General features: G+C 63.3%; 48 protein-coding genes and 1 pseudogene (1 of these 49 cut by a window edge). 23 read left to right on the forward strand and 26 right to left on the reverse strand.

Annotated features, from left to right (window positions below):
• Positions 1-3,021 (forward strand): coiled-coil domain-containing protein (locus AC0L2R_RS09135; protein ID WP_473508532.1); only part of this gene is annotated, 3,021 nt, incomplete at its 5' end.
• A 153-nt stretch (positions 3,022-3,174) separates the two neighbouring features.
• Here the strand turns inward: AC0L2R_RS09135 and AC0L2R_RS09140 are convergent.
• The 4 genes from AC0L2R_RS09140 to AC0L2R_RS09155 all read right to left on the reverse strand — a co-directional run bounded on the left by AC0L2R_RS09140 (position 3,175) and on the right by AC0L2R_RS09155 (position 7,300).
• Complete coding sequence (locus AC0L2R_RS09140; protein WP_473508632.1) at positions 3,175-3,789, reverse strand: ABC-type transport auxiliary lipoprotein family protein; 615 nt, start codon at positions 3,787-3,789, stop codon at positions 3,175-3,177.
• 115 nt (positions 3,790-3,904) lie between these two features.
• Positions 3,905-5,278: an MlaD family protein gene (locus AC0L2R_RS09145; RefSeq protein ID WP_128169027.1), complete on the reverse strand. Its 1,374-nt coding sequence runs from the start codon at positions 5,276-5,278 to the stop codon at positions 3,905-3,907.
• 14 nt (positions 5,279-5,292) lie between these two features.
• The gene (locus AC0L2R_RS09150) at positions 5,293-6,111 is read right to left on the reverse strand and encodes an ABC transporter ATP-binding protein (RefSeq protein WP_473490266.1); all 819 of its coding nucleotides are present in this window, start codon (positions 6,109-6,111) and stop codon (positions 5,293-5,295) included.
• A gap of 1 nt (position 6,112) precedes the next feature.
• On the reverse strand, positions 6,113-7,300 hold the full coding sequence (locus tag AC0L2R_RS09155; RefSeq protein WP_027155114.1) for an ABC transporter permease: 1,188 nt from the start codon (positions 7,298-7,300) through the stop codon (positions 6,113-6,115).
• A 100-nt stretch (positions 7,301-7,400) separates the two neighbouring features.
• Here AC0L2R_RS09155 and dgcA point away from each other — a divergent pair, with 100 nt between their 5' ends.
• Positions 7,401-8,384, forward strand: coding sequence for an N-acetyl-D-Glu racemase DgcA (gene dgcA, locus AC0L2R_RS09160; RefSeq protein ID WP_473508533.1), 984 nt, complete (start codon positions 7,401-7,403; stop codon positions 8,382-8,384).
• On the opposite strand, the gene AC0L2R_RS09165 is transcribed toward dgcA, so the two are convergent.
• Positions 8,355-9,572: an MFS transporter gene (locus AC0L2R_RS09165; protein ID WP_473508534.1), complete on the reverse strand. Its 1,218-nt coding sequence runs from the start codon at positions 9,570-9,572 to the stop codon at positions 8,355-8,357. The two genes, dgcA and AC0L2R_RS09165, sit on opposite strands and share 30 nt — an antisense overlap.
• 251 nt (positions 9,573-9,823) lie before the next feature.
• Complete coding sequence (locus AC0L2R_RS09170; RefSeq protein ID WP_473508535.1) at positions 9,824-10,654, reverse strand: UDP-2,3-diacylglucosamine diphosphatase; 831 nt, start codon at positions 10,652-10,654, stop codon at positions 9,824-9,826.
• Positions 10,655-10,773: 119 nt separating this feature from the next.
• On the opposite strand from AC0L2R_RS09170, the gene AC0L2R_RS09175 reads away from it, so the two are divergent.
• Entirely contained in the window at positions 10,774-11,553 is a 780-nt protein-coding gene (locus AC0L2R_RS09175) for an SDR family oxidoreductase (protein WP_473508536.1), read from the forward strand.
• Positions 11,554-11,683: 130 nt separating this feature from the next.
• Here AC0L2R_RS09175 and AC0L2R_RS09180 read toward each other — a convergent pair whose 3' ends face one another.
• Complete coding sequence (locus AC0L2R_RS09180) at positions 11,684-12,319, reverse strand: TetR/AcrR family transcriptional regulator (protein ID WP_473508537.1); 636 nt, start codon at positions 12,317-12,319, stop codon at positions 11,684-11,686.
• Positions 12,320-12,390: 71 nt separating this feature from the next.
• Here AC0L2R_RS09180 and AC0L2R_RS09185 point away from each other — a divergent pair, with 71 nt between their 5' ends.
• Complete coding sequence (locus tag AC0L2R_RS09185; protein WP_128169020.1) at positions 12,391-12,801, forward strand: DUF1761 domain-containing protein; 411 nt, start codon at positions 12,391-12,393, stop codon at positions 12,799-12,801.
• Positions 12,802-13,155: 354 nt separating this feature from the next.
• On the opposite strand, the gene AC0L2R_RS09190 is transcribed toward AC0L2R_RS09185, so the two are convergent.
• Positions 13,156-14,124, reverse strand: coding sequence for an MBL fold metallo-hydrolase (locus AC0L2R_RS09190; protein ID WP_473508538.1), 969 nt, complete (start codon positions 14,122-14,124; stop codon positions 13,156-13,158).
• A 139-nt stretch (positions 14,125-14,263) separates the two neighbouring features.
• On the opposite strand from AC0L2R_RS09190, the gene AC0L2R_RS09195 reads away from it, so the two are divergent.
• Complete coding sequence (locus AC0L2R_RS09195; protein ID WP_473508539.1) at positions 14,264-15,211, forward strand: LysR family transcriptional regulator; 948 nt, start codon at positions 14,264-14,266, stop codon at positions 15,209-15,211.
• Positions 15,212-15,404: 193 nt separating this feature from the next.
• Here the strand turns inward: AC0L2R_RS09195 and AC0L2R_RS09200 are convergent, their stop codons facing one another.
• Positions 15,405-16,478 (reverse strand): alpha/beta fold hydrolase, encoded by a 1,074-nt coding sequence (locus AC0L2R_RS09200; RefSeq protein WP_473508540.1) that lies wholly within the window; start codon positions 16,476-16,478, stop codon positions 15,405-15,407.
• Positions 16,479-16,574: 96 nt separating this feature from the next.
• Between AC0L2R_RS09200 and AC0L2R_RS09205 the strand changes: the two genes are divergently transcribed.
• The 6 genes from AC0L2R_RS09205 (at position 16,575) to AC0L2R_RS09230 (ending at position 22,591) form a co-directional block, all read left to right on the forward strand.
• Positions 16,575-17,459, forward strand: a complete 885-nt coding sequence (locus AC0L2R_RS09205) for a LysR substrate-binding domain-containing protein (protein WP_473508541.1) — start codon at positions 16,575-16,577, stop codon at positions 17,457-17,459.
• 128 nt (positions 17,460-17,587) lie between these two features.
• Positions 17,588-17,785, forward strand: coding sequence for a hypothetical protein (locus AC0L2R_RS09210; protein ID WP_473508635.1), 198 nt, complete (start codon positions 17,588-17,590; stop codon positions 17,783-17,785).
• A gap of 70 nt (positions 17,786-17,855) precedes the next feature.
• Complete coding sequence (locus tag AC0L2R_RS09215; protein WP_268929459.1) at positions 17,856-18,074, forward strand: AbrB/MazE/SpoVT family DNA-binding domain-containing protein; 219 nt, start codon at positions 17,856-17,858, stop codon at positions 18,072-18,074.
• Positions 18,074-18,448, forward strand: coding sequence for a PIN domain-containing protein (locus tag AC0L2R_RS09220; RefSeq protein ID WP_473508542.1), 375 nt, complete (start codon positions 18,074-18,076; stop codon positions 18,446-18,448). Before AC0L2R_RS09215 ends, AC0L2R_RS09220 begins: the two co-directional genes overlap by 1 nt.
• Before the next feature lie 372 nt (positions 18,449-18,820).
• Positions 18,821-21,145 (forward strand): NADP-dependent malic enzyme, encoded by a 2,325-nt coding sequence (locus tag AC0L2R_RS09225; protein ID WP_027155125.1) that lies wholly within the window; start codon positions 18,821-18,823, stop codon positions 21,143-21,145.
• Positions 21,146-21,454: 309 nt separating this feature from the next.
• The gene (locus AC0L2R_RS09230; RefSeq protein ID WP_473508543.1) at positions 21,455-22,591 is read left to right on the forward strand and encodes a DUF2865 domain-containing protein; all 1,137 of its coding nucleotides are present in this window, start codon (positions 21,455-21,457) and stop codon (positions 22,589-22,591) included.
• On the opposite strand, the gene gltX is transcribed toward AC0L2R_RS09230, so the two are convergent.
• The 4 genes from gltX to AC0L2R_RS09250 form a co-directional block, all read right to left on the reverse strand.
• Positions 22,509-23,882, reverse strand: a complete 1,374-nt coding sequence (gene gltX, locus AC0L2R_RS09235; protein ID WP_287319591.1) for a glutamate--tRNA ligase — start codon at positions 23,880-23,882, stop codon at positions 22,509-22,511. The two genes, AC0L2R_RS09230 and gltX, sit on opposite strands and share 83 nt — an antisense overlap.
• Positions 23,883-24,079: 197 nt before the next feature.
• Positions 24,080-25,885, reverse strand: coding sequence for an ABC transporter ATP-binding protein (locus AC0L2R_RS09240; RefSeq protein WP_236392356.1), 1,806 nt, complete (start codon positions 25,883-25,885; stop codon positions 24,080-24,082).
• A 416-nt stretch (positions 25,886-26,301) separates the two neighbouring features.
• Positions 26,302-28,047, reverse strand: a complete 1,746-nt coding sequence (locus AC0L2R_RS09245; RefSeq protein WP_473508544.1) for an NAD+ synthase — start codon at positions 28,045-28,047, stop codon at positions 26,302-26,304.
• A gap of 146 nt (positions 28,048-28,193) precedes the next feature.
• Positions 28,194-28,907 carry a DNA-3-methyladenine glycosylase I gene (locus AC0L2R_RS09250; protein ID WP_473508545.1) on the reverse strand — a complete coding sequence of 238 codons (714 nt, stop codon included), beginning with the start codon at positions 28,905-28,907 and terminating at the stop codon, positions 28,194-28,196.
• Between the two features lie 89 nt (positions 28,908-28,996).
• Here AC0L2R_RS09250 and AC0L2R_RS09255 point away from each other — a divergent pair, with 89 nt between their 5' ends.
• Together AC0L2R_RS09255 and AC0L2R_RS09260 are read left to right on the forward strand one after the other, a co-directional pair.
• Positions 28,997-29,560: a DUF1003 domain-containing protein gene (locus AC0L2R_RS09255; protein ID WP_091593994.1), complete on the forward strand. Its 564-nt coding sequence runs from the start codon at positions 28,997-28,999 to the stop codon at positions 29,558-29,560.
• A complete protein-coding gene (locus AC0L2R_RS09260; RefSeq protein WP_473508546.1) occupies positions 29,557-30,144 on the forward strand; it encodes a DedA family protein in 588 nt (195 codons plus the stop codon). Before AC0L2R_RS09255 ends, AC0L2R_RS09260 begins: the two co-directional genes overlap by 4 nt.
• Positions 30,145-30,147: 3 nt before the next feature.
• Here AC0L2R_RS09260 and AC0L2R_RS09265 read toward each other — a convergent pair whose 3' ends face one another.
• From AC0L2R_RS09265 to AC0L2R_RS09275, 3 genes are all read right to left on the reverse strand, one after another.
• On the reverse strand, positions 30,148-30,729 hold the full coding sequence (locus tag AC0L2R_RS09265; protein WP_473508547.1) for a hemerythrin domain-containing protein: 582 nt from the start codon (positions 30,727-30,729) through the stop codon (positions 30,148-30,150).
• A gap of 98 nt (positions 30,730-30,827) precedes the next feature.
• A complete protein-coding gene (locus AC0L2R_RS09270) occupies positions 30,828-31,187 on the reverse strand; it encodes a diacylglycerol kinase (RefSeq protein ID WP_091593617.1) in 360 nt (119 codons plus the stop codon).
• Between the two features lie 94 nt (positions 31,188-31,281).
• Positions 31,282-31,701, reverse strand: a complete 420-nt coding sequence (locus AC0L2R_RS09275; RefSeq protein WP_473508548.1) for a GFA family protein — start codon at positions 31,699-31,701, stop codon at positions 31,282-31,284.
• A gap of 235 nt (positions 31,702-31,936) precedes the next feature.
• Here AC0L2R_RS09275 and AC0L2R_RS09280 point away from each other — a divergent pair, with 235 nt between their 5' ends.
• Both AC0L2R_RS09280 and AC0L2R_RS09285 read left to right on the forward strand, forming a co-directional pair.
• Positions 31,937-32,311, forward strand: a complete 375-nt coding sequence (locus AC0L2R_RS09280) for an MbcA/ParS/Xre antitoxin family protein (protein WP_091593990.1) — start codon at positions 31,937-31,939, stop codon at positions 32,309-32,311.
• Entirely contained in the window at positions 32,271-33,059 is a 789-nt protein-coding gene (locus AC0L2R_RS09285) for an RES family NAD+ phosphorylase (protein ID WP_473508549.1), read from the forward strand. The genes AC0L2R_RS09280 and AC0L2R_RS09285 overlap by 41 nt, the downstream gene beginning before the upstream one ends.
• An 11-nt stretch (positions 33,060-33,070) precedes the next feature.
• Here AC0L2R_RS09285 and AC0L2R_RS09290 read toward each other — a convergent pair.
• From AC0L2R_RS09290 to AC0L2R_RS09305, 4 genes and pseudogenes are all read right to left on the reverse strand, one after another.
• Positions 33,071-33,241 (reverse strand): annotated as a pseudogene (locus AC0L2R_RS09290) (dihydrofolate reductase family protein); the annotation flags it as partial.
• 29 nt (positions 33,242-33,270) lie between these two features.
• Complete coding sequence (locus AC0L2R_RS09295) at positions 33,271-34,644, reverse strand: class II 3-deoxy-7-phosphoheptulonate synthase (protein WP_091593609.1); 1,374 nt, start codon at positions 34,642-34,644, stop codon at positions 33,271-33,273.
• A 307-nt stretch (positions 34,645-34,951) separates the two neighbouring features.
• Positions 34,952-38,449, reverse strand: a complete 3,498-nt coding sequence (gene mfd, locus AC0L2R_RS09300; protein WP_473508550.1) for a transcription-repair coupling factor — start codon at positions 38,447-38,449, stop codon at positions 34,952-34,954.
• A gap of 13 nt (positions 38,450-38,462) precedes the next feature.
• The gene (locus tag AC0L2R_RS09305; RefSeq protein ID WP_128169001.1) at positions 38,463-38,750 is read right to left on the reverse strand and encodes an FAD assembly factor SdhE; all 288 of its coding nucleotides are present in this window, start codon (positions 38,748-38,750) and stop codon (positions 38,463-38,465) included.
• A gap of 295 nt (positions 38,751-39,045) precedes the next feature.
• Here AC0L2R_RS09305 and recG point away from each other — a divergent pair, with 295 nt between their 5' ends.
• Positions 39,046-41,157: an ATP-dependent DNA helicase RecG gene (gene recG, locus AC0L2R_RS09310; RefSeq protein WP_473508551.1), complete on the forward strand. Its 2,112-nt coding sequence runs from the start codon at positions 39,046-39,048 to the stop codon at positions 41,155-41,157.
• On the opposite strand, the gene AC0L2R_RS09315 is transcribed toward recG, so the two are convergent.
• From AC0L2R_RS09315 to AC0L2R_RS09335, 5 genes are all read right to left on the reverse strand, one after another.
• Entirely contained in the window at positions 41,109-41,867 is a 759-nt protein-coding gene (locus AC0L2R_RS09315) for a DUF502 domain-containing protein (RefSeq protein WP_473508552.1), read from the reverse strand. The genes recG and AC0L2R_RS09315 overlap by 49 nt on opposite strands.
• Positions 41,868-41,947: 80 nt before the next feature.
• Positions 41,948-42,247, reverse strand: coding sequence for a HigA family addiction module antitoxin (locus AC0L2R_RS09320; protein WP_473508553.1), 300 nt, complete (start codon positions 42,245-42,247; stop codon positions 41,948-41,950).
• Positions 42,248-42,399: 152 nt separating this feature from the next.
• Complete coding sequence (gene glmS / locus AC0L2R_RS09325; protein ID WP_473508554.1) at positions 42,400-44,223, reverse strand: glutamine--fructose-6-phosphate transaminase (isomerizing); 1,824 nt, start codon at positions 44,221-44,223, stop codon at positions 42,400-42,402.
• Positions 44,224-44,382: 159 nt separating this feature from the next.
• Positions 44,383-45,744 (reverse strand): bifunctional UDP-N-acetylglucosamine diphosphorylase/glucosamine-1-phosphate N-acetyltransferase GlmU, encoded by a 1,362-nt coding sequence (gene glmU / locus AC0L2R_RS09330; protein ID WP_473508555.1) that lies wholly within the window; start codon positions 45,742-45,744, stop codon positions 44,383-44,385.
• Positions 45,745-46,093: 349 nt separating this feature from the next.
• Complete coding sequence (locus AC0L2R_RS09335; RefSeq protein WP_473508556.1) at positions 46,094-46,840, reverse strand: cytochrome c biogenesis CcdA family protein; 747 nt, start codon at positions 46,838-46,840, stop codon at positions 46,094-46,096.
• 407 nt (positions 46,841-47,247) lie between these two features.
• Between AC0L2R_RS09335 and topA the strand changes: the two genes are divergently transcribed.
• The 7 genes from topA to rpmG all read left to right on the forward strand — a co-directional run bounded on the left by topA (position 47,248) and on the right by rpmG (position 55,617).
• A complete protein-coding gene (gene topA, locus AC0L2R_RS09340; protein ID WP_473508557.1) occupies positions 47,248-49,872 on the forward strand; it encodes a type I DNA topoisomerase in 2,625 nt (874 codons plus the stop codon).
• Positions 49,873-49,878: 6 nt separating this feature from the next.
• Positions 49,879-52,185, forward strand: coding sequence for a ribonuclease R (gene rnr / locus AC0L2R_RS09345; RefSeq protein ID WP_473508558.1), 2,307 nt, complete (start codon positions 49,879-49,881; stop codon positions 52,183-52,185).
• On the forward strand, positions 52,185-52,637 hold the full coding sequence (locus AC0L2R_RS09350; protein WP_473508559.1) for a DUF983 domain-containing protein: 453 nt from the start codon (positions 52,185-52,187) through the stop codon (positions 52,635-52,637). Before rnr ends, AC0L2R_RS09350 begins: the two co-directional genes overlap by 1 nt.
• Positions 52,638-52,710: 73 nt before the next feature.
• On the forward strand, positions 52,711-53,445 hold the full coding sequence (locus tag AC0L2R_RS09355; RefSeq protein ID WP_473508560.1) for an NUDIX hydrolase: 735 nt from the start codon (positions 52,711-52,713) through the stop codon (positions 53,443-53,445).
• A 21-nt stretch (positions 53,446-53,466) separates the two neighbouring features.
• Positions 53,467-54,642, forward strand: coding sequence for an MFS transporter (locus tag AC0L2R_RS09360; protein WP_023801086.1), 1,176 nt, complete (start codon positions 53,467-53,469; stop codon positions 54,640-54,642).
• A 104-nt stretch (positions 54,643-54,746) separates the two neighbouring features.
• Entirely contained in the window at positions 54,747-55,202 is a 456-nt protein-coding gene (locus AC0L2R_RS09365) for a YqfO family protein (RefSeq protein WP_473508561.1), read from the forward strand.
• Between the two features lie 247 nt (positions 55,203-55,449).
• Positions 55,450-55,617, forward strand: coding sequence for a 50S ribosomal protein L33 (gene rpmG / locus AC0L2R_RS09370; RefSeq protein WP_006201775.1), 168 nt, complete (start codon positions 55,450-55,452; stop codon positions 55,615-55,617).
• A gap of 387 nt (positions 55,618-56,004) precedes the next feature.
• Here the strand turns inward: rpmG and AC0L2R_RS09375 are convergent, their stop codons facing one another.
• Positions 56,005-57,345: the 3' portion of a PleD family two-component system response regulator gene (locus tag AC0L2R_RS09375; RefSeq protein WP_473508562.1), read on the reverse strand. 33 nt of this gene lie beyond the right edge of the window; the window shows 1,341 of its 1,374 coding nt (coding positions 34-1,374); its start codon lies off the right edge, out of view — the gene reads right to left on this strand; it ends in the stop codon at positions 56,005-56,007.

The raw sequence follows: 57,345 nt of genomic DNA on the forward strand, positions 1-57,345 counted from the left end.
AGACGTGCGCTGGAAGCAGACCTGCAGAAAATTGCAGCGAGCCGCAGCGACATAGACGACATCATCGCCGGGCACGTCGGCAAGCTGACCGAAGGCCGCGACGCGCTGACCCGTGCGCTGGAGGACGACCTCTCCAAGCTCGCCGACACGCGCAAGGAAGTCGACCGTTCCCTGTCCGGCCATATCGACCAGATCGCCGCCAGGAGCACCGACATCTCGGACGCCATTGCCGCCGACGTCGAAAAGATCGAGCAGGCGTTCAGCCGCCAGACCGGCATCATCGAGGAGCGTGCCGGGACCATGGAGCGCGCGCTGTCGACCGGCGTCGACAACGTCCGCAACGTGCTCGAAAAGAGCGCCGTCTTCGTTGCCGGAGCGCTGCGCGAAAAGGTCATGGAAGTCACCAGCGCACTGCATGAGCAGGCAGGCGCGGCTTTCAGTGACGCCGATCGCAAGATCGCCGAACGGGCGGAGCAGACCTCTGCTGCCCTGCTCGCCAGGGCGGAGGATATCGCACGCACCTTCGAGGAAGCGGATCGCCGCCTCGCCGCACGTGCCGAAGACACGTCGAGCGCGCTCGTTGCCCGGGCGGAGGGTGCATCGAGCGCAATCATGGCCCGCGTAGACGACACCTCGAACTCGTTGCTGGCGCGCGCCCAGGAGACGGCCGACCAGCTGGCTGCCCGTGCCAGCGAGATCGCCGGTACATTCGATGCGGCGGACCAGAAGCTGGTTGCCCGCGCGGTCGAAACGGCGCAGTCGCTGGCGGAACGCGCCGGCGACATCCTGCGCAATTTCGAAGGCGCCGACGAACGGCTCAGCGTGCGCATCGGCGAATCGGCCGAAGCGCTCGCAGCGCGCGCATCGGACCTCGGCCGCATTTTCGATGCCGCCGACCAGCAGCTGATCTCGCGCATCGCCGAAGGTTCGGAAGCGCTGTCGGCCCGCGCGTCCGAGATCGGCCGCATCTTCGATGAGGCGGATCACCGCCTGGTGTCGCGTATCGCCGACAGCACGTCGACGATCGGAGAACATGCCGACAACATCGTCGGGGCCTTCGCCAGCACCGAGCAGCGGGTTGCCGAACGTGCAAAGCAGACCGGGCAGGACCTGGCCGTCCACGCCCGTGAGATCGAGCAGGCGCTCGCCGGCGCCGACGAGCGCCTGGCCTCCAGCGCGGCGGCCGCGGCGGCTCGCGTCGAGGAACAGGTTGCCGGCGTCGAAAACCGTCTGGTCAACACCACCGAAACGATAGGCCAGAAGCTCAACGAGCAGGTTTCGACCGCCGAGGCGCAGCTCATTTCGCGCGCCAACTCGATCGCCGAAACCTTCACTGCGGTCGGCCAGCATATCGGCCAGAGCACCAACGACGCCGCCAAGACCATCGGCACCAACACCCGCGAACTCAACACCATGCTTGCGGCACGTTCGGCCGAGATCTCGAAAATCCTCGATGAAACGGCTCGGCCCCTGGTCGAGCGCTTCGCCCACGGCGGCTCGGAACTGCAAAAGAGCATGGAAGAGGTGACCGAACGCGCCACCGAGAAGCTGCGCAGCGAGAACGCCGCCTTGGTCGACGCGCTCGCCAGCCGCACGGCCGAAACATTGTCGGCCGTCGAAGGGGCGCGCTCGACGCTCGCCGACAGCGTCGCCGACCTCATCGGCCGCATGAGCACCTCGAGCGCACAGCTCGGCCAGCTGATCGAACAGGCGGCGGCCAATCTCGGCCAGGTCGACGAACGCCTGACCGGCAGCACGCAAAGCTTTGCGGCGACAACGGAAAAAGCCGCGCAGACTTTCGCCAGCTCGGCGCGTCTGGTCGATTCGAATACGACACGGCTTACCGAGCTGTCGTCCTCGACCTTGCGCGAGGTTGCCTCGATCGCCACCAAGTTCGACGAGCACAGCCGATTGCTGTCGAGTGCTTCGGACCTGTTGAGCTCGGCCCAGAGCAACCTCGAACACACGCTGGAAAGGCAGTCGTCGCTGGAGGACCTCGCCGTCGGCTTGGTCAAGAAGTCGGAGGACCTCGAAAAAGTCATGCGCTCGTTCGAGGATCTGGTCGGCCAGACGTTGCAGAACGCCGAAGGCAAGACGCTGGAGTCGGCGGACAAGATCCGTACCTCCATTGCCGACGTCGTCGATTCGGCAACCAAGCGCTTTGCCGACGCGACCGAGGAGATGCGACGCACCGCCAGCTCGATCAAGAGCGAGCTCGACCTTACCCGCGCCGAGCTCAAGAAGGGTGTCATCGAGATGCCGGAAGAGGCAAAGGAATCGACCACGGCCATCCGCCGTGCCGTTTCCGAGCAGATCAACGCCCTGAAGGAACTCTCTGATATCGTTGCGAAATCTGGCCGCAGCACCGACTCCTCGGAGCCGCGCAACCTGCGCCCGGCCCAACAGGCGCCTGCCCCGCGCGCGACTGAGCCGCTGCGCCGGCCTCCGGCCCCGGAACCCCTTGCCCCGCAGGCGCCGTCGGGTGACACCGCACTGCGCGGCGACCTGGAACGCCCGCCGGAGACGGCGCCGCGCCAGCGCGACCCTAATGGCCGCGCGCCGCAGGGCGGCTGGGTGCGCGATCTCTTGACCGGGGCATCGCGCGAAGAGGCCGCCAAGCCAGCAGCACCTTCGGAAGCGCCACGCTCGGCAGCCCCTGCCCAGCGCTCGCCGCTTCATGTCGTGGAGTCGCTCAACTCGCTTTCCGTCGACATCGCCCGCGCCATCGATCACGACGCCTCGATCGAACTGTGGAACCGCTACCGGAGCGGCGAGCGTGACGTGTTCACCCGACGTCTCTACACGCTGAAGGGACAGCAGACGTTCGACGAGATCCGCCGCAAATATCAGATGGAGGCGGAATTCCGCGCCGCCGTCGACCGTTACTGCGACGACTTCGAAAAGCTGCTCAAGGACGTCTCGCGCAACGACCGCGACAACATGATGGCGCAGACCTACCTGACGTCGGACACCGGCAAGGTCTATACGATGCTAGCCCACGCCAGTGGCCGCCTGCATTGATCAGACGATGGGCGAGCGGAAAAAGGCGGGAAATTCCCGCCTTTTAGAGCAATCGCTTCGGGTTTGAATTTCACTTTGAATTTCACACCGTTACCGGCGTTGGCGCTGCCCCTCGGGCGGCGCCGGCTGCGACAATTGAGTGCCCGGCTGAGGTCAGATCACCGCATCGGTCCAGCGGACGATGTCCTTGGCGGCATCGCCGAACGCCCTGTCGAGCGCGTCGACATAGGCCTGGTTGCCGCTGCCCGAGACGGGCGCGGTCGCGTTGAAGCTCTTGGAGGCACGCACCTCGCCATTGCGGTCGTTCAATATCCGCACGAACAGCTCGACCTCGGCATGTTGGCCGCCGTCGACGCGGACTTCGAAGGAACGAACCTCGACGATCACCTGATAGTCGATCGCCAGGCCCTCGCCCGGCTTTCCGACGCCGGCGAAACTGCCCGAGCGCTGGAATGTCTCGGCCAACCGCGCCTGCACGATCAGCGGCAGCCGGTCGGCCCATTGCGCTCCCTTGAGGTACTGGATCGAGCGCACCGATGGCTTGATGACGATGTTCTGGCTGTCCAGCGCCTTGAGCGCGGAAGGCTGGGCGATGAGGATCTGTTGGCGGCCGCGGCCGCGCGCATCGAGCGACGGCGCCGACAGTTCGAATGTGTCCAGGGGCGTCGGCCCGCCGCCCGGCAAAAACGCGCAGCCGGCCAGCGAAAGCGCAAGCAATGCCACACCCGCAGTGGGCCCGCCCGCTTTGACCTCGCCCAATCTAAGCACGCCCAATTTAAGCACGACCGACTTCACACGCGATCCCCGTTGTCCCCGAATCGAATGAGCAAATCGCACCCGCAGCGTACTTGCCTGCCGTTCTTGGGGCCGGCGAAAGCCGAAGTCAACGCCGAACCCTGCCATCGAATTGCCGAACCTCGCCTTCGCCGCCTGACAGGATTCGCTGCGGATTGCGGCTGAGATCCGTCACCGCCTCTTCGATGCGGTTGATCGAACGACGGCTGTCCTGGACCAGCGCTTCGACGTCCTGCAGGCCCTGGCCGGAGAATCGCGCCAGATTGTCGGTGATGGTGCCGAGGCGGGCGTTCAGCGTGTCGGCGACCTGCTTGAACGATTTCAGGGTATTCCTGGCATCGGCTATCATGCCGTCGGCCTGGCCTGAGCCGAGCAATGTATCGACCTTGACGAGGATGCCGTCGACACGCACCGAAGCGTCGTTGAGGCGCTCCGCGAGTTGCTGCGCGTCCTTGATCGTCTGGTCGATATCGTCGGCCCGGTTGGCGAATTTGTTGGTCACCTTGGCGATGTCGGCGGCAGCCTCGTTGGCGTTTTCGCTGGCCTTCTGGATGTTGGCCAGCGCGGTGCGGACCTGTGCCGGATCGATGCCGTCGAGAACGCCGTCGACCTTGGCCAGCGTGCCTTGCGTCCTTTGGGCGAAATCGTTGATCGACCCCACCGCGGTGTCGACATTCCTGACGACCGTGTCGAACTGCTTGCTGGTTTCCTTCAGGTTCTCGGTCACCGTATCGACGTTGGCGACAATACTCTTGATCTGATCCTTGTCGACGGCGTTGAGCAGCCCCTCCGCCGCCTTCAGCGTGCCGTCAAGCTTGCCCGAGACGCCCCTCAGTTCCTCCGACAGCGAACTGACGCTGGCGAGGAATTTGTCGATGCCGTCAGAGTTCTTGGCCAGCGCATCGGAGAAGGTCTGCACATTGTTGACGGTCTGCGTCAGCGGCCCGCGAACGTCGCTGGTGAAGCCTTCGAGCTGGGAGAGAACCGTATCGGCGCGGGTGAAGATGTTCTGCGCCGTCTGCAACAGGTTGGTGACCGCCGACGGGTTGGCGACGATCTCGGCGACGCGGCCCTCCTGCTCCGCCTGGTCGAGAAGGTTGACCTCCTTGGGGTCAGCGCCCCTGAGCTCGATACTCGCTTGGCCGGCGAGGCTGACGATCCCGATATCGGCCTGCGTCGATTTGGTGATCGGCGTCGTGCGGCCTACTTCGGCTTCGGCTATGGCGTCGTTCGGATTGGCGGGGTCGATATAGACGCGCCTGACATCCCCGACCCTGACGCCGTTGAACAGCACGAAACTGCCGCGGCCGAGGCCGGAAGCCGATCCCGGAATGCGCACCCGCAGCATCGCCGTCTCACCCCTGTCGCCGATCGCGGCCGTCCAATAGACGAACGCGAATGCCGCCAGGATCGCGGCTAGCGTGAAAATGCCGACAATGACGTAGTTGGCTCTGGTTTCCATTTATCCACTTATGGCTACGCGCGGGCCGCAAGATCAAGTTGCCGCGCACGTTTTCCGCGAAAATAGGATTTCACCCAGGGTTCCTCGCTCTTGAGCATGTCGTCGATCGTGCCTTCGACCAGCACTTTCTTGTTGCCGAGCACGGCCACCCGATCACAAGCGGTGAACAGCGTGTCGAGATCGTGCGTGACCATGTATACGGTCAGATCCATGGTATCGCGCAGCTTGACGACCAGTTCGTCGAACTCAGCCGCGCTGATCGGATCGAGGCCGGATGTCGGCTCGTCCAGGAACACGATCTCGGGGTCGAGCGCCAGCGCGCGCGCCAGCGCCGCACGCTTGATCATGCCGCCGGAAAGCTCGGACGGGAATTTCTGCGCCGCATCCGGCGGCAACCCGACCAGTTCGACCTTGAGCATCGCCAACTCGTCCATCAGCTTTTTCGGCAGATCGAGATATTCGCGCATCGGCACCTGCACGTTTTCGAGCACCGTGAGCGCCGAAAACAGCGCGCCGTGCTGAAAGAGGACGCCAAGGCGCATGTCGATGCGAAGGCGCTCCCTCTCGCTCGCCTTTTCGACATCGACGCCGAACAGCTTGATTGTTCCCGACTGCTTGTGCACCAGGCCGAGAATGGTGCGCAGCAGAACCGACTTGCCGGCGCCGGAGGCGCCGACGAAGCCGAGAATTTCGCCACGCCGGATATGGAGCGACAATTTGTCGAGAATGACCTTATCGCCGAAGGAGACGGTGACGTCGTGCGCAGAAAGCACGATCTCGTCCTCGTCGGCCCTTTGCGTAGTCGTGGTCGGCTTTGTGCCAAGCAGCGCCATGTCAGAACTCGATCGCTGCGTAGAACATGGCGAAAAGCCCGTCGAGGATAATCACCACGAAGATCGACTTCACCACCGAAGCAGTCACGTGCTGCCCGAGCGATTCGGCGCTGCCGCCGACCTTCATGCCTTCGACCGAGGCGATCGTGCCGATGATCATGGCCATGAACGGCGCCTTGATCAGCCCGGCAAAGATGGTGCTGAGATCGATGGCAACGCGCAGCCGGTCGATGAAGGCGGCCGGTGCGATGTCGGAGTAGAGCCATGCCGCCAGTATGCCGCCGCCGAGTGCGGCGAAATTGGCAATGATCGTCAGGCAAGGCAGTGCGATCACCAGCGCGACCAGCCGCGGAAACACCAGAACGCCGATCGGATTGAGCCCGATGACCTTCAGCGCGTCGACCTCCTCGCGCATTTTCATCGAGCCGATTTCAGCCGTGATGGCGCTGCCCGAACGGCCGGCGATCATGATCGCAGTCATCAGCACGCCGAGCTCGCGCAGGATCAGCACACCGACAAGGTCGACGACGAAGATATCGGCGCCGAAATAGCTGAGCTGATAGGCGCCTTGCTGGGCGACGATCGCCCCGACGATGGCCGACATCAGCACAACCACCGGGATGGCGCCGACGCCCATGCGGTCCATCTGGTTGAAGATCGCCGCCGGATTGACCGCATGGCCGCGGCCAAGCTTCATCTGCGCGCCGCGTATCGTGGCGCCCAGTATGTTCATCGCGGCGAGGAAATCGTCACGCATCTCATAGACGCGGCGGCCAACCGCCTCGAGCGCGCGAATGACGATGTTCGGCGGCCCAACGATCCCGGAATCAGGTTCGCGTCGAACGGCGTCACCGACGGCGCCGAGCAGGATCGAGGCAACCTCGCTTTGCCCCTGCATCGTGATTTTCACACCCTGCTTTTCGAAGGCGCTGACCAGACGATCGATCACCCAGGCCCCGGCGGTATCCATTTTCTCGATATGCGAGAGGTCGAGCGCCAGCGTCTGAAAGCCGCTGCGCTGCTCGATCTTGCGCATCTCGGCATCGACGAGCGCCACGGTGCGTGTCGTCCAGGTGCCGGAGAAAGCGCAGCCGAGGACGCCGCCGTCCTCGCCGACCACAACGCGCGGCTGGTGGTCGGCCTCCTTGGCGGTCGTGCCGCTTGCGTCGCGTTTGCGGATCGTCAACATGGCGTCCTGTTTAGCCTGACGGGCCGATCTGTTTAACCTGACAGAACCCACCTGTCGATTTGCCGACAAGCTTGTTGTCGCACAGCCGGAGCAGAAAAATATGGCGCGTGTCATTTCGGTCGAGTCCGAGCGCTTTCCTATCGCCGGGACCTTCACCATCTCGCGCGGTTCGAAAACCGAAGCCGAGGTCGTCACAGTGACGATCCGCGAGGACGGCCAGAGCGGGCGCGGCGAATGCGTCCCCTACAAACGCTATGGCGAAACCATCGAGGGTGTGCGCGATGCGATCGAGGCGATGCGGGAGCAGGTTCAAGACGGCATCAGCCGGGCCGCGCTGCTCGACGCCATGCCGGCGGGCGCGGCGCGCAACGCCGTCGACTGCGCGCTATGGGACCTGGAGGCGAAGATCGCAGGCAAGCCGGTGGCTTCCAGCATCTGCACGGCGCCGCCGAGGGCGCTCGAAACGGCTTACACGCTGTCGCTCGGCGAGCCCGAAGCCATGGCAGCCCAGGCCCGCGCCAATGCCCTGCGCCCGCTTCTCAAGGTCAAGATCGGCGGCGACAACGACATGGCCCGCATTCGTGCGGTCAGGGAGGCGGCACCGGCGAGCCGCATCATCCTGGACGCCAATGAGGGCTGGCGCGACGACAACATCGTTGCAAACCTGGCCTTTGCCGCCGAGCACGGCATCGCGCTGATCGAACAGCCGCTGCCGGCGGGCCGTGATGGCATGCTTCGCAACATCGCCCATCCGGTGCCGATCTGCGCCGATGAAAGCCTGCATGAGGCTAAAGACCTTTCCTGGCTTGTCGGCCTTTACGATGCGGTCAACATCAAGCTCGACAAGTCGGGCGGCTTGACCGCTGCCCTCATCCTTCGCGATCGCGCCCGCGAACTGGGTTTTGGCGTCATGGTCGGCTGCATGGTCGGCACGTCATTGGCCATGGCGCCGGCGGTGCTGTTGGCCCAGGATGCCGATTTCGTCGATCTCGACGGTCCGCTGCTGCTGGCCCGCGACCGTGCGCCTGGCCTTGTCTACCAAGTTTCGCTGGTGTCACCGCCCGATCCGGCGCTGTGGGGCTGAACGCGCCGCAAGCCCGATCAGCACAAGGCCGACCAGGGCGATCGGGATCATGGCAAAAAAGCCGTCGACGCCGAAGCGGTCGTAAAGCGGGCCGCACAGGAGCGTCACCACAGCGGTGAAAAACCCGTTGGAGAAATAGGCGATGCCTTGCGCGGCCCCGGTGCGTTCCTCCGCGACCGTCTCACCGATCATTTTCTGCAGGCCGATCAGCACCAGCGCCACCGAGACCGCGTGCAGCGTCTGGACTGCGAAAAACCCACCTACGCCAAGGCCAAGCGGCCAGATCAAGGGAAAGGCAATCCAGCGCACGACCGCGCCTATTCCCGCCATCACCATGATCGATACGACCGAGAAGGAACCGAAAACCCGGGTAAAGATCATGAACATGCCGATCTCGGCCAGGACACCCCAACCCCAAAGCAGCCCGACAACAGAATCGCCGATGCCGATCGATTTCCAGTAGATCGAGACGAAGCCGTAGAAAAACGCGTGGCTGGCGGTGATGACGCCGACGCCGACGGAGAAATACAGGAAATAGCCGTTGAGGAGTTTTGGCGCCGATTGCTGGATGTCGGCAGCCGAAAGCGGCGAGGCACGGCGGGGACGGCCGAGCCGCGGCGCGATCAGTGCGACGACAAGTGCGGCGCCAAACGCCACGAAGATGATCACCGGAACTGCCTGGGCGCCGGTCGCCGACAGGATGAAACCGCCGGCAAGATTTGCGCACAGATAGGAGATCGATCCCCATTTGCGCATGTTGGCATAATTCGAGCCGAAGCGGCGCACCCCCGACAGCGCCAGCGAATCGGCGATCGGCGAATGCGGCGTCCAGGCGACAGTGAGCGCCAGCGAAACGGCCAGCACCATGGCATAGCTCGGCGTCAGGAAATAACCGGCGGATAGCGCCAACGATGCGGCCGTCAGCGCGACATAGACATGGGCGCGGTCGCTCGCCCTGTCGGCCAGTGCCGTAAGCAATGGCGTCGTCACCACGCGCAGGAACATCGGTGCCGCGAGAATGATCGCTATCTGCTCGGCATCAAAACCGTTTGCCTGCAGCCACAACGGAAAGTACGGCAAATGTATCCCGAGCGGCACGAAAAGCGTGAAGAAGATCAGGCCCATGCGCAGTTCGAACTGACGCGGCTTGACGAGTTGTTCGGGTAAAAGCGGCGACAGGGAGGACATCAGCAGGCAATCCGTCGGCGCAGCATTCGACCGGTCCGGCCAGCCAACGCACGCCGATCCCATAACATGGCGAAAAAAGCGATGAAACCGTGGGCTAAAGCGCGTCGCGTTTGACCGGCCTCATGCGACGCGCTTTAGGTTTCTTGTTTTATGCATGTCGTTATCGCAAAACCGCTGCACACCCTCGGGTCAGGCCCGGGTCAGGCCCGAGGGGCATGCTTTTGCGCCACATGCATGAACGCATCATCGCGTCAGGCAGCCTGGACTGCCCTGCCCTTGATGGCGACGATGTCGATCGGCACCAGCACTTCGCTGCCGACCGGAGCCTCCGGCAGGACATGCGCCCAGTGCAGGATCTCCATCTGGCCGTCGAAATGCTCGACCACCGCGGTGCAGCTCTCCACCCAGTCGCCGGTGTTGATGTACTGCACGTCCTCATAATTTTCGATCGCGGCATGGTGGATGTGGCCGCAGATCACGCCGTCGACATGCGAGCGGCGCGCTTCCTCGGTCAGCATGGTCTGGAACGAGCCGATGAAATTCACCGCCTTCTTGACGTTGACCTTGGCCCAGGACGAAAACGACCAGTATGGCAGGCCAAGCAGTTGGCGAAGTCGCGTCACCACGCGGTTGACCAGCATCGCCGCGTCATAGGCGTAGTCGCCGAGATAGGCCAGCCAGCGCGCATTGTGGACGACGGTGTCGAACTGGTCGCCATGGATGACAAGAAAGCGTTTGCCGTCGGCGGTCTCGTGGACGACGCGGTCGGCGACGACGATACCGCCGAAATGCACGCCCTGGAACTGGCGCGCGAATTCGTCGTGATTGCCGGCGATGTAGGTGATGCTGGCGCCCTTGCGAGCCTTGCGCAGCAATTTCTGGACGACGTCATTGTGGCTTTGCGGCCAGTGCCAGTTCCGTCTCAGCCGCCAGCCGTCGACGATGTCGCCGACGAGATAGATGATATCGGCGTCGTGATGACGCAGGAAATCGATCAGGAACTCGGCCTTCGCCGCCTTCGATCCGAGATGGACGTCGGAGATGAACATGCTGCGGAAAGTGCGGGGCTCTGCGCCAGGCATTGGATTCTCACCGTTGCTTCCGAACAGGCTATGCCTCGATTCATGCAACAACCGTATGACGGTTGCGATTGGTCCAGCCCCAAGGGTACGTTGCGACCCAAATCAGAGGAGAAATCGCCATGGATCTCGGTATTCGCGGAAAAAAGGCCATCGTCTGTGCTTCGAGCAAGGGTCTCGGGCGCGGTTGCGCCATGGCGCTGGCCGAAGCCGGCTGTGATCTGGTCGTCAACGGGCGCAACGCCGACCAACTGGCCAAAACCGCCGCCGAACTGCGCGAAAGATTTGGCATTGAGGTGACCGAGATCGTCGGCGACGTGTCGAAGCCCGAGGTGCAGAAGGCGCTGCTTGCCGCCTGTCCCGATCCCGATATCCTCGTCAACAACAATGGCGGACCGCCGCTTCGCGATTTCCGCGAGCTCGACCGCGAAAAGATCCTCGAAGGCGTCACCCAGAACATGGTGACCCCGGTCGAACTGGTTCAGGCTGTCATCGACGGCATGGCCGAGCGCGGCTTCGGCCGCATCGTCAACATCACCTCGCTGTCGGTCTATGTTCCCATTCCCGGCCTCGATCTGTCGTCCGGCGCGCGCGCCGGCCTGACTTCGTTCCTGGCCGGCGTCGCGCGGACGGTGATCGACCGCAATGTGACGATCAACAACATGCTGCCGGGCAAGCTCGACACCGACCGGCTGCGTCCCGCGCACGAAGCCGGCACCCCGGAAGATCCGGCTGCCGCCGCCGCACGCAAGGCCCAGGCAGCAGTCAACGTTCCGGCCAAGCGGCTCGGCACGCCGGAGGAATTCGGCCAGATTTGCGCCTTCCTGTGCTCGGTTCACGCCGGCTACCTGACCGGGCAGAACATACCGGTGGATGGCGGCCTCTATGTCAGCGCGTTTTAGCGCCTAACGCATGGTCCCGCTGGCAACGGGGAGAAAAAGGTTGTTTTTCTGACCGTCTTTCTTTCACGGCGGATCCCGAGGCTTGCTGCGGCCGCCCCTGATCCGGCTCCACGCTCTGATGAGAGTGCGACTAGTCTCGCCCCATCAGCGTTTTGATCAGCGTCTCGGCGAGCCAGCTTTCATATTCGTCCGAAGACCAACCCCGCTCCAACACGAGCATGCGATATACGTCGCGGCCGGTATACATCCATAGGATGTCGCGCACGCGGGCTAAGCCGAGTTGGCGCGCGACAGTGACGGATGCGACGAGAAGGTTGGCACGCGCTTCCTGGAGCTTGAATCGAACGGTCTCCAACTCCGTCTCGATCGCCTTCAGCTCGGGAGACAGGGCCGAGACGCCTCGCATAAGGCCGATCTCCTCGCGTTCAGCATCAAGGATGACCCGAGAGATCGAGGCAGTAATACGCAGAATCTCCTCGGGGTCTCTCGCGTTCTCGGCCTGCTTAGCTATCTCCGCATAGCGCGGCCCGAAGAAGGAACGCTCGACCACGGCTCTTAGAATGCCGATCTTCGACTGGAACAGGGCATAGACGGTCGGTGCCGAAACACCGGCGGCTGATGAGATGTCATTAATCGTGACCTTTTCCACTCCGCGCGCAGTAAAAAGCTCTTTCGCCACATCGAGAATGCGTTGACGCGTGCCGGAAGCGCGCTCCGACCGCAGCCGTGCGTCGTAGCGCCTGCGGGTCTTTGAATTGTCATTCATATTGGATATAGTAAGCTATACCCAATATAACCGCCAGATCATTGAATCAGCAGGCTGGAAGGAGGAGGAGCATGATCGAGTTTGTGCCGATAAACCTCTGGGGGATCGGAACTGCGGTACTCGCAGCCTGGGTTGTCGCTGGGCTTTGGTATTCGCCGCTGCTCTTTATCCGACCGTGGGCCGAGATGTCGGGCGTCGACGGCGCGAAATTCGCCGCCGGCCTGGGGCGGGCGATTGCGGTCGACCTTGCCTCGTTTGCGGTCATGGCGTTTATCCTCGATCAGGTACTTCACGCCTGGGGCGCGCTGACGATCGTCTCGACCGTCCTCTGCACTTTCCTGCTCTGGCTCGGCTTCGTCGCTGTCACGCTGCTGCATTCGGTGACCTATGAGCACCGGCCTCTGCACTATTATGCGATCAATGCCGGCTATCGCTTGGTCAGCATGGTGGCAATGGGTGTGATCCTGACCGTGTTACGGTAACAAAGGCGCTGTTGTCGACCTGTTCCAGGCATCCGGATTTGCTCGCACTGCGGCGCAAGTTGACGAGCGGGTTTACGGCCGTGTCGCGATTCTAACGAAAAAATCCAAGCGCTGGCATTGGCACTTTATGGATGACGTGTGGCTGTTGCTGTCTGGGAACGCCGGGAGGCGATCCATCTCGGCCGTTCTTGTCAGGAAGTGACGGCTCTGAACGCAGGCGTTGCAGGTGCCGTACCAGACCATAAGGAGCCGATTTATCGTCCGAAGTCTCAAAGACATCGGCTGCGCTGGCGAGGGGCCGGGTGTGGTGTTGAGCAGCGGGGCTATGATGGCCCCATCCTGCGCTGGCCGCCGCTACAGTGCATAGGGCCATTCGTCCGGCACGAAGCGATAGGCGTCGCCATCGCGCGCCACATGGCCGATGCCGGGGAACGGCAAATGCATGCCGGCGATCAGCATCCGGTCAGCAGCGACCCGGTCGAGCGTCCGCTTGCGCGTTTCGGCAGCCAGCTTGGAATCGACATCGAAGGCGATGCTCCAGTCCGGGCGCGCGAACTGGTAGGTCGCCATGTGCACGACATCGCCCCAGATGAACAGCGCCTCGCCGTCCGATTCCACGATGAAGCCGGCATGGCCCGGAGTGTGGCCGGGCAGCGGCACGGTGCGGATCGCGCCGACCGCCTCGCCCTCGCCACCCACCTGCCGCACGCGGTTCGCATAGGCGGCGGCGGCCTGGCGGGCGCCGATGAAGAACGGCCTTGCCCCATCCGGCGCCTGGTTCATGTTCGCGTCGTCATGCCAGAAGGCGTAATCGGCGGCGGTGACGACGAGCTCGGCATTGGGAAACAGCGCCTGGCCGGCGGGAGTCAGAACGCCGTTGATATGGTCGGGATGCATGTGGGTAATCAGCAATGTATCGATCTGGTCCGGAGAGACGCCGACCGCCTCGATAGCGGCCGGAAGTCGGCCGAGTGACGGGCCCATGCTGTCCGACGTACCGGCGTCGACGAGCACCAGACGGTCGCCCAGATTGATGAGATAGGCATTGACCGGCGCGCGGCGCGGTCCGGGCTTCTGGAAGCTGGCCTCAGCCAGCCGCTCCGCATCGGCCTCAGCGAGCCCGATGACCAGCTCGGAACCAAGGTCGATATAGCCATCTAGTAGCGCCGTAACCTGGACCGATCCCACGTTGCGGCGCAGCGCGCCAAGCGTTGCGGCGTCGACCAGCGGCGCGCGGGCCACCGCCGGAACGGAGACATTGGCTAGGAGAGTGCCGCCGGTTAGGCCGGCACCGGCGAGAAAATGACGGCGGGAAAGCGGCATAGCATCGTCTCCAGTTTGGGGATCTAGAGCTCCAGGCGGAGCAAGGCGGGTCTATGCCATAGGCTCAGCTTTTTGAACTTGCCAATTCCTTATATGTCTTATTACTCTTGTTTATTAATCACGACGGAGAGTTGCCATCATGGACCGCTTGACCGAGCTGACCAGCTTCGTACGCGCCTGCGATACCGCCAGCTTCTCGGCGGCAGCGCGCGAGTTGGGCTTAAGCCAGCCGGCCGTCAGCCAGCAGATCCGTGCACTGGAAACGCGTCTAGGCGTCCGGCTCTTTGACCGTACGACCCGCCATGTTTCGCCGACGGAAGCCGGCCGGCGTTATCTGGAGCGCGCCCGCGACATCATTGAGCGCATCGAGGAGGCGGACCGCAGCGTCGGCTGCCTCGAATCGAAGATGTGCGGACGTCTTGCCGTCGGCGCGCCGGCCAGCTTCGGCGCCGGCGTGCTTGGCAGCTATCTGATCGAGTTCAAGCGCGCCTATCCGGAACTGTTGCTCGACGTGGCGCTGACCGACAGTTTCGTCGATGTGATCGCAGAGGGGCTCGACGTGGCAATCCGTATGGGGACCATCGATGACGACCGGCTGATCGTGCGCAAGCTCGGGGTGATCGGGCGCTGCCTTGCGGCAACGCCAGAGTATCTCGACCGCAGGGGCCGGCCGCGACGCCCGGAAGATCTCGCCGACCATGATTATCTGCTTTACGCCCACATCAGGAAGCGCGATGTCGTGCCGCTCACCGGCCCGGGCGGCGAAAAGGCCGAGGTGCGAATCCGGCCGGCCATGCGCTCCGACAATTCGCTGCTCAATCATCAGGCGTTGCTGTCCGGCGTCGGCATCGGCCTCGGGCACAGGGTGATACTCGACCCGCTCATCGCCGAAGGCTTGCTCGAACACGTGCTGCCGGACTGGCACTATGCGCCGCACCATGTGCATGCGGTCTATCCATCGAATCGCTTCATTCCGTTGAAGGTTAGGCGGTTCGTTGCCGGCTTCGCCGACCACCTCGCCGCGATGGGTGCGTTCATCGATGACAAAAAAGCATGTACATCCAAGGAAACGGCGCCGGCCCAGTGAAGTCTGACGTTTGTACGCGCAGGGAAATGGCGGAGACGGGGGAGTCGAGATGTGGCGCGGCGGAGATAGGCGTAGCCCCGCAACCGCGCAGTGAGTAGCTGTCGGGTGGACGGTAGCCGCAAAGCCTGGAGGCGGTCGACCTGACACCGTTGCGGCTGCTGCTCCCGCAGGACACATGAACTGCCCTTCATGGTCATTCCTCCTGCCGATCGAGAAACCGCTTCACGGCGCCGAGGAACACACCGCGCCCTGCGGCCTCGCGGTCGAGATGCACGAAGTGGGTAGCGTCCGGGATGTTCAGGCGTTCCGCTTTTGGTGCTTCGTCCACAATTGCCTTCGCATCCTCCGGTCGGCTCCAGAAATCCCGTCCGGAACGGATGACGAGCACCGGCATGGTGAGCGCCGCCGCCGACCATTGCCGGCGATCGAACGCGAGTTCGAAGCTGTCGGCCATGGCGCCGCTCGGTGACCGGAAACTCGGCGGCTGGCGCGTCGACGCCGTCTCGTCGGAGGCGAGTGCCGCATCACCATAGGCCGCGGCCACCGCGGGATCGCGCCACTGAGCCTTGTCCGCGGCCGGGATGCTGTCGTCCCAGGCGGTGAACAGGCTCGGACGTGTATTCAGCCGATAACCGCCGAACGTATGGACATTGAACGTCCCAGGCCGATCCGGATTTTCGAGCAGCGAGCCGGTGCCAAGAGTGGGATGCTGGTCTGAGCCTCCATACAGGGTGTTGTAGAGGATGAGCCGATCAACCGTCTGCGGAAAGCGGCTGGCATAGGCGCCGGCCCAATGCCCGCCGGTGGCCCAGCCGACGAGGCTGATCCTCGAAACGTCGCTCCATTTCGCGATGCCGTCGACCGCTGCGGAAATATCCGCCACGACGTCTTCGGTGCGCATCAGGGGAGCGGACTTGTCCGGCGGCCTGTCCATGGCCGCAGGACGGCTCGATGCGCCGTAGCCGCGAAGATCCAGGACATAGACAAGGTGCCCGCCCGCCGCGAGGTCGGCGGCAAGCGATCCGCCCGCAACAGGCAGATCGAAGGACGCGACGCCGGGCACGCGTGCGCCATGGATGAGGAGGACGGCGGACTTGGGTTCGGACGCTGCGCCAGGACGGCGCACCTCGCGGACGAAGAGGCGCTCGCCCGTCGGTAGTTCGACGAACCTGTCGGCCCTGACGAGATCCGGCTCGCCTGCCGGGACTGGAGCCGCAGCCATGATGGCTGCGGCGAGCACAAGGGGAAAGGCGGTGAAATGGGACATGATGATATCTCCGATCGCAATCGCGTTTCGCAAAGATTGCCAGCTATTCGATATCTTATCGATGACGTATTTGAGCGCGTTTGATATCGTCAAGATATGGAACTTCGGCACTTGCGACATTTCCTCGCCGTTGCGGAGGAATTGCATATGGGGCGTGCCGCACTGCGGCTGGCCATGGCGCAGCCTCCGCTTAGTCAATCGATCGGTCGCCTGGAGAAAGAACTCGGCGTCAAGCTGTTCGAGCGGGCCAACCGCCGCCTGACCTTGACGCGCGCCGGCGCGGCCTTCGTGGAGGAGGCGCGGGCATCGGTACTGCACGCCGATGCGGCGCTTCACGTCGCCCGCGCAGCGCATGACGGCGAAGCTGGCGAGATCAGGGTCGGCTTCGTGTCGGCGGCTCTGTACGAACATCTGCCGCATCTCCTATCCCGGCTTCGCGGGACATATCCGGACATCCATCCAAAGCTCATCGAGGTGTCCACCAATGAGCAGATTGCGGCGCTGTCGCGGAATGAGATCGACATCGGTTTCGTGCATCCACCGCTCGGTGCTGACGAACGTCTCGACGTCCATGGCTATCCTGCTGAAGATCTTATCGCGGTTCTGCCTGATGACCGGCACACGCACGGGGTGACGCTGACGGACATCGCCCGCCACGGGCTCATCATGTTTCCGGCTGCACAAGGCCCGGCACTCCACGCCCGCATCATGGACACGTTCACCAGGGCTGGTCTCGAGGTGCGGATCGTCCAGGAGGCAACGCGGGCACTGACCATGCTCTCGCTCGTAGCCGCCGGCTTTGGAGCGGCGCTGCTGCCACGATCGACCCAGCGCCTTGTGTTTCAGGGCGTCCGCTATGCAGCGATCGCAGACGTATCGCTGCCCGCCTGGCCACTTGCCGTGATCGCGAAACGGCGGCCACGGCCGGCGATTGTCGATAGCGTCTGGAAACTGCTTGAGGCTCGTTCAGACGTGAGTTGACCGCCCGCGACTGGACACGCCCGGCCGCGCGACGCGCTCGATGACATCCGCGCCGGCCGCGACAAGGCAGGTGAGGATTTCAGCGCAACAATCTGACATGGTATGGTTTTCCACGATCCTTCCCCCTAATGGCGGCTGCGTCATTTGGCATCGTGAAGAACCTGCGCTGCATGCTAAACCTCGACGCAGCCGCACTTTATTTCCACAAGCATCCACGCCCTGGAAAGCTTGAAATCCAGGCGACAAAGCCGCTCGGCAACCAGCGCGACCTGGCGCTCGCCTATTCGCCCGGCGTGGCGGTGCCCTGTCTCGAAATCCGAGACTAGACGGCGGCCGTAAGTTCCTTGCATTGGCCCTCATTGCGTCTTACGTTTGGCGCATCGATCAAGTGAGGGTATGATAATGCCGGAGACTGCAACCCTGTCCTCGAAGTTCCAGATATCGATCCCCAAGGCGATCCGGACCGCCCAGCATTGGGAAGCGGGTTTGACCTTGGCCTTCATCCCGAAGGGAACGGGCGTGCTACTCGTCCCTGTGCCGAAGCGGGAAGCGCTGAAGGGGCTGGCGAAGGGCGCTTCGGCGACGGAATATCGCGACCGGTCGGACCGTTTCTGATGGTGCTCGTCGATACCTCGGCTTGGATCGAATGGCTGATAGGCTCTCCGACTGGAGAGCAGGTGGCAGAGCATCTGCCCGAGCGAGCCGACTGGCTCGTTCCGACCATTGTGCAGTTGGAACTCGCAAAATGGCTCACTCGCGAAGTAGGCGAAGACAAAGCCGATCAGACCATCGGCTTTACGCAGGTCTGTACGGTGGTCCCGCTTGACACGGAAATCGCCCTAGCGGCCGCCGAAGCCTGCCGGAAGCACAAATTGGCGACCGCAGATGCGATCATTTTCGCGACCGCTCGGGCCCATGACGCGACGCTCCTGACTTGCGACAAGCATTTCGAGAGCCTGCCAGTCGTCACCCTCATCGAAATGATCTAGCGCTGACATTGTTGGACCGCGGTGTGATGTCGGCTCCGGCAGCTCTCGACCGAGGGCGTGTGAAAACTCGCCACGTCGGTCCAGACGTAGAATTTTCTCCTTTGCCCAAGCGAACAGAAGCGCGCTCGTATTCGACGCGGCTCGCGCGTGAAGGTCGTTCTCCACCCATTGCAGACATTCAAACTGGGATGTCGGCGTAGCTCGTCACAGCACCCCGCCCGTCATCCCAACATTTCAATGGCAGACCACACAGGCCGGACCGGCGATGCGAAGCCAAAGGCCGCATTTTGCGACATATCACCTCTCGAAAAGCCTCGGCTGCATGCTAAGAGACTCAAAACAGCAAACGGACTGAACTGAGGAGCGGCCGGCATGCAAGGCGAAAACAAAAAAGCAGCCCGGTCGGACCTCGACGAAGCCGCCCTCTATTTCCACAAGCACCCACGCCCTGGAAAGCTGGAAATCCAGGCGACAAAGCCGCTCGGCAACCAGCGCGATCTGGCGCTTGCCTATTCGCCGGGCGTCGCGGCGCCCTGTCTGGAAATCCGCGACAATCCGGCAGCCGCCGCCGACTACACGGCGCGGGCCAATCTGGTTGGTGTCGTCTCCAATGGTACGGCGGTGCTCGGCTTGGGCAATATCGGCCCGCTGGCCTCCAAGCCGGTGATGGAAGGCAAGGCGGTGCTGTTCAAGAAATTCGCCGGCATCGACGTCTTCGACATCGAGATCGACGCGCCTGACATCGAGCGGATGGTCGAGACGATCTCGGCGCTGGAGCCGACCTTCGGCGGCATCAACCTCGAGGATATCAAGGCGCCCGAATGCTTTGAGGTCGAGGAACGGCTGAAGGCGCGCATGGCCATACCAGTCTTCCACGACGACCAGCACGGCACTGCGATCATCGTCGCCGCCGCCGTGCTCAACGGGCTGGAATTTGCCGGCAAGACGATCTCCGACATCAAGATCGTCACCTCCGGCGCCGGGGCAGCGGCCCTCGCCTGCCTCAACTTGCTGGTTTTGCTGGGCGCGCGCATCGAAAACATCTGGGTCACCGACCGTTTCGGCGTCGCCTACAAGGGCCGCGTCGACGAAATGGACCGCTGGAAGGACCCCTATGTGAAGGACACTGAGGCGCGCACGCTGGCCGATGTGCTGCCGGGCGCCGACGTGTTCCTGGGCCTTTCGGCCGCCGGCGTGCTGAAACCGGAATTGCTCCAGCACATGGCGCCAAAACCACTGATCCTGGCCTTGGCCAACCCCAACCCCGAGATCATGCCGGAAGCGGCGCGGGCGGCGCGACCCGACGCGATGATCTGCACTGGCCGTTCTGATTTTCCCAACCAGGTCAACAACGTACTCTGCTTTCCTTACATTTTCCGTGGCGCCCTGGACTGCGGCGCCAGCGCCATCAACGAAGAGATGAAGATGGCTGCGGTGCGGGCGATCGCAGCCCTTGCCCGCGAGGAACCGTCTGACGTCGCCGCCCGCGCCTATTCCGGCGAAACGCCGATCTTCGGGCCCGATTTCCTGATCCCCTCGCCGTTCGATCCCAGACTGATCCTGCGCATCGCGCCGGCGGTGGCCAAGGCCGCCTGCGACACCGGCGTCGCGACACGGCCGATCACCGACTTTGCCGCCTATATCGACACGCTCAACCGCTTCGTCTTCCGCTCCGGCCTGGTCATGAAGCCGGTGTTCACGATGGCCAAGACGTCGAGCGCCAAGCGCGTCATCTATGCCGACGGCGAGGACGAACGCGTGCTGCGCGCCGCCCAGGTGGTGCTGGAGGAAGGCATCGCCGAGCCGATCCTGATCGGCCGCCCGCATGTCATCGAAGTCAGGCTGAAACGCTACGGGCTGCGCATCAAGCCGGGCGTCGATTTCGGCCTGATCAATCCCGAGGACGATCCGCGTTATCGCCACTATGTCGACCTTTTGATCGAGCTCGCCGGCCGGCGTGGCGTCACGACGGAGGCCGCGCGCACCATGGTGCGCACCGACAACACGGTGATCGCCGCACTGGCCCTCAAGCGTGGCGACGCCGACGCCATGGTCTGCGGCCTGGAAGGACGGTTTGAGCGGCATTTGCGCAATGTCACCCTGATCATCGGCCCGCGCGCCGGCATCAAGGATCACGACCTGTCGACGCTTTCCATGCTGATCTCGCAGCGCGGAATCATTTTCCTCACCGACACCCATGTCACCGTCGATCCGACCGCCGAGGAGATCGCCGAGATGACGGTGCTGGCGGCCGAAGAAATCCAGCGCTTCGGCATCGAGCCCAAGGCCGCCCTGCTGTCGCATTCGGATTTCGGCTCGCGCGATTCGCCAAGTGCGCTCAAGATGCGGCAGGCAGCGGCGATCCTGGCGCGCATCGCGCCGGACCTGCAATGCGACGGCGAGATGCATGCCGACTCGGCTCTGTCGGAGCCGCTGCGCCAGCGGGTCTATCCGCATTCGCGGCTGAAGGGCGAAGCCAATCTGCTGGTCTTCCCCAATCTCGATTCGGCCAACATCACGCTCACTGCGCTGCGCGCGATGATGGACGCGCTGCATGTCGGCCCGATCCTGCTCGGCACCGACAGGCCGGCGCATATATTGACGCCGTCGGTGACATCGCGCGGCGTCGTCAACATGACGGCGCTCGCGGTGGTCGAAGCGGCCCACAAGGCGCAGGCGGTCGTAACTCTGGGCTAAGGCAATCGCTTCAGGTCTGCGCTGCCCCTCATTGCCCTGCCGGGCATTTCTCCCCGTATAGTGACGGGGAGAAAGACGCCTTCGCAAACGATTTCGCCAATCTCCAGCGTTGCAAAAAGTGTGCCGAGGTTGCGGCCAGCCCCTTCTCCCCGTCACTATCCGGGGAGATGATGCCGGCAGGCAGATGCGGGGCGGCGCCGACGTTGCATTGGTCACGCCCAACAAAACCCAATTTGACGGGTAAGCTAAATAAACAGTTAACCGCGGACGCGGTAACCTTCGCAACGGACGAGGCAAGCGGAGTTCCGTATGGGCGGAGGGTGGAAGCTGACGCGCGCCGCAGCACTGCTCGGTGCCCTGGCATTGTCAGGCTTTGCCGCCACCGAACTGCAGGCCGCCTCCGGTGTTTGCCGGCAGCTGGAAGCCGATCTCGCGGCCGCTTCGCGCGGTGGCGGCACCAAGCCAGCCCTGCTCAGGAAATATGACGATGCAATCGTGCGGCAGCGCCAGCAGATTTCAAAGGCCGTCAGCCAATCCAGCCGCGCCGGCTGCGGCTTTTCGCCGTCGCGCCGCAACGCCAACGCATGCGCCACACTCGACGCCACCATCGATCGCATGGCAGCCAATCTCGACGGCTTGCAAGCCACGCGCGCTGAACTCGCCGGCGACGGCTCGCACCGCAATCGCGCACGCATATTGGCTTCGCTCGACGCCAATGGCTGCCGCGATGATGCGGCGCCGCCAAAGCCGGCACCGGGCCGCGACGCCAGCCGTGGAACCGGCGAGAAAAACTTGCTCGACCAGCTTTTGGGCAGCGACGCAATTGGACCCGGCGCGTCCGACCGGCCTGAAGAGCCCGATCAAGCCGTGGGTCCGCGCGACATCCGCACCATGCTCGATAATGCCGACGACATGGGCCAGCCGCACGGCGAGTTCCGCACCATGTGCGTGCGCACCTGCGACGGCTATTTCTTCCCGATGTCGAACGCCGCCTCGCTGGGCGATTTCGAGCGCGACCAGAAGAACTGCGATTCGAGTTGCCCCGGCACCGAGATGCAGGTGTTTTATGCGCGCGGCTTCGGCGACGACTCGGGTGGCATGACGTCTTCGGTAACCGGCAGGCCATACAGCGAACTGCCGACCGCCTATCTCTACAAGCAGCCCGCGCGTCCGCCGGCCTGCGGCTGCAACGCCGCGCGAAATTTCGAGATCATTGCCGGCAACCCGCCAAGCCCGAAACAGGCTGCCCCCGCCGACCCCGAGAGTTTGGCCAATGTCGAAGGCCGGCTCGATCGCGAAGCCATCGAGCGCCCCGCCGCAAAACCCTCGCCGACGACCTTGCCGCCGCCGGAACAGCGCAAGGTCAGGGTCGTCGGGCCAACGTTCCTTCCCGACCCAGCAGCGGCAACAGATCTGCAAGCTCCGGCCCCGAGGGCTGGCCCGTAAGCGCCAGCCTGAGCGGCGTGAACAGCGCTTTGCCCTTGCGGCCGGTTGCTTCCCTGATCCTGCCGGTCCACTCCTTCCAGACCGACCCGTTCCAGGGGTCTTCCGGCAAAAGGTCGAAGGCCTGGCGAAGGAACTCGCGGTCGGGGTCGGAAAAGTCCGGCTGCTCCTGCGGGCCGTCGCGAAGTGTGCGCCACCAGATTGCTGCATCGGCCAGCCTGTCGAGATTGCCGCGCACCGCCAGCCAGAACGGCTCCGCCTGTTCGCCGGAAATGCCGAGCACGATCAGCCGGTCGCGCGCCTCGGAAAACGGCATATGGTGCAGCAGCGTGCGATTGAGCACGAAAAGCTCGTCCGGATCGAATTTGGCCGGGGATTTCGATGTCGCCGCCGGATCGAAGCGCTCGGCAAGCTCAGCCATCGTCTGCACCGCGACGACGTTTTCCGAGGTGCCGACGAGCACCGCCAGCGAGGCGACCGCCATCGGCTCGATGCCGGTCTCGCGCAGGCTTTCGATGGACAGCCCGCCGCTCCGCTTCGACAGGCCCTCGCCCGACGCGGTGGTCAAAAGATTGTGGTGGCCAAACACCGGCGGCTCGGCACCCAGCGCCTGGAACAAGGCCAACTGCACGCCGGTATTGGTGACGTGGTCGTCGCCGCGGATGACATGGCTGATCCCCATCTCGATGTCGTCGACCACCGAAGGGAGAGTATAGAGATAGGTGCCGTCCTCGCGCATCAGAACCGGGTCGGAAAGCGAGGCTAGGTCGACGGTTTCCTCGCCGCGCACCAGATCGTTCCAGTGGATTTCGGTGCGCTCCGGCTGCAGCGGATCGCTGGTGAAATTAGGCAGCAGAAAGCGCCAATGCGGCCGGCGGCCGTCGGCCTGGTATTCGGCGACCTGCTCAGCCGTCAGCGTCAGCGCCTCGCGGCCGTAGACCGGCGGCAGGCCGCGCGTGCGGCGCACCTTTCGCCTGAGATCGAGCTCTTCCGGTGTTTCGTAGCAAGCATAGAGAAGGCGCGCCGCCTTCAATTTCTCCACCGCCGCATCGTAAAACTCGAAGCGCCGTGACTGGTATTCCGTGGCGTCGGGAAAGATGCCCAGCCAATGCAGGTCGTAGAGGATGGCGTCGGAGAATTCCTGCGTCGAGCGCGCGACGTCGGTGTCGTCGAAGCGCTGGATGAAGCGGCCCTTGTTGTTCATGGCGAACAGCCAGTTGAACAGCGCAGTGCGGGCATTGCCGATATGAATGCGGCCGGTGGGTGATGGGGCGAAACGGACGGTAACTGTCATGAATGGGGCGTACCGGATGGTTTTGCTGTTGACAAGACACGCCCCCGCGCTTGGCCGCAGACATAAGACATGACGAAGGCGATGAAAAGGCGGCAGCGACGCGCGTTTTAGCGCATCGGCCCGAAAATCGGAACCGATTTGCGGAAAGCACTATCCGCAGATTCAAAGTTGTTGGACGCGCGCGGCGCTGCAAGTCGTCAGATCGCCAGCCCCTTGGTCAATTCGAGCGCCTGGCGCTCGAACAGCCGGCGGTAGATGCCGCCTTGCAGCCGGATCAGTTGATCATGCGAGCCCTCCTCGACAATGCGGCCGCGATCGAACACCAGGAGCCTGTCGAGCGCTCGCACCGTCGAAAGCCGGTGCGCGATGACCAGCGTCGTGCGGCCGACCATCAACCGCTCCATCGCCTGCTGGATCAGCACCTCCGATTCCGAATCGAGGCTCGACGTCGCCTCATCCAGGATGAGGATCCGCGCGTCGGCAAGGAAAGCCCGCGCGATCGCCACCCGCTGGCGCTCGCCGCCCGACAATTTCACGCCGCGCTCGCCGACCAGCGTGCCATAGCCTTTCGGCAGATCGACGATGAAGTCGTGCGCGCTTGCCAGCCGTGCGGCATGCTCGATCTCGGCCTGCGTCGCGCTCGGCCGGGCATAAGCGATGTTTTCGGCCAGCGACCGGTGGAACAGGATCGGCTCCTGCTGGACGATAGCGATCTGCCCGCGCAGCGACGCCTGCGCCACCCCGGAAATATCCTGGCCGTCGATCAGGATCGTTCCCGCGTTCACGTCGTAAAGCCGCTGGATCAGCTTGACGAAGGTCGTCTTGCCCGAACCCGAATGGCCGACCAGCCCGACGCGCTCGCCCGGCGCGATGTCCACCGAAAAGTCGCGATACAGCGGCAGTCGGTGGCTGCCATAATGGAAGGTGACGTTGTCGAAGCTGATGCGGCCGTCGGTGATGCGGATCGGCCTGGCGCCGGGCACATCCTCGATGCCGAGCGGCTCGAACTGGAAGTCGACCAGTTCCTCCATGTCGTTGATCGAGCGCTGCAGATTGCGGATATGCGTGCCGATATCGCGCAAATAGCCTTGCAGCACGAAGAACGAGGTCAGCACGAAGGTGACATCGCCGGCGCTCGCCTGCCCCCACGACCACAAAAGCAGCGAGAAACCGATCACCGCTGTTCGCAGAAGCAGCAGCATCGATCCTTGCGTGGTGCCGTTGATGGTGCCGCGCACCCAGGTGCGGCGCGTGCGGGCGCGCCATCTGGCGACGACCTTGGCGAGGCGTGTTTCCTCGCGTTCCTCGGCGCCAAAGCCCTTGACCACGGCGTTGCAGCTCACCGCATCGGCCAGAGAGCCGCCAAGGCGCGTGTCCCATGCATTGGCAAGCCTTGCCGCGGGCGCGACATAGCCAAGCGACAGCAGCGCCGTCACCGCGATGAACAGCACCGAGCCTGCGGCGACGACAGCACCCATCAGCGGCCAGAACCAGCCGAGCAGCAGCGTCGAGCCGACGAGCATGACGACGGACGGCAGCAGCGCGATCAGGATCGTGTCGTTGAGCAGGTCGAGCGCCCACATGCCGCGGGTTATCTTGCGCACGGTCGATCCGGCGAAGCTGTTGGCGTGCCAGTCGGTGGAGAAACGCTGGACCCGGTGGAAGGCGTCGGCGGCGATATCCGCCATCATCTTCAGGGTCAATTCGACGATGGCCATGAAGGCGAGGTTGCGCAGCACGACACCGGTGAGCGCCAGCGCCACCAGCATCGAAAAGGCCGCCATCGCCGCGTCCCAGGCGACATCGTCGGCCGCAGCACTGCTGGCGACGGCGTCGACCAGCCGGCCGGAATAGAGCGGCGTCAGCACGTCGGCCAAGGTCGACAGCAGGAATGTGCCCATGATGAGCGAAAGCCGCCACGGCTGGCGCCGCCAATGACTGAGCGTGAAGCCAAGGACGCTGCGAAAGGCGCCGGCGCGCAAATCGATCTGAAAACGAGCCATGATGTCATTCGGGCGCAAACGAGCCCGGTCCCGGTAAGGTCGAAATTGAGAAAACCGCGTTGGGCGCGTGAGAGCCCGGGAATGCGGAAGGTTCGGCATATTGGCGGCTCGCCCGAATACGGGCGGCGACCGGCATCGACGAATGCCTGTTGTCAGATTGCCTGGCCATGAAGGTGAAAACCTTCCGGCGCCCTCTGAAACCTAAGCTTCGCGGCCTCGCATAACGATGTCAAATCCTGGCATTCGGTCCTCCCGCAAGGGGATCGCGGAGACGCCTTTATAGAGACGCGTCAACGCCGCGCCAAGCCAGCAGGTTGCCGAAAGCGCATCTGGTCCAACTGGTGAGGCGATTTGCAACAATCGCGGGTTGTGCACTTCCTCGCGGCAGCCATTTTCACAGAGCAAAAAACGGCGATCTATCCGCCGTCCCTGAACCGGTTGGTGATGGGATAACGGCGGTCGCGGCCGAAATTCTTTTTGGTGATCTTCACGCCCGGCGCTGCCTGCCGGCGCTTGTATTCGGCAATGTAGAGCAGGTGCTCGATGCGCGTCACCGTTGCCCGGTCGTGGCCGCGGGCGACGATCTCGTCGACACCCATCTCGTTCTCGACCAGACACTCCAATATGTCGTCCAGCACAGGATAGGGCGGCAGCGAATCCTGATCCGTCTGGTTCTCGCGCAGTTCCGCCGACGGCGCCTTGTCGATGATGTTGTTCGGGATCACCTCGCCGGAAGGGCCCAGCGCACCCGGCGGCACATGCGTATTGCGCCAGCGCGCCAGCGCATAGACCTGCATCTTGTAGAGGTCTTTTATCGGGTTGAAGCCGCCATTCATGTCGCCGTAGAGCGTGGCGTAGCCGACCGACATCTCGCTCTTGTTGCCGGTGGTGACCACCATCGAGCCGAACTTGTTGGAGATCGCCATCAAAATGGTGCCGCGCGCGCGGCTCTGCAGGTTTTCCTCGGTGATGCCTTGCTTGGTGCCCTCGAAAAGCTGCGTCAGCGTATGCAGGAATCCGTCGACCGGCTCGAAGATCGGCACGATGTCGTAACGGCAGCCGAGCGCGCGGGCGCAATCCTCGGCGTCTTTAAGCGAGTCCTTAGAAGTGTAGCGGTAGGGCATCATCACGGCGCGCAGCCGCTCCTCGCCGAGCGCATCGACGGCAAGTGCGGCGCAGATCGCCGAATCGATGCCGCCGGAAAGCCCGAGCACGACATTCCTGAAACCGTTCTTGTTGACGTAGTCGCGCAGGCCCAGCATGCAGGCGCGGTAATCGGCCTCCTCCTTTTCCGGGATTTTTGACATCGGTCCTTCGGAGCAGACCCAGCCATCAGGACCATTTCCAAGTTGCGCGCCCGCCGCGGCGTTATTTCTATTTTGCGCGCCTGCGGCGGCGCGGTTGCGCTTCCAGGTGGTGACGTTGACCGTTTCCTCGAACTGGCTCATCTGGAAGGCCAGCGTCTTGTCGGCGCCGATGGCAAACGACGCGCCGTCGAAGATCAGTTCGTCCTGGCCGCCAAGCTGATTGGCGTAGATGATCGGCAACCCGCATTCGATGACCTGGCGGATGACAATCTGGTGGCGAACATCGACCTTGCCGCGATAATAGGGCGAGCCGTTCGGCACCAGCAGGATTTCCGCGCCGCTTTCGGCCAGCGTCTCGCAGACGCCGACATCGCCCCAAATATCTTCGCAGATCGGAATTCCCAGGCGCACGCCGCGAAAATTGACCGGCCCCTGGATTTCAGGGCCGGCCTGGAAGACGCGCTTCTCGTCGAATTCGCCGTAGTTCGGCAGATCGAGCTTGTAGCGCTCGGCAAGGATCTTGCCGCCATCGGCAAAGATGATCGAATTGTGCGTGCCGCTCTTGCGCTTCAGCGGCGTGCCGATGATGACGCCCGGCCCGCCATCGGCAGTGTCGCCAGCGAAATCCTGCGCCGCCTGCTCGCAGGCCTTCAGGAACGCCGGCTTCAGCACCAGATCCTCGGGCGGATAACCGGCGAGGAAAAGCTCGGTGAACAGCACGAGGTCGGCGCCTTGTCGAGCGGCATCCGCCCTCGCCTCGCGCGCCTTGGCGAGGTTGCCGGCGACATCGCCAACCGTTGGATTGAGTTGGGCGACGGCGATGCGCAATATGTCGGAAGCGGTCTTGTCGATCATGCCTGCTGACTTAGCGCGACGGAATTGGCCGGGCAATGGCGTTTGCTTGGACCACCCCGGACCGAATGACCTATGTCATTCGTGTCCAGACCGAATGACCTAGGTCATTCGTAAGACCGATCGGACCGCCGGATACCGATCGCGTCCTATTCGCCCATATATTCGCGCAATGCCTGCGGCGAATGGTTTTCGCCGATCGACATCGCCAGGATGCGCGAAATATGCCGGCGCGGCAGCCCGGTGTCCGCCGCCCAGGCATTGATCTGGTTCTGGATCTTGTCGAGATCGCGCTTCGAGGTCGGGTGTTCGGCGATGTCCAGGCCGGCGTCGCGCAGTGCGGCCGCCATGTCGCCTGAGATGATGAAGGCGTCCCACTCCAGCCACCTCAAAAAATACTGGCCGGTATTGCCGCCGAGCCGGCTGCCATGCTTGCCGAGATAGGCCATCAGTCCAGCCTGGTCGTCTTCTGGCCAGTCGGCGAGGAACCTGCCAAAGCCGCCGTGCTCCTTCGACACACGCTCGACGAAAGCCGCGTTGTCGCGAACCGACTTGATCTTCTGCGGATTGCGCACGATGCGCTCGTCGGCCGTCAGTTCGTGCCAGAAATCGTCAGGCTGGAACAACAGCCGCTTCGGCTCGAAGCCGAGGAACGCTTGTTCGAAACCCGGCCATTTCTGCTCGATGACGCGCCAGACGAATCCGGCGGCGAAAACACGCTCGGCCATCGTCGACAGGATGCGATCATCGGAAATGTCAGCCACCGCGGCATTGTCGGGCATCGGCCCCAGCAGCGATGCCAGCACCGCTTCCCCGCCCTTGCGTTTGGCCGCGCGGGCGCGGATTTTCTGAAAATCCATCATTGTTTCCTCACCCTGTCGCGTCAATCTACCACTTCCCGCACGAACCGGCAGCCTCTAGGTCTATGCGGACGCTGACGACGGAGGCGACAATGAACAAGACGATCGAAGATCTGGCAAACCGCTGGCTGCGGCGAAGGCCGGATGGCCTAAGCCAGGTCGAGAGCCAGGTGCTGCAAAGCACGCTCGAACGCACCACGATCGCGAAGGACACCAACAAGGCCGTCGCTTTTCACCAGACGTTTGGCGACCGCCTCGCCGATACCATCGCCCGGATCGGCGGTTCGTGGTCCTTCATCCTGGTCTTCATCGCCTTCCTGATCCTGTGGACGTCAGGCAATGCCTGGCTTTTGTCGCGCGACGCCTTCGATCCCTATCCCTTCATTTTCCTCAACCTTATCCTGTCGATGGTCGCTGCGCTGCAGGCGCCGGTGATCATGATGGCGCAGAACCGCCAGGCCGAGCGCGACCGCATCGACGCCGCCCACGACTACGAGGTCAATCTCAAGGCCGAGATCGAGATCATGGCGCTGCATGAGAAGCTGGACGAACTGCGCCACAGCCAGATCGTTGGCATGCGCGACGAGATCGCGCAGCTGGCCGAACAGGTGAAGCGGATCGACGATATCTTGTCGAAGCAGCGGACGCCTTCATGACGGATGCCATCCATAATCTCATCGAGCAATACGGGCTGATTGCCGTCTTTCTGGGCTGTGTCGCCGAGGGCGAAAGTGCCGCCCTCCTCGGCGGGTTTTTCGCGCATCAGCATGTTTTCGTCCTGTGGCAGGCGTTCCTGGCGGCGGCCATCGGCGCCTTTGCCGGCGACAGCTGTTTCTTTATCCTCGGACGAAGCTTCGCCGACCATCCGTTCGTGGTCAAACTGAAGGGCCGGCCGGGTTTCAGCCACGCCTATCGTCTTGTCTCCACCCATCCCGACATTTTCGTGCTGACGAACCGCTTTATCTATGGCCTGCGCCTTGTCGGCGGCATCGCGGCCGGATTGTCCGGCATGGCCGTGACGCGCTTTGTCATTCTCAACGCCATTTCGTCGATGGTCTGGGCCGGATTGTTCACCACCGTCGGCTATGTGTTCGGGCTGGGCGCGGAGCGCATCGTCGGCCAGGCGCTGGTCCGTCACGAGCGATTGTTGATCGCCCTGGCGATTGGCCTGGCAGCAGCGATCCTCGCCTGGTTCATCGCTCATACCATTGCCAAGAAGGAGCGTAGCAAGGAGACGTGATGATCAGTCGATGCCGAGCGCCCGGTCGCCGCGATCAAGGATCAGCGGGATGATCAGGTCTTCCTCGTCGGCAAGGTGCCGGGTCAGCATGGCGATCAGCCGGCTGTTCTCGTCGGCATAGGCATCGGCGGTAAAGCGCTGCTTGTCCTCGCTCTCGCTTAGCGTGCGGATGAAAGCGTTTGCCGCTTCGGCATTGCGCTCCAGCCCTTCATGGATCGTATGATGATCGGCATCGAGAATCTCGAAGCCGCGCTTCAGCCGGGTCTCGGCCTTGGCGAAGACCGGAAAATAATGGATATCCTCGACATTATGGTGGCCGTCGAGGTGCCCAAGAAAATGGTTGAGCCGCGGCGCGAACCAGCCCGCGAACTCCGGCGCCGTCAGCCTGCCCTCGCGATAGTCGTCAGTGCCGTTGGTCAGCATGCCGCCGAGCTCGCGGAACATGTCGTGCCGCTGCAGCCACATAGTGGCGATGCCATGGATATTGGCGTGGCCCTGCCATACCTCGCGCGGGTATTTTTCAGCCAGCCAGCGCAAATCGTCCGGCAGGCCTGCGCGTTCGAGCAGCAGGGAATCGGCGGTCATGTCGGTCTCCTCAGACCATGATCCCGGAAAGTGGATACCGGTTTTCGGAACAGATCATGGGATCAGGTTGTGGTGACCGGCATGTAGGGGTTTGATGGCTAGATCGGTAGCCCCATGATTCGCTCGATGATGGCGATGCCCCAGACGCCGGCAACGATCACCACCGAAATCAGCACCGCCAGCGAACCGCAGTCCTTGGCGAGCTGGATATCGACGTTGAACTCCCGGCTGAACGCATCGCATGCGGCCTCGATGCCGGTGTTCAGCACTTCGACCATGATCAGCAGCAGCACCGCGCCGATCAGCAGCGCATAGCCGCGCCACGACACCGAAACAAACCAGCCGAGCGGCAGCGCCAGCACGAGCAGCATCAGCTCCTGCTGGAAGGCTTTTTCGCTGGAAGCCAATTTGCGAAATGCCCGCACTGAATTGTAGAAAGCATCGATCAGCCGCTGCATGCCAAACCTTTCCGAACCACCGGCAGGGGATAGCGCAATGGCCGGATCAAGGGAATAAGGCGATCGCTGCAAAAATCGTTTGCCGGCGAGCTTGTCACTCATCGGCGACCTTGATCGACGACGTCGACTTTTCGAACTGCGGCAGCCCATCGTCGATCAGGTAGTAGTCGCCCTTGTCGCCGACGAATATGTGGCATTGGCCCTGAAGTCCGGTGGGCTTGTCGAACAGTCCGGCGAGAACCGAGACATATTCATCATCCTGCGGCTTCCAGAACAGCAACGAGCCGCATGTCTTGCAGAAACCGCGCCTGGCAAACGACGATGCTTGGTACCAGGTGATGCTTTCCGCGCCCATAATCGTGATGTCTGCGTTGGCAACATTGGTTGCAGCGTAGAAATGCCCGCTCTGCTTCCGGCATTGCGAGCAGTGGCAGTAGATGACGCCGCGCAAGGCCCCTCGCGTCTTGAACCGCACAGCCCCGCACAGGCAAGAGCCGCTATGTGTGTTGTCCATCTCGGGCCTCCCGACGCAGCCGTGATCCTCGGCGTCCCTTGCCAGGATTCCAGTTTTGCAGCGGCCGTGCTCAAGCGAATGCGACATTCGACGGGCGTGTTCCGCACAGCACGGTTTGGACAAAGCGGCAGGCCGCGCCAACAGCCTCTCGACGGTCCGCCAATTGTTAAAGCAACACCTTTCCATATGAATTTTTGTGCGCTATATTTTCATCAGAAAGGAGACGCTGCCGACAATGCAACCCAATCTCGCCGCCAACACGGCCGAAAATGCAGTGCTGACCAAGGCGACGCTGCGCGCCGCCGACCTGCTGGACATTACCGCCAGGATGCTGGCCTCCATCATCGGGGTTTCGGAAGCCACGGTTTCGCGCATGCGCAGGCAGGAATTCCTGCTGGAGCGTGGAACCAAGCCGTTCGAGCTTGCCGTGCTGTTCGTCCGCCTGTTCCGCTCGCTCGACGCCATTGTCGGCGGCGACGAGACCGTCGCCCGGGCATGGCTGAAGAATGCCAACACGGCCTTCGATGGCACCCCGCTCGAAAAAATCGTGACGATATCAGGGCTTGTCGATGTCATCGCCTATCTGGACTCCCGACGCGCTCTCGTCTGAAGCCGCCAAACGAGGTGGCAAGCATGGGCTCGATGGCAAATACTGGCGCATCGTCGAGGCGCAGCACCGCGTCTCGACATTGAAAGTCGTTGACACGCTCGACGAGCAGGCCGTCCTCGAAGACCTGATCGAGGAAACCAAGCCGCAAATCCCCTTGGAATGCCGGCATCTGCATTATCTCCTGGCAACGCCCTTCCGCTACGGCTCGATCTATCCGCACGGTTCGCGCTTCCGCCGCGCCGGCAGGACCAAGGGCGTCTACTATGCGGCGGAAACCATTATGACCGCCGTCTCTGAGATGGCTTTTTACCGCCTGCTGTTCTTCGCCGAATCGCCGGCTACGCCGTGGCCACGCGACGCCGCCGAATACACCGCCTTCGCCGCAGCGATACGCAGCACAAAGGTGATCGACCTGACGCGGCCGCCGCTCGACCGCGACGCAGCGGCGTGGACGCACCCGACCGACTATGCGGCCTGCCAAAATATTGCCGATGTCGCGCGCGAAGCCGGGCTGGAGGCGATCCGCTATCGCTCCGTGCGCGACCCGAAAGGCGCTAACGTGGCGCTGCTGGCATGCAGCGGCTTTGCCAAGCCGAAACCGCTGGAACCCCACACCTGGCGCATCCGGCTGGGCGCCTTCGGCGTGCAGGCGATCTGCGAGTTCCCGCAAAACCGGATCGAGTTTTCCAGGACGGCGTTTGCCGCCGATCCCCGGCTCAACGGACTGCGCTGGGAGCGCGGCCGCTAGCCGGATCCTGACTAAAAACCGACGGGTGCGTAGCGCAGCAGCGTCACGCCCTGGGTTAGGCTTTCCTTACCAAGCGGCTTCAAGCTCAGCGACAGGCCGGACTTGAAATACGGCTTGCCGCCGCCAAGCACGACCGGGTGGATGTAGAGCCGGTACTCGTCGATCAGACCGGAGCGTGCGAGATGCAAGACCTAATCGATGACGACTGAAATCAGCCGTTGACGGCCTGCTTGTGCTGGACCGGGTGGCTTTTCTTGAGCAGGTCCGAGACCAGGAACGCCAGTTCGATCGCCTGGTCGGCGTTGAGGCGCGGGTCGCAATGGGTGTGGTAGCGGTCTTGCAATTCCTCGGCGGTGATGGCGCGGGCGCCACCGGTGCATTCGGTGACGTTCTTGCCGGTCATCTCGATATGGATGCCGCCCGGATGCGTGCCTTCGGCGCGATGCACCTCGAAGAAGCTCTGCACCTCCTTCAGGATGCGGTCGAACGGCCGTGTCTTGTAGCCGGCGGCCTCGATCGTGTTGCCATGCATCGGGTCCGACGACCACACCACGCTGCGACCTTCCTTCTGCACTGCGCGCACCAGCTTCGGCAGATGCTCGGCGACCTTGTCGGAGCCGAAGCGCGCGATCAGCGTCAGCCGGCCGGGCTCGTTTTCCGGATTGAGCAGGTCGATGAGCTGCAACAAGCCGTCCGGCGTCAGCGACGGGCCGCATTTCAGGCCCAGCGGGTTCTTGATGCCACGGCAGTATTCGACATGGGCATGGTCGGGCTGGCGGGTGCGATCGCCGATCCAGATCATGTGGCCGGAGGTTGCATACCAGTCGCCCGAGGTCGAATCGACGCGGGTCAGCGCCTCCTCGTAGCCGAGCAGCAGCGCCTCGTGGCTGGTGTAGAAGTCGGTCTCGCGCAGCGCGTAATTGGTCTCCGAGGTGATGCCGACAGCCTTCATGAAGTCCATCGTCTCGGTGATGCGGTTGGCGAGCGACTCGTATTTCTCGCCCTGCGGGCTGTCGGACACGAAGCCGAGCATCCATTGATGCACGTTCTCCAGGCTGGCGTAGCCGCCCTGCGCAAAAGCGCGCAACAGGTTGAGCGTCGCCGCCGACTGGCGGTAGGCCATCTCCTGGCGTGCGGGATCGGGAATGCGTGACTTGGCGTCGAACTCGATGCCGTTGATGATGTCGCCGCGATAGCTGGGCAGTGTCACGCCGCCCTTGGTCTCGGCGTCCGACGAGCGCGGCTTGGCGAACTGGCCGGCAACACGGCCGACCTTCACCACCGGCTGCGCGCCGGCGAAGGTCAGCACCACGGACATCTGCAGGAAGACGCGGAAGAAGTCGCGGATGTTGTCCGCGCCATGTTCGGCAAAACTCTCGGCGCAATCGCCGCCCTGCAGAAGGAATGCGTCACCGGCAGCGACGGTCGCAAGCTGCTTCTTCAGCTTGCGTGCCTCACCTGCAAAAACCAGCGGTGGAAAGGTGGCGAGTTGGGCTTCCGTGTTCTTCAGCGCGGCAAGATCCGGATAGGCAGGAACCTGCTGGATCGGCTTTGCTCTCCACGAATTCGGCGACCATTTCGTCATCGTTGCACCCAAAATTCTTTCCAGCGGGTGCTGTCGCCCGCCATTTCGCCCCAATATGGGGATCGCGGCTCCATACACGAAGCCGATTTCCTATTCTAGACCGGAATTTCGGTGGTGGCGAATGGCACAAGCTCGCCGCCTGTCTTTCCTTCTCCCCTTGTGGGAGAAGGTGGATTGGCGCGCAGCGCCAAGACGGATGAGGGGTGTTGGCCGGAGCGCGGTTTTGCCAAGCTGGAACACCCCTCATCCGACCGCTTCGCGGCCACCTTCTCCCACAAGGGGAGAAGGGGGAGCCGGCCGAGCCGCGCTAAGCCGCCTTCTCCACCAGCCTTGCCAGCTGCGTCATGACGACCGCTGAACCGGCCAGCCGCTTTTCAGGTGTCGGCCAGTCGCGGACGAAAACGACGCTGTGGTCCGGCCGGATCTTGGCCAGCGAACCCTGCTCGCCGATGAAGGTGACCAGCCCGACGGGGTTGGAGAACTCGCGCTTGCGGAAATGGATGACGACGCCCTTTGGTCCGGCATCGAGCTTTTCGACATTGGCCTTGCGGCACAGCGCCTTGATGAAGACGATCTTCAAGAGATGCTTCACTTCCTCCGGCAGCGGTCCGAACCGGTCGATCAGCTCGGCGCCGAAAGCGTCGATCTCCTCGGTGTTTTCGAGATCGCCGAGGCGGCGGTAGAGCGCCAGCCGCAGCTGCAGGTCCGGAACATAGTTTTCGGGGATCATCACCGCCGTGCCGACGGCGATCTGCGGCGACCAGCCGCCATCCTGCACCTCGCCGGAATCCTTGACCTCGGCGACGGCCTCTTCCAGCATCTGCTGGTAGAGCTCGAAGCCGACCTCCTTGATATGGCCGGACTGCTTCTCGCCGAGAAGATTGCCGGCACCTCGGATGTCGAGATCGTGGCTGGCGAGCTGGAAACCGGCGCCGAGCGTGTCGAGCGACTGCAGCACTTTCAGCCGGCGCTCGGCGGTATCGGTCAGCTTGCGGTTGGCCGGCAGCGTGAACAGCGCATAGGCGCGCACCTTCGAGCGGCCGACGCGGCCGCGCAGCTGGTAGAGCTGCGACAGGCCGAACATGTCGGCGCGATGCACGATCAGCGTGTTGGCGGTCGGGATATCGAGGCCGGATTCGACGATGGTGGTCGACAACAGCACGTCGTACTGGCCGTCGTAGAAGGCGTTCATGATGTCGTCGAGCTCGCCGGGCGGCATCTGGCCGTGAGCGACAGCCACCTTTAGTTCGGGCACGGATTCACGAAGGAAATCATGAATTTCCGCCAGATCGCTGATGCGTGGCACGACATAGAAGGAATGACCGCCGCGGTAGCGTTCCCGCAGCAGGGTCTCGCGAATGACCAGCGGGTCGAAAGGCGAGATGAAGGTGCGCACCGCCAGGCGGTCGACCGGCGGCGTGGCGATCAGCGACAGTTCGCGCACCCCGGTCAATGCCAGTTGCAGCGTGCGCGGGATCGGCGTTGCCGACAGCGTCAGCACATGCACGTCGCTCTTCAGGTCCTTCAGCCGTTCCTTGTGCTTGACGCCAAAATGCTGTTCCTCGTCGATGATCAACAGGCCGAGATTCTTGAACGAGATCGACGAGCCGAGCAGCGCGTGAGTGCCGATGACGATGTCGACGGTGCCGTCGGCGATGCCTTTCTTGGCCTCCGCCAGTTCCTTGGCGCCGACCAGCCGCGAGGCCTGGGCGACGCGGATCGGCACGCCGGAGAAGCGCTGCGAGAAGGTCTTGAAATGCTGGCGCGACAGCAGCGTCGTCGGCACCACCACCGCGACCTGAAAGCCTTCCATCGCCGCAATGAAGGCGGCACGAAGTGCCACCTCGGTCTTGCCGAAGCCGACATCGCCGCAGATCAGCCGATCCATCGGCTTGCCGGCGCCCAGGTCGCCCATGACCGAATCGATCGCCGTCTGCTGGTCGTCGGTCTCCTCATAGGGAAACCGCGCGGCGAATTCGTCATAGAGACCGTCTGCCGGCACCAGCGAAGGGGCAGCGCGCATCTGCCGCTCGGCGGCGATGCGGATCAACTGTCCGGCCATGTCGAGCAGGCGTTTCTTCAGCCGCGCTTTTCTGGACTGCCAGGCGCCGCCGCCAAGCTTGTCCAATGTCGCCTCAATCGAATCCGAGCCATAGCGCGACAAAAGCTCGATGTTCTCCACCGGCAGGAACAGCCGGTCGTCGCCGGCGTAATGGATTTCGAGGCAATCATGCGGCGCGCCGACCGCCTCGATGGTGCGCAGCCCGATGAAGCGGCCAATACCGTGGTCGCTATGGACGACGATGTCGCCGGAGGACAAAGCCGAGGCCTCGGCGATGAAATCGGAAGGGCGCTTCTTGCGCTTCGAGCGACGGATGAGCCGGTCGCCCAGAATGTCCTGCTCGGCGACGACGACCAGTTTCTCGGTCTCGAAGCCGGATTCGAGCGGCAGCACGGCAAGTCCCGCCTGTCCCGGTTCGAGCTTTTCCGCCTCGGCCAGCGTAGCCACCGGCTCGAGGCTGCCGAGATGATGCTCGGCCAGGATCTGGCCGAGCCGGTCGAGCGAACCTTCGGTCCAGCCGGCGACGACGACGCGGCGGCGGGCGGCGCGCTCGTCGCCAATGTGTTTTACAACGACGTCGAAGACGTTGACGTTGGGGTCGGCGCGTTCCTCGACGAAGCTGCGGCCGTGCCGCGACCCGGCATGGTAGATTTTCCTGGCGCCGGCGTCGGGCGCGTCGAACGGCGTGAAGTCGATCGCCTCGCGCGGGCCAAGCGAGGCGATGAGGTTTTCCGGCGACAGATAAAGCAGGTCGGGCGGCACCGGCTTGTAGGGGACGGCGTCCTTCAGCGCGCCGTCGGCCTGCTTCCTGCGCGCCTCGTAATGGTCGAGGATCAGCGCATGGCGCTCGGCCAGTGCCTCATGTGCCAGATGGTCGAACACGACAGCCGTGTCCGGCAGATAGTCGAACACCGTCTCCAGCCGCTCGTAGAAGAACGGCAGCCAGTGCTCCATGCCGGCAAAACGCCGTCCCTCGCTGACCGCCGCATAGAGCCCATCGTCACGCGAGGGCGCGCCAAAAGCGTCGATGTAGGAGCGGCGGAAGCGGCTGATGGTCTCCGGCGTCAGCGCCACTTCGCTCATCGCCTGCAGCGCCATCGACTTGCGCTGGCCGGTGGTGCGCTGCGTGGCGGCGTCGAAGACGCGGATCGATTCCAGCGTATCGCCGAAGAAATCGAGCCGCAGCGCTTCCGTCCAGCCAGGCGCCAACAGGTCCAGAATGCCGCCGCGCACGGCGAACTCGCCGACGCCGCGCACGGTCGGCACCCGCTCGAAGCCTGATATCTCCAACCGCGACGCCAGTGCGTTCATGTCGATCTGGTTGCCGGGTTTGGCGTGAAATGTCTGCGCCTCGACAAGGCTTGCCGGCGGAATGCGCTGCAGCAGCGCGTTGGCAGTGGTCAGGATGACGGCGCGGTGCGGATTTTTTGCCAACGCGATCATCGCGGTGAGCGCGTCCAGTCGCCGCGCGGCTGCATCCGGGCCGGGCGAAACGCGGTCATAGGGCAGACAATCCCAGGCCGGCAGTTCGAGCACCGGCAGGCCAGGCGCGGCGAAGGAAAGCGCCTCGACGATCGAAGGCAGGCGCTGGCCGTCGCGTGCCACGAACAGCACCGGCTTGTCGGGCGCGATCTCGTGCGCGGCCTGCACCAGCGCGAAGGCTTCGTAACCGTCGGCGACGCCGTCGACGATGAACTGGCCGGCGCGGCCTTTCGGCAGGCCGATTGTGGGGATCAGGCTCATGAAATCACGTATTTCAGAATGTCATCGCCTGGCGCGACGCCAGGATTTTTTGCAGGACGGCACAGTCGATGTCAGCCGGAATCGGCCGCTCGCCGGTGATCACGGGCAGGAATTCGGTATCGGCAATTTCGAGGAGCCTCTCATATTGGTCGAGTTCGTCGCCGGTCAAGGCGCCGATCTCGGCGTCGGCGAAACTGCCGAGAATAAGGTCCATTTCGCGCATGCCGCGATGCCAGGATCGAAACAGAAGCTTGCGGCGGCGGGCGTCGAGCCCCTCGCTTGATCGTCTCGTTCCGGTCATTGTCCAGCATCCTTGCCTGAAGCGGCGCATATAGCGTGGATAGAGCGCGGTGTCAGCCTTGCAACGGTCCGGTGGGTGTCTAACATCCCGGTGTGACATACACTCCTGACACCGTCGGCGCTAAGACCCCCCTCTGTCCTGCCGGACATCTCCCCCTCAAGGGGGGAGATTTGCCGTCGCGACTGATTTCGCCAATCTCCACCGCTGCAGGATGGGCGATGAGGCCAAAGCTGCCGATCTCCCCCCTTGAGGGGGAGATCGCCGGCAGGCCAGAGGGGGGTGAGCGCCGACACCCATGAGACCTTCCCTCCTCGATCCGCTGTTTGTCCCGATCACCTCGCTTGCCGGCGTCGGGCCGAAGGTCGGCGCACTGATCGAGAAAATCGTGCCGGCCGATCTCGGCGACCGCCGCCCCGCACGTGCCGGCGATCTTCTGTTCGTGCTGCCGCATTCGGTGATCGACCGCCGCAACCGGCCGGGCATCGCCGGTTCGGCCGAAGGCGCGATCGTCACCCTGGAAGTGCGCATCGATCGCCACCAGCCGCCGCCGCGCGGCAACAGATCGGTGCCGTACCGGGTTTACGCCCATGACGACACCGGCGAGATCGCGCTGACCTTCTTCCATGCGCACGCTGCCTATCTCGAAAAAGCAATGCCCGAGGGCGAGCATGTCGTGGTCTCCGGCCGCATGGAATGGTTCAACGGCCGCCCGACCATGGTTCATCCCGACCACATCGCGCTGGCCAGCGAAGCGGAAAACCTGCCGCTGGTCGAGCCGGTCTATCCGCTCACCGCCGGGCTCTCGGGAAAAGTGCTGCGCCGGGCAATCGGCCAGGCGCTCGCTCGCTTGCCGGTGCTGCCGGAATGGCAGGAGGATGAGTTTCTGCGCCGCCGCAGCTTTCCCGCCTTCGGCGATGCGCTCGCCCGCATCCACAATCCCGCCGACCCGGTCGACGTGTCGGTCGACGGCGCGGCCTGGCGGCGTCTCGCCTATGACGAGTTTCTGGCAGGCCAGGTGTCGCTGGCGCTGGTGCGCGCAAAAGTCCGCCGCCTGTCCGGCCGGCCGCTGGTCGGGGACGGCCGCTTCGTCGAAAAGCTGCGCGCCGCGCTTCCCTATTCGCTGACCAATTCGCAGGAAATGGCGCTTGCCGAAATCAATGCCGATCTCGGTGACCCCGAACGCATGCTGCGCCTGCTGCAGGGCGATGTCGGGTCAGGCAAGACGGTTGTCGGGCTGCTCGCCATGGCGCGCGCTGTCGAGGCCGGCGGCCAGGCGGCATTGATGGCGCCGACCGAAATCCTGGCACGCCAGCATCTTGCGACGATTGCGCCGTTGGCCGAACAAGCCGGCCTGCGCATCGCCATCCTCACCGGGCGCGAAAAGGGCCGCGAGCGCACCGAGACGCTGACCAGTCTGGCCAGTGGCGAGATCGACATCGTCGTCGGCACCCACGCGCTGTTCCAGCAAACGGTGACGTTCCACGACCTGGTCCTTGCCGTCATCGACGAGCAGCACCGGTTTGGCGTCCACCAGCGGCTCGCCATCACCGCCAAGGGCGACGCGCCCGACATGCTGGTAATGACGGCGACGCCGATCCCGCGCACGCTGGTGCTGACCGCCTTCGGCGACATGGATGTGTCGAAGCTGACGGAAAAGCCGGCCGGTCGCCAGCCGATCCGCACCGTCACCGTGTCGCTCGAGCGGCTCGACGAACTTGTCGGCCGCATGCGCGACGCCGTCGCCGACGGCCAGAAGATCTATTGGATCTGTCCTCTGGTCGAAGAATCCGAAGAGATCAAGCTGATGTCGGCGGAGGACCGTTTTGCCTCCTTGAAGCCGCTGTTCGGCGACCGGATCGGCCTGGTGCACGGCCGCATGAAGGGCGCCGAAAAAGACGAGGCGATGCGCGCCTTCAAGGCCGGCGAGACACGCATCCTGATCGCCACCACGGTCATCGAGGTCGGCGTCGATGTGCCGGATGCGACGATCATGGTCATCGAGCATGCCGAGCGCTTCGGCCTCGCCCAGCTGCACCAGTTGCGCGGCCGGGTCGGTCGCGGCGAAAAACCGTCGTCCTGCTTGCTGCTCTACAAGGACCCGCTCGGCGAGACGGCAACGCGCCGGCTGTCAGTGATGCGCGAGACCGAGGACGGGTTTCGCATCGCCGAGGAAGATCTGAAACTGCGTGGCGAAGGCGAGTTGCTCGGCACCCGCCAGTCCGGCACACCTGGCTTCCAGGTGGCGCGCATCGAGGCGCATGCCGACCTGCTCGAAGCCGCCCGCGACGACGCGCGGCTGATCCTGTCGCGCGATCCGGAACTGCAATCCGAACGCGGCGCCGCCCTTCGCATGCTGCTTTATTTGTTCGGCCGCGACGAGGCGGTGCGGCTCTTGCGCGCCGGCTGAGGCCCGGCGTCGACCGGCGGATTGCCGACCTGAACGCCGATCGGCTTGCCGTTCAACGTCACCATGTTCGTCTTGACCGCCGGCGCCACCAGCCCTGCCGAAACGATCAGCTTGGCGCCGTCCTCGATCGTCATGTCGAGCAGCACGATATCGGATTTCGGCACATACATCAGGAAGCCGGTGGTCGGGTTGGGCGTGCACGGCATGAACACCGCGATCAGCGGATCACCCTCCTGGTCGAGCTTCTGGTTGATCTCGGTTTCCTTCTCGCTGGCAACGAAGACCAGCGACCAGACGCCCTTGCGCGGGTATTCGACCAGCCCGACCTGGCGAAACATGTCGCCCTTGTTCGACAGCACGGTCTCGAAGATCTGCTTCAGCGACCCATAGATGCCGCGCACCAGCGGCATGCGGCCGAGCAGCCGCTCACCGAACAAGACGATAGCCCGGCCAACGATATTGGCGGTCAGGAACCCGATCAGGGTGATCAGGATCAAGGCGACGATCAGCCCGAATCCCGGAACCGGCGCCGGCAGATAGCTATCGGGGTTGTAACGCGCCGGAATATAGGGTTTCACCCAGGAATCGACCCAGCCGATGAACGACCAGGCGATGTAGGCGGTGATCGCCAGCGGCGCGCAGACGACAAAGCCTGTCAGAAAGTAATTCCGCAGCCGGGTCATGCCTGAGGTCTTGGAAGCATCGGACATGGTTCACCGCAGCGCTGATTGCGGCGCGACATTAATGAACCGCATCCGGCTTTGGAACTGCGAATTTTTTAAATGATCAACTATGCCGCGACTTCCAGCGGCTCGATCTTCTCGAGCTCAGGCGCGAGTTTCCGTGCCTCGGTTTCGAGCTCATAGGCCTGCTGAAAATTCATCCAGAATTCCGGCGTGGTGTTGAAGAACCTGGCGAGGCGAAGCGCGGTATCGGGAGTCAAGCCGATCTCTTGCTTGGCAATGCGTTCGATACGAGTGCGCGGAAGATTAAGCTTCTTCGCCAGCGCGCCAGCGCTCATGCCAAGCGGGAGGAGATATTCCTCGCGCAGGAATCCTCCGGGGTGAATTGGACGTGCGAACTTGAGCATGGTTCAGGGACCTCGAAGGATTAGGGCAAGTGCCCACTCAATGGTAGTCGACGATCTCCACATCCTCGGCGCCAGCATCAGTGAAATATGTATCAATAACTGATACTAACCGTCACCGGACCTATCGGCAGCTGGTCGAAACTTGCCAGCCCTTACTCCACCGTCACCGATTTCGCCAGGTTGCGCGGCTGGTCGACGTCGGTGCCCATGAACACCGCGGTGAAATAGGCCAGCATCTGGATTGGCAGCGCGTAGATGATCGGCGAGATGATTTCCGGCACGTCCGGCAGCACGATCGTCTCCATCGTCTTCACCGTGGCGTGCGCGGCACCCTTGCTGTCGGTGATCAGGATGATCTTGCCGCCGCGCGCCGCCACTTCCTGCATGTTCGACACGGTTTTTTCAAAAATCCGGTCATGCGGGGCAATGACGATCACCGGCATGTTCTCGTCGATCAGCGCGATCGGCCCGTGCTTCAGCTCGCCGGCAGCATAGCCCTCGGCATGGATATAGGAGATTTCCTTGAGCTTCAGCGCGCCTTCCATGGCCAGCGGGAAATTGGTATCGCGGCCAAGATAAAGCACGTTCTTGTAGTGCGAGAGGTCGCGCGCGACCTTTTCGATCTGGCCGTCGAGTTTCAGGACCTGGTTGGCATAGCGCGGCGCTTCCGACAGTTGGCGGACCAGCGTCGTTTCCTGTTCCTGCGAAATCGTACCGCGCGCCACGCCGGCCCGCACGGCAAGCGAGGCCAGCACCGACAATTGACAGGTGAAGGCCTTGGTCGAGGCGACGCCGATCTCCGGCCCGGCCAGCGTCGGCAGGATAACGTCGGATTCACGCGCCATCGTCGATTCGCGGACATTGACGACCGCGCCGATCTTCATGCCCGCTTTGCGGCAATAGCGCAGCGAGGCCAGCGTGTCGGCGGTCTCGCCCGATTGCGAGATGAAGAAGGCGGCGTCTGTCTTCGACAGCGGCATTTCACGGTAACGGAATTCCGAAGCGACATCGATGTCGACCGGCAGCCGCGCATAGCGCTCGAACCAGTATTTGCTGATCAGGCCGGCCAGATAGGCAGTGCCGCAGGCCGAAATCGCCAGCCGGTCGATTTTGGCGAAATCGAACGGCAGGTCGATCGGCTTCGAGACGCCGCCAACGAAATCCACATAATGCGCCAGCGTGTGCGAGATCACCTCGGGCTGTTCATGGATTTCCTTCTCCATGAAATGGCGCCGGTTGCCCTTGTCGACCATGAAGCTGGTGCTAAGCGACTGCTGGCGCTTGCGGTCGACCTTGTTGCCGTCCATGTCGAAGATGGCAACCTCGTTACGGCGCACCACCGCCCAGTCGCCATCCTCCAGATAGGTGATCGAATTGGTGAAGGGGGCAAGCGCGATAGCGTCGGAGCCCAAAAACATCTCGCCATCGCCATGGCCGACGGCCAGCGGTGGACCGTTGCGCGCGCCAACGATGAGATCCTCGTCTCCCCTGAACATGATGGCCAGCGCAAAGGCGCCTTCCAGCCGCTTCAGCGCCTGGTGCGCGGCCTCGACCGGCTGCAGGCCCCTGGCCAGTTCGCGCCCCACCAGATGTGCGACGACCTCGGTATCGGTCTGCGATGAAAATGTGTAGCCGTCGCGCATCAGCTCGTCGCGCAATTCGGCGAAATTCTCGATGATGCCGTTGTGGACGATGGCGACGCCGTCGGAAAAATGCGGATGCGCATTGGTCTCGTTGGGCACGCCGTGCGTCGCCCAGCGCGTATGGCCGATGCCGATCATGCCGTCAAGCGGTTCGTCCTTCAGCCGGCGCTCGAGATTGATCAGCTTGCCCTCGGCGCGGCGACGCGCAAGCTGGCCGTGCTCGACGGTGGCGACGCCGGCCGAATCATAACCGCGATATTCGAGCCTTTTCAGCGCATCGACGATCAGTGGCGCGACCGGCGAGTGACTGACAATTCCGACGATACCGCACATAGACGTTGCCCCTGATTCCGGCATGAAAAACCCGGCGCCATTTAGGGTTGGCCGGGCTGCCGCGAAAATCACATTGCGCTTCGTTCCGTATCAGCCGGAACGGTTCTGCACAAATGCACCATGACAGGGCGCACTTGCAATCCGGTTACAGCAGCCAGGCTAGCCTTTTTTCCGGGCCGCCGCAGCCGCAGCAAAACGCTCGCGCAATTCCTTGCCCTTGCCGGGCAGCGTCCTCTGGCGGGCGCGGCCGAAGGCGAGCGCATCGTCGGGCACGCTTTCGGTGATCACGCTGCCCGAAGCGACGTAGCCGCCCTTGCCGATTGTGACAGGCGCCACCAGCGACGAATTCGAGCCGACGAAGGCGCCTTCGCCGATGTCGGTGAAGAATTTCGAGTAGCCGTCATAATTGCAGGTGATAGTTCCAGCGCCGATATTGGCGCCGGCGCCGACGCGGGCATCGCCGATATAGGTCAGGTGATTGACCTTGGCGCCCTCCTCGACCGTCGCCTGCTTGACCTCGCAGAAATTGCCGACCTTGGCTTTTTGCTTGAGATCGGAACCCGGCCGCAGCCGTGCAAACGGACCGACATCGCAATCGGAAGCGATCGTGGCGCCTTCAATATGGCTGAAGGCATGGATCCTGGCGCCGGTGGCGATTGTCACGCCCGGCCCGAACCAGACATTGGGCTCGACGATCGTATCGGCGCCGATCTCGGTATCGTATGAAAAGAATACGGTTTCGGGTGCGATCAGGGAAACCCCGGAGAGCATGGCCTCGCGCCGCCGGCGCGCCTGCCAGATGCCTTCGGCCGCAGCCAGTTCGGGGCGGTTGTTGATGCCGAGCACATTCTCAAAGCCGGCTTCTGCGGCGATGACATTAAGGCCTTGCCCGCCCGCGATCTCGACGATGTCGGTGAGGTAATATTCGCCCTTGGCGTTGTCGTTGCCGACCTGGTCGAGCAGCTGCAGCGCGTGCTTGCCTGCAACCGCCAACAGCCCGCCATTGCAGAAGGTGATTTTCTTCTCCTCGTCGGTGCAGTCCTTTTCCTCGCGGATGGCGATGAGCTTGCCGCCTTTTTCGATCAGTCGGCCATAGCCGGACGGATTTGACGTGCGGAAGCCGACCACAACGACGGCAGCGCCTCCGGCCAGTTTCAGACGCGCAGCACTCAGCACCTCCGGGTCGATCAGCGGCGTGTCGCCGAACATCACGAGGATGTCGTCGTAACCCTTTGAGATCGCGTCGCGAGCCGCCAGAACGGCATGCGCCGTGCCGAGCCGCTTGCCCTGGACGAAGGTCTCCGCCTTCGGCGCGAACTTTTGCGTGGCCTTGCGCATCTCGTCGGCGCCATGGCCGATCACCAGCGCCAGATCGCCGCTGCCTGCGGCTTCAGCAGCCCTCACGACATGGGCGACCATCGGCAGGCCGGCGATCGGGTGCAGCACTTTTGGCACAGCGCTTTTCATGCGCGTGCCCTCGCCGGCGGCGAGGATGACGGACAGGCAGGTTCTCTGGCTCATGGAATGCGACCATATGAAAAGGGTTGGGAATCAAGGCATGGATTGGCGCCATGCTGCACCAATGCGGTTAAATTCCGGTGAGACTTGCGGCAGTCCAATTTTCGAACTCGGCGCTGCCCCTCATCCCGCCTGCCGGCACCTTCTCCCCGTATAGTGACGGGGAGAAGAGGGCTGGCCGCAACCTTGGCGCTGTTTCTGCAGCGTTGGAGATTGGCGAAATCCTCTGCGAAGGCGTCCCTTCTCCCCGTCACTATACGGGGAGAAGTGCCCGGCAGGGCGATGAGGGGCAGCGCGGACCTGAAGCGATTGCGGGCCGGCAACACCAATTTGCGACAGCATTGATCCAATTTCACCCCAACTGCCCCAGCACCGGGAAATTCTCCAGCAGCCAGTAGGATGCAGCCTGCACGCCGCCGGTCAGAAAAAACACGCCGGCGACGACCAGCAGCGCGCCCATTGCCTTTTCGACGCGGCCGAGATGGACGCGGAATTTTGTGAGAAAGCGCATGAAGGCGCCGGAAAACAGCGCCGCGACCAGGAACGGTATGCCGAGGCCGAGCGAATAGGCGGCAAGCAGAGCCGCGCCCTCGCCCACCGTCTCGCGGCCGCCAGCCAGCGTCAGGATCGGACCCAGCACCGGTCCGATGCAGGGTGTCCAGCCGAAGGCGAAGGCCAGTCCCATGACATAAGCGGCAACGATACTGGCCGGCTTGCCCTGTGACTGGAAGCGCGCCTCACGCGACAGCAGCGGGATGCGCAATATGCCGAGAAAATTCAGCCCCATCAGGATGATGAGCACGCCAGCCGCCATCGCCAGCGGCTCCTGCCAGACGCGCAGCAGCCGGCCGATGGTCGAGGCGCCGGCGCCCAGCGCCACGAAGACGGTCGAGAAGCCGAGAACGAAGGCGATCGAGGCAAAAAGCAGCGCGCCGCGTGCGTCGGCCCTGGCGGTGACGCCGGCATTGCCGCGGAAATCATCGACCGACACGCCGGCCATATAGCAGAGATAGGGCGGCACCAGCGGCAGCACGCAAGGCGACAGGAACGAGATCGCCCCCGCCCCGACCGCGCTGACATAGCCGATATCCAACGCCATTCCCGAACTCCTGATGGTTTGCGCTGCCATATAGCCGCGACCGCGCCGATCCGCCAATCACCATCGCGTTGGCAAGTCGCACGGCCGCATGCCACGCCTGTCAACGTCGCATCATGCCTGCCGTCTCTTCAAACCAGGGCTGGCGCGTGATCGATGTTTCTCTTATATCGGCGGAAGTATTTGTCCCGTTCTCCCGGATTCATTGCCGGTTTGTCCAACGATCAGGGCAGCCGCTCTCCCTATCCAGGATTGCGGATATCACATGACGCACCCCTCAATGCAGGACTGCATTTTGGGCGCTTGCCCTTGACCGGATGCAAAAGCACGGCCATGTGAGCGACACTTATACGAGATTTCGTCGCGCGCAGCGGAATTCTTCTGCCGCACCACAGCTGATATGAGACCTCATGGACGTCGTCGTCGTCGAATCGCCGGCCAAAGCGAAGACAATCAACAAGTACCTCGGAAAGAACTACAAGGTCCTGGCCTCGTTCGGCCACGTCCGCGATCTGCCGGCCAAGGATGGCTCGGTGCGTCCGGACGAGGATTTTGCCATGTCCTGGGCTGTCGACACCGCCTCGAGCAAACGTCTTGCCGACATCGCCAAGGCGGTCAAGGACGCCGACGGCCTGATCCTCGCCACCGATCCGGACCGTGAGGGCGAAGCCATTTCCTGGCACGTTCTGGAAGTGCTGAAGCAGAAGCGCGCGCTGAAGGACAAGCCGGTCAGCCGCGTCGTCTTCAACGCCATCACGAAATCGTCGGTGCTGGAAGCGATGGCCAATCCGCGCCAGATCGATGCGCCGCTGGTCGACGCCTATCTCGCCCGCCGCGCGCTCGACTATCTCGTCGGCTTCACGCTGTCGCCCGTGCTGTGGCGCAAGCTGCCGGGCGCCCGCTCTGCCGGCCGCGTCCAGTCGGTGGCACTGCGCCTCGTCTGCGACCGCGAATTGGAAATCGAGCGCTTCATCCGCGAGGAATACTGGCAGATCGCCGCCATTCTCGGCACGCCGCGCAAGGATAATTTCGAGGCGCGGCTGACTGCCTTCGATCGCAAGAAGCTGCAAAAGCTCGACATTTCGAACAAGGCGCAGGCCGACGACATCAAGGCGATGCTGGATGGCGCGACCTTCAAGGCGCTGTCGGTCGAAGCCAAGCCGACCAGGCGCAATCCAGGCCCGCCCTTCACCACCTCGACGCTGCAGCAGGCCGCCTCCTCGCGCCTCGGTTTTTCGGCAAGCCGCACCATGCAGGTGGCGCAGCGGCTCTATGAAGGCATGGACATCGGCGGCGAAACCACCGGCCTGATCACCTATATGCGAACCGACGGCGTGCAGATGGCGCCCGAGGCGATATCAGCCGCGCGCGATGCGATCGCAAAAGAGTTCGGCCCAAAATACCTGCCCGAAAAGCCGCGCAACTACACGACCAAGGCCAAGAACGCCCAGGAAGCGCACGAAGCGATCCGCCCGACCGACTTCATGCGCACGCCGGCTTCGGTCAGGCAATATCTCGATGCCGATCAGGCGCGGCTTTACGAGATTGTCTGGAAACGCGCCATCGCCAGCCAGATGCAGCCAGCCGAGATCGAGCGCACCACGGTCGAGATCGAGGCGGTCAACGGCGCCCGCAGCGCGGAGCTTCGCGCCGTCGGTTCGGTCGTTCGATTCGATGGCTTCATTGCCGCCTACACCGACCAGAAGGACGAGGATGCGGAAGACGAGGAAGATCGCCGTCTGCCCGAGATCCGTGCCGGCGAACAACTCGAGCGCGAGGCGATCAACGCCACCCAGCACACCACCGAACCGCCGCCGCGCTATTCGGAAGCCTCGCTGATCAAGAAGCTGGAAGAGCTCGGCATCGGCCGGCCGTCGACCTACACGGCGATCCTGAAGACGCTGGAGGACCGCGACTACGTCAGCATGGACAAGCGCAAGCTGTTGCCGCAGGCCAAGGGCAGGTTGTTGTCGGCCTTCCTCGAAAGCTTCTTCGAGCGCTATGTCGAATATGATTTTACCGCCTCGCTCGAGGAAAAACTCGACGAGATTTCCGACGGCAAGCTCGCCTGGAAGGATGTGCTGCGCGATTTCTGGAAGGATTTTTCAGGCGCCGTCGCCGACATCAAGGAATTGCGCGTCACCGACGTGCTCGACGCCCTCAACGAGGAACTGGCGCCGCTGGTGTTTCCGGCGCGAGAAGACGGTTCGAACCCGCGGATCTGCCCGAAATGCGGTACCGGCAACCTGTCGCTGAAGCTCGGCAAATTCGGCGCCTTTGTCGGCTGCTCGAACTATCCCGAATGCTCCTTCACCCGCCAGCTCGGCGACGCCGCCAACCCCAATGCCGAAAACGGCAACGGCGAGGATGGCACCAAGGTGCTGGGCAAGGACCCCTACACGGCGGAGGAAATCACGCTGCGCAGTGGTCGTTTCGGGCCCTATGTCCAGCGCGGCGACGGCAAGGAAGCCAAGCGCTCCAGCCTGCCCAAGGGCTGGAGCGCCGATTCGATCGACCACGAAAAAGCCCTCGCCCTGCTGTCGCTGCCGCGCGACGTCGGCAAGCATCCGGAATCCGGCAAGATGATCTCGGCCGGGCTGGGGCGCTACGGCCCGTTCGTGCTGCATGACGGCACCTACGCCAATCTCGACAATATCGAGGACGTGTTCTCGATCGGTCTCAACCGCGCCGTGTCGGTGATCGCCGAGAAGCAATTGAAGGGCCCCGGCGGTCGCAATGGCGGCACGCCCGCCGCCTTGAAGGAACTTGGCGAGCATCCGGCGGGCGGCGGCAAGATCGTCGTGCGTGATGGCAAATACGGGCCCTATGTCAATTTCGGCAAGGTCAATGCGACGCTGCCGAAGGGCAAGGACCCGCAGTCGGTGACGATCGAGGACGCGGTGGCGCTGATTGCCGAGAAGGAAGCCAAGGGCGGCAATGGCGGCAGAAAGCCCTTCCGCAAAGCGGCCGCACCTGCCAAAAAGCCTGCGGCCAAAAAACCGGCCGCCAAGAAAGTGGCCAACAAAAAGGGATAGTGCATCGTGGCGCGCAGGGAATCCGGAAGAAGTCATGGCGATCTGCGCACCGCCGACACCCGGGCCAAGGTCAAGGATGATTACCGGCCGTCCCGCGACGAGATCCTGCGCTACATCGCCGAAAATCCGGATCGCTCAGGCAAACGCGACATCGCCAAGGCGTTTGCGCTGCGCGGCGAAGACCGTATCTGGCTGAAGGATGTTTTGCGCGACTTGCAGGATGAGGGCCTGCTGACCAAGGAGCGCAAGCGGCTCGCCCGCGTCGGCGCCCTCGCCCATGTCGCCGTGCTCGACATCTTTGGCCGCGACGCCGACGGCGTGCTTTTGGCGCACCCAACCGAAGCCGTGGGCAACGGCGAGCCTCCCGTCATAGCGATACGCGTGTCGCGCGGCGGCGGCGGCCCGACACCGGGCATTGGCGACCGCGTGCTGGCCAAGACCTTTCCAACCGATGACCCGACCGGCCCTGCCTATACCGGGCGGGTGATGAAGATCTTCGAGAAGCGCACCGATGCAGTTCTCGGCGTTTTTCGCGTGCTGCAGGACGGTACCTTCCGCATCGAGCCTGTCGAAAGACGCCAGCCGGAGCTGGTCGTCGACAAGGAATTCCAGAACGGCGCCAAGAACGGCGATCTTGTCGAGGTCGAGCCGGCGCGGGCCTCCCGCTACGGGCTGCCCAGGGCCAAGGTGCTGGCGGTGCTGGGTTCGCTAACCAGCGAAAAGGCGGTCTCGATGATCGCCATCCACGCGCACGACATTCCGCATATTTTCCCGGCAGACGTCATCGCCGAGGCGGAGGCGGTCAAACCGGCGACGCTGGCCGGCCGCGAAGACTGGCGCGAGCTGCCGCTGGTCACCATCGATCCGGCCGACGCCAAGGACCATGACGACGCCGTGTTCGCGACGGCAGATCCGGACGAGAAGAACCCCGGCGGCGTGGTCGTTACCGTGGCGATTGCCGATGTCGCCGCTTATGTGCGCTATGGCACCGCGCTCGACCGCGAGGCGCTGAAGCGCGGCAACTCGGTCTATTTCCCGGATCGCGTTGTGCCGATGCTGCCGGAGCGTATCTCCAACGACCTTTGTTCGCTGCGCGAAGGCCAGGACCGCCCGGCGCTGGCGGTCCGCATGACCTTCTCGGCCGATGGCCGCAAGCTCAGGCATTCGTTCCATCGCATCATGATGAAATCGGCGGCAAAACTCGCCTATCGCCAGGCGCAGGCCGCGATCGACGGCGCGCCGGACGACAAGACCGACCCGATCCTCGACACGGTGATGAAGCCGCTGTGGGACGCCTATGCCGTGGTGAAGCGCGGTCGTGAGACGCGCCAGCCGCTCGAGCTCGAACTGCCGGAGCGGAAGATCCTGCTCAAGGAGGACGGCACCGTTGACCGCGTCGTCGTGCCGGAGCGGCTTGACGCGCACAAGCTGATCGAAGAATTCATGATCCAGGCCAATGTCGCGGCGGCCGAGACGCTGGAGGCGAAACGACAGGCGCTGGTCTACCGCATCCATGACGCACCTTCGCTCGCCAAGCAGGAATCGCTGCGTGAATTCCTGCAGACGCTTGGCCTTTCGCTGGCGCGCGGCGCCCAGATGCGGCCAAACCAGTTCAACGGCATCCTGGATCGCGTCCGCGGCGCCGACCATGAGGGGCTGGTCAACGAGGTGGTGCTGCGCACGCAGATGCAGGCCGAATATTCGCCAAGCAATATCGGCCATTTCGGCCTCAACCTGAAACGCTATGCGCACTTCACCTCGCCGATCCGCAGATATGCCGACCTGATCGTGCATCGCGGGCTGATTGCCGCGCTCGGCTTCGGTGCAGGCGGACTGACGCAGGATGAAGCGGAGCGGCTGGAAGAAGTTTCTGCGCTGATCTCAGCCACCGAGCGCCGCGCCATGGCCGCCGAGCGCGACACGGTCGACCGGCTGATCGCCGCCTATCTGGCAGAGCGTGTCGACGATTGCTTCGATGCACGCATTTCGGGCGTCACCAAATCGGGACTATTTGTCCAATTGCCGCAGTATGGCGCAGATGGTTTCATTCCGGTGTCAAGTCTGGGCGGCGATTACTATATATACGACGAAACTGCCCGATCGCTTTTCGGAGAACGCACCGGCAAGGGCTATCAGCTTGCCGACCGCGTCGAGGTTCGCCTGATCGAGGTGGCGCCTATGGCCGGCGCGATGCGTTTCGAGATGCTGACCGACCCAAAGCCGCTGCCCGGCTCCAAACGGTCGTTTCACAAGGCCAAGGGCCGCGCCCGTGCGTCGCAATCGCGTCCAGGCTCGCGCGGCAGGAGACGGTAATGCCAAGCGATCTGAAAATGAACGAACAGGTTTTCGGCGGCGAACAGCACACCGGACGGATCGCCCGCCCGCTGTGGACGGCGATGAAGCGTGGCGCGTTTGGCCGCTGCCCACATTGCGGCGAGGGAAAGCTGTTTCGTGCCTTCGTCAAGACCGTCGATACATGCGATCATTGCGGTGAGGCGCTTCATCACCACCGCGCCGACGACCTGCCGGCCTATCTGGTGGTGGCCATCGTCGGCCACATCGTGCTCGGCGCCTTCATGGGTGTCGAAGCGGCCTCCACTTTGTCCACAGGGCAGCACGTCGCCATCTGGGTGCCGCTGACCATCCTCATGGCGATCGTCTTGCTGCAGCCGGTCAAGGGCGCCGTCATCGGCCTGCAATGGGCGTTCTATATGCACGGCTTCGGCGGGGAAGAAGATCTGATCGAGTCGCATCCCGAGGCTTGAAATCGAGGCTGGCGCAAATCGGCATGGCTGGACGCCACTTTCGCATCGAAGAAGATTCCGCTAGGTCGTGCGCATGGACGTTGTGACCAAGGCGGAAGTCGACAAGGTTGAGCCGATCGCGCTCGACGCCAGGCCTATACGCCCGCGCGACGCCGCGACGCTGATCCTGCTCGACCGCAAGGGCGCCGAGTTCCTGGTGCTGATGGGCAGGCGCCACGCCCGTCACGCCTTCATGCCGGGGAAATTCGTCTTTCCCGGTGGCCGCACCGATCCGGCCGACAGCCGAATTCCCGTTGCCACAGCGCTGCACCCTGAGGAACAGGCGAGGCTGACCGCCGGCGTCGGCCGCACCAGCCCGGCCCGTGCCCGCGCCATCGCCCTGTCGGCGATTCGCGAGACCTATGAAGAAGCCGGCCTGCTGATCGGCCAGAAGGGCGCCTTCGCCACGACCAGGCGCGATTGGCAGGGTTTTGCCGAGCACGGCGTAAGACCGTCGCTGGAAGCGCTGCGCTTCATCGCGCGCGCCATCACGCCGCCAAACCGGGTGCGGCGCTTCGACACGCGCTTCTTCAGCGCCTGGCGCGAAGACGTCGCCGTGGAGCTGCCCGACGGCGGTCCGACCAACGAGCTGGAGGAACTGGTCTGGCTGCCGCTCGCCAAGGCCAGAGAAGCTGATGTGCCCGATATCACCAGGGCTATCCTGGAGGAGCTGGAAAAGCGGCTCGTCGACGATCCGCGGCTGCGCCCCGGTGGTTCCGTGCCGTTCTACCGGCTTGTCGGTAATCGCTTCGTTCGCGAAATTCTTTAGAGCATAGAGCATTCACATCCCATGACAGTCGATACCCAGCAAGAGGTCGAAGAACGCGTCCATTGGCTGCCGATGATCGCGGCGATCTCGTCGATCAGCGTCGTCGGCATCGCCATCGGCCTCGGCATGCCGCTGCTCAGCGTCATTCTCGAAACGCGTGGCCATTCGGCGTCGATGATCGGCTTCAACACCGCTGTCGCCGGCCTCGCCTCGATCGCCGGCGCACCGCTCGCCACCCCGCTGGCGATGCGGTTCGGCGTCGCCAGGACGATGCTCGCCATGATCGCCACCGGAGTGCTGGCCTTTGTCGGCTTCCATTTCGCACCGGACTTCTGGATGTGGTTTCCGCTGCGCGTCCTGCTGCACATCGCGCTGACGGTGCTTTTCATCCTGTCGGAATTCTGGATCAGCACATCGGCGCCGCCGCACCGGCGCGGTCTCGTCCTCGGCATCTACGCCACCGTGCTGTCGCTCGGCTTTGCCGCCGGGCCGTGGCTGTTCGCCCAACTCGGCAGCGCTGGCTTCCTGCCCTTCGGCGTCATCATGGCGCTGGTGACGCTGGCCGCCATTCCAGTTCTGGCGGCCCGCAACGAGAGCCCGACGATCGTCTCCAACGGCGAAACCAGCAACTTCCTGCGCTACATCTGGTTGGTGCCAACGGCGACCGCTGCGGTGCTGGTGTTCGGCGCGGTCGAGACCGGTGGCTTTGCGCTGTTTCCCGTCTATGGCAATCGTATCGGCTACTCCGAGGCCGATGCCGCCCTGCTGCTCACCATGATCGGCCTCGGCAACGTGCTGTTGCAGATCCCGCTCGGCATGATCAGCGACCGGGTCAGCGACCGCCGTTATCTGCTTCTGGCCTGTGCAACCATCGGGCTTGCCGGCACCATCTTCATGCCGCACTTCGCGCAGAACTGGCATCTAATGGCGGCGCTTCTGTTCGTCTGGGGCGGCGTCGTCGCGGCCATGTACACGATCGGCCTGGCCCATCTCGGCTCGCAGCTTTCCGGCCACGACCTGGCCTCGGCCAACGCTGCCTTCGTGCTCTGCTACGGTGTCGGCATGGTGCTCGGCCCGCAGGCGATCGGCATCGGCATGGACCTTTTCGGCCCCTCCGGTTTCGGCTGGGCGCTCGGCTTGTTCTTTGCCTTCTATATCGCGCTGGTCGGCGCCAGGCTCATCCGAAAAATCCTGTAAAAGACCCGATCGATGCTTCAGGTGGCGCAAGGCTGCTGACATAACCGTGTCAGCAGCACCTGAGTAGATTGTCAGCAACACGCCACGAATTTGAGGATGCCGCCATGATCGACTCCGGGTTTGAAACGAAATCGCTGCGGATGGAATTGCTGCTGCTTGTGACCTTCCAGGCGCCGGCTTCCGATGTCGACCGTATCATGGAAGCGGTGGTCGCGATCGCCCTGCTCACCACGGGCAAATACGACAGCAATGCCTACCAGTCGGCGCACGGCATCGAGCGCTACCGGGCGCTCGAAGGTGCTGCCGCCGGCGCCGAGACCGAATTGCGCAGACGGCATGGCACGGTGGAAGTGTCGTTCGAGCTGCCCGACGAGCAGGCGTTGGCCGCCCGCATCGTCGAGGCGATCTTCCAGGTCCACAGCTATCAGGAGCCGGTGATCCGCATCCAGCCGATCCTCGCCAGCCGCTCCAAGGGATTGGACGACCGCTCGAACCCGAACCGCTGGTGGAACACCACGGGAGACTGGAAGAAGGCCGCTCCAGTTAAAGAAGATGCGTAGAGTCGGAACGCGGCCGGATGAGGGGTGCTCCGGTTTGGCACCGACAGCACTCCGTCCAATACCCCTCTTCCGTATCGGCGCTACGCCCCGATCCACCTTCTCCCACAACAAGGGGAGAAGGAAGAGGCCGGCTCACAGGGTTGACTTTCCGGGTGCGTTGTTTATGTGTCGCGCCAAGTTTCCCGCGTCCGGGTGGTTTTCCCGTGCTCCAGCGGCCAAGACTCCACGAACATAATGGACTGATACAATGGCCAAAGCCGCAAACATCAAGATCAAGCTTCTGTCGACCGCCGACACCGGTTTCTTCTACGTGACCAGCAAGAACAGCCGCACCAAGACCGACAAGCTGTCGTTCCGCAAATACGATCCGGTCGCCAAGAAGCACGTCGAGTTCAAGGAAACCAAGATCAAGTAATCTGCTTTCCTGCTTAGACAAAAACGCCGCCCCGTGGGCGGCTTTTTTGTTTTCAAAGCTCGAAAAGTCCAGAATTTCCAATGCTTGGCGCAGAGACTTGATGTCATTTTGAGAATGGGGGCCGGCCGGCGTTTGGCAGCGGTACGAGGAGGCCACTATGTGCCAGCGCCGGCCGGCCGACCCCACGGACCCAGGAGATGCGGCGGACCTGAATCATGGGGTATTCTTCGGATCGATCCGGCGATCTACCCTCGCGCCGGTCCCGTCATCGGCCTGCACATTTGCGCAACAGCCTGCGAAAATCAACAATTTCTTAACCAAGCCCGGCGAATCGCTTGCGTTAAGGTAAATTCGTAACCCAGTCACATTGACAGGATAATCGGACTTTTACGCCGCCTTGGCGACGACCCGGTTGCGGCCGGCGCTCTTGGCTTCGTAGAGCGCGAGGTCGGCCCGCTTCATTAGCCCGGCAACCGAGTCGACACCCTTCAGCACCGACGACACGCCGACGCTGACGGTAACCTCGATCGTCTTGCCGTCCTGACCGACGGCAAACGGCATCTGGGCGATTTCGGCGCGAATCCGCTCCGCGACCTTTTCGGCGACGGCGCCGTCCGTGTCCGGCATCACCACGACGAACTCCTCGCCACCGAAGCGGCAGGCGAGATCGATGCCGCGCACATTCTTGCGCAGCCGCCGCGCGAATTCGCGCAGCACCTCGTCGCCGCCGTCATGGCCATGCGTGTCGTTGACGATCTTGAAGCGGTCGAGATCGGTGATCATCACCGACAGCGGCCGCCGCCGCGCCACGGCGCGGTCGAACAGTGTTTGCAGATGGCTGTCGAGGTAACGGCGATTGTGCAATCCCGTCAGCGGGTCGGTCACCGCCATCTCGATGGTCTGGGTGACGCTGGCGCGCAACTGGTCGTTGTAGCGCTTGCGGCGCACCTGCGTGCGCAGCCGCGCGGTCAATTCATGCTGGTCGATCGGACGCATCAGATAATCGTTGATGCCAAGCTCGAGGCCGCGGACGATGCGTCCCTCCTCACCCTGCTCCGCCAGAAGGATGATCGGCACGAAACGGGTGCGATCGAGCGAACGCAGTTGCGAGCAGAGCCTGAGCGGATCGAAATCGGCAAAACCCGTCGAGATCATCACGCATTCATAGGGCGTCTCGGCGGCCTGGAAGAAGCCGGCATGCGGATCGGTGGCGATGTCCAGGTCGGCACTGCTGCGCAGCATCTTCTGGACGCGCTCAATGGAGGATTTGCGCTCGTCGATCAGCAGAACCTTCGGCGTGGTGTCCGCGGACGCGAAGTTGCGGCTCAACAGCTCCTCGATGCCGATATTGCGCGTGGTCGAGGCGCGCAGGCGCAGCTCATCGGTCAAAGTCTTCAGCCGGACCAGGCTTTTGACGCGGGTCATCAATTGCAGATCGTTGACCGGCTTGGTCAGAAAATCGTCCGCACCGGCCTCGAGGCCGCGCACCCGGTCCGAAACCTGGTCGAGCGCGGTGATCATGACAACCGGGATGTGCGACGTCGCCGGATCGCTCTTCAGCCGGCGGCAGACTTCGAACCCGTCCATGTCAGGCATCATCACGTCGAGCAATACGACATCGACCTTGCCGTTTTCACAGGTCTCGATCGCGTCCGGCCCGTTGGTGGCGGTCAGCACCTCGAAATATTCGGCAAGCAGCCGGACCTCGAGCAGCCTGACATTGGCAGG

It is taken from the genome of Mesorhizobium sp. WSM4820, from assembly GCF_055811075.1.

Coding starts and splice junctions, on each gene's coding strand:
- AC0L2R_RS09245 (WP_473508544.1), bottom strand. CDS start 28,047: ATGATCGACAAGACCGCTTCCGACATATTGCGCATCGCCGTCGCCCAA.
- AC0L2R_RS09170 (WP_473508535.1), bottom strand. CDS start 10,654: ATGCCTGGCGCAGAGCCCCGCACTTTCCGCAGCATGTTCATCTCCGAC.
- AC0L2R_RS09185 (WP_128169020.1), top strand. CDS start 12,391: ATGATCGAGTTTGTGCCGATAAACCTCTGGGGGATCGGAACTGCGGTA.
- AC0L2R_RS09220 (WP_473508542.1), top strand. CDS start 18,074: ATGGTGCTCGTCGATACCTCGGCTTGGATCGAATGGCTGATAGGCTCT.
- AC0L2R_RS09255 (WP_091593994.1), top strand. CDS start 28,997: ATGAACAAGACGATCGAAGATCTGGCAAACCGCTGGCTGCGGCGAAGG.
- gltX (WP_287319591.1), bottom strand. CDS start 23,882: ATGACAGTTACCGTCCGTTTCGCCCCATCACCCACCGGCCGCATTCAT.
- AC0L2R_RS09150 (WP_473490266.1), bottom strand. CDS start 6,111: ATGGCGCTGCTTGGCACAAAGCCGACCACGACTACGCAAAGGGCCGAC.
- AC0L2R_RS09145 (WP_128169027.1), bottom strand. CDS start 5,278: ATGGAAACCAGAGCCAACTACGTCATTGTCGGCATTTTCACGCTAGCC.
- AC0L2R_RS09155 (WP_027155114.1), bottom strand. CDS start 7,300: ATGTTGACGATCCGCAAACGCGACGCAAGCGGCACGACCGCCAAGGAG.
- AC0L2R_RS09335 (WP_473508556.1), bottom strand. CDS start 46,840: ATGGCGTTGGATATCGGCTATGTCAGCGCGGTCGGGGCGGGGGCGATC.
- AC0L2R_RS09295 (WP_091593609.1), bottom strand. CDS start 34,644: ATGACGAAATGGTCGCCGAATTCGTGGAGAGCAAAGCCGATCCAGCAG.
- rpmG (WP_006201775.1), top strand. CDS start 55,450: ATGGCCAAAGCCGCAAACATCAAGATCAAGCTTCTGTCGACCGCCGAC.
- AC0L2R_RS09240 (WP_236392356.1), bottom strand. CDS start 25,885: ATGGCTCGTTTTCAGATCGATTTGCGCGCCGGCGCCTTTCGCAGCGTC.
- AC0L2R_RS09180 (WP_473508537.1), bottom strand. CDS start 12,319: ATGAATGACAATTCAAAGACCCGCAGGCGCTACGACGCACGGCTGCGG.
- AC0L2R_RS09210 (WP_473508635.1), top strand. CDS start 17,588: ATGGCGGCTGCGTCATTTGGCATCGTGAAGAACCTGCGCTGCATGCTA.
- AC0L2R_RS09175 (WP_473508536.1), top strand. CDS start 10,774: ATGGATCTCGGTATTCGCGGAAAAAAGGCCATCGTCTGTGCTTCGAGC.
- AC0L2R_RS09350 (WP_473508559.1), top strand. CDS start 52,185: ATGCCAAGCGATCTGAAAATGAACGAACAGGTTTTCGGCGGCGAACAG.
- AC0L2R_RS09165 (WP_473508534.1), bottom strand. CDS start 9,572: ATGTCCTCCCTGTCGCCGCTTTTACCCGAACAACTCGTCAAGCCGCGT.
- AC0L2R_RS09215 (WP_268929459.1), top strand. CDS start 17,856: ATGATAATGCCGGAGACTGCAACCCTGTCCTCGAAGTTCCAGATATCG.
- AC0L2R_RS09320 (WP_473508553.1), bottom strand. CDS start 42,247: ATGCTCAAGTTCGCACGTCCAATTCACCCCGGAGGATTCCTGCGCGAG.
- AC0L2R_RS09205 (WP_473508541.1), top strand. CDS start 16,575: ATGGAACTTCGGCACTTGCGACATTTCCTCGCCGTTGCGGAGGAATTG.
- AC0L2R_RS09260 (WP_473508546.1), top strand. CDS start 29,557: ATGACGGATGCCATCCATAATCTCATCGAGCAATACGGGCTGATTGCC.
- AC0L2R_RS09360 (WP_023801086.1), top strand. CDS start 53,467: ATGACAGTCGATACCCAGCAAGAGGTCGAAGAACGCGTCCATTGGCTG.
- AC0L2R_RS09225 (WP_027155125.1), top strand. CDS start 18,821: ATGCAAGGCGAAAACAAAAAAGCAGCCCGGTCGGACCTCGACGAAGCC.
- glmU (WP_473508555.1), bottom strand. CDS start 45,744: ATGAGCCAGAGAACCTGCCTGTCCGTCATCCTCGCCGCCGGCGAGGGC.
- glmS (WP_473508554.1), bottom strand. CDS start 44,223: ATGTGCGGTATCGTCGGAATTGTCAGTCACTCGCCGGTCGCGCCACTG.
- AC0L2R_RS09315 (WP_473508552.1), bottom strand. CDS start 41,867: ATGTCCGATGCTTCCAAGACCTCAGGCATGACCCGGCTGCGGAATTAC.
- AC0L2R_RS09265 (WP_473508547.1), bottom strand. CDS start 30,729: ATGACCGCCGATTCCCTGCTGCTCGAACGCGCAGGCCTGCCGGACGAT.
- AC0L2R_RS09280 (WP_091593990.1), top strand. CDS start 31,937: ATGCAACCCAATCTCGCCGCCAACACGGCCGAAAATGCAGTGCTGACC.
- AC0L2R_RS09305 (WP_128169001.1), bottom strand. CDS start 38,750: ATGACCGGAACGAGACGATCAAGCGAGGGGCTCGACGCCCGCCGCCGC.
- AC0L2R_RS09195 (WP_473508539.1), top strand. CDS start 14,264: ATGGACCGCTTGACCGAGCTGACCAGCTTCGTACGCGCCTGCGATACC.
- mfd (WP_473508550.1), bottom strand. CDS start 38,449: ATGAGCCTGATCCCCACAATCGGCCTGCCGAAAGGCCGCGCCGGCCAG.
- topA (WP_473508557.1), top strand. CDS start 47,248: ATGGACGTCGTCGTCGTCGAATCGCCGGCCAAAGCGAAGACAATCAAC.
- AC0L2R_RS09270 (WP_091593617.1), bottom strand. CDS start 31,187: ATGCAGCGGCTGATCGATGCTTTCTACAATTCAGTGCGGGCATTTCGC.
- dgcA (WP_473508533.1), top strand. CDS start 7,401: ATGGCGCGTGTCATTTCGGTCGAGTCCGAGCGCTTTCCTATCGCCGGG.
- AC0L2R_RS09250 (WP_473508545.1), bottom strand. CDS start 28,907: ATGATGGATTTTCAGAAAATCCGCGCCCGCGCGGCCAAACGCAAGGGC.
- AC0L2R_RS09365 (WP_473508561.1), top strand. CDS start 54,747: ATGATCGACTCCGGGTTTGAAACGAAATCGCTGCGGATGGAATTGCTG.
- AC0L2R_RS09200 (WP_473508540.1), bottom strand. CDS start 16,478: ATGTCCCATTTCACCGCCTTTCCCCTTGTGCTCGCCGCAGCCATCATG.
- recG (WP_473508551.1), top strand. CDS start 39,046: ATGAGACCTTCCCTCCTCGATCCGCTGTTTGTCCCGATCACCTCGCTT.
- AC0L2R_RS09355 (WP_473508560.1), top strand. CDS start 52,711: ATGGACGTTGTGACCAAGGCGGAAGTCGACAAGGTTGAGCCGATCGCG.
- AC0L2R_RS09275 (WP_473508548.1), bottom strand. CDS start 31,701: ATGGACAACACACATAGCGGCTCTTGCCTGTGCGGGGCTGTGCGGTTC.
- AC0L2R_RS09230 (WP_473508543.1), top strand. CDS start 21,455: ATGGGCGGAGGGTGGAAGCTGACGCGCGCCGCAGCACTGCTCGGTGCC.
- AC0L2R_RS09285 (WP_473508549.1), top strand. CDS start 32,271: ATGTCATCGCCTATCTGGACTCCCGACGCGCTCTCGTCTGAAGCCGCC.
- AC0L2R_RS09190 (WP_473508538.1), bottom strand. CDS start 14,124: ATGCCGCTTTCCCGCCGTCATTTTCTCGCCGGTGCCGGCCTAACCGGC.